The organism is Serratia sp. PL7, assembly GCF_945957435.1.
The window spans coordinates 1-56615 of sequence record NZ_CAMFLB010000027.1 but is presented as its reverse complement, the minus strand read 5'-3'; the positions used below and the strand labels follow the sequence as shown (position 1 = coordinate 56615).

The 56615-nt window shown below is 59.9% G+C and carries 54 protein-coding genes and 1 riboswitch (1 of these 55 running past the window's edge); of the genes, 25 read left to right on the top strand and 29 right to left on the bottom strand.

The window, feature by feature from the left end; all coding sequences use genetic code 11:
- On the bottom strand, nt 1–1496 hold the 5' portion of the coding sequence (gene gpmM / locus N6G83_RS45755) for a 2,3-bisphosphoglycerate-independent phosphoglycerate mutase (RefSeq protein ID WP_197771131.1). The gene continues 49 nt to the left of window position 1, outside the view; only the first 1496 of its 1545 coding nucleotides appear in the window; the start codon lies at nt 1494–1496; its stop codon lies off the left edge, out of view.
- A 297-nt stretch (nt 1497–1793) separates the two neighbouring features.
- Here gpmM and N6G83_RS45750 point away from each other — a divergent pair, with 297 nt between their 5' ends.
- From N6G83_RS45750 to cysE, 5 genes are all read left to right on the top strand, one after another.
- Nucleotides 1794–2228 carry a rhodanese-like domain-containing protein gene (locus tag N6G83_RS45750; protein WP_016929700.1) on the top strand — a complete coding sequence of 145 codons (435 nt, stop codon included), beginning with the start codon at nt 1794–1796 and terminating at the stop codon, nt 2226–2228.
- 28 nt (nt 2229–2256) lie between these two features.
- Entirely contained in the window at nt 2257–2505 is a 249-nt protein-coding gene (grxC, locus tag N6G83_RS45745) for a glutaredoxin 3 (RefSeq protein WP_019452217.1), read from the top strand.
- Nucleotides 2506–2562: 57 nt separating this feature from the next.
- Nucleotides 2563–3033 (top strand): protein-export chaperone SecB, encoded by a 471-nt coding sequence (secB, locus tag N6G83_RS45740; RefSeq protein WP_025304678.1) that lies wholly within the window; start codon nt 2563–2565, stop codon nt 3031–3033.
- Entirely contained in the window at nt 3033–4052 is a 1020-nt protein-coding gene (gene gpsA, locus N6G83_RS45735) for an NAD(P)H-dependent glycerol-3-phosphate dehydrogenase (RefSeq protein WP_025304677.1), read from the top strand. The genes secB and gpsA overlap by 1 nt, the downstream gene beginning before the upstream one ends.
- A 106-nt stretch (nt 4053–4158) precedes the next feature.
- A complete protein-coding gene (gene cysE, locus N6G83_RS45730) occupies nt 4159–4980 on the top strand; it encodes a serine O-acetyltransferase (RefSeq protein WP_025304676.1) in 822 nt (273 codons plus the stop codon).
- A gap of 61 nt (nt 4981–5041) precedes the next feature.
- Here the strand turns inward: cysE and N6G83_RS45725 are convergent, their stop codons facing one another.
- The 5 genes from N6G83_RS45725 to cpxR form a co-directional block, all read right to left on the bottom strand.
- Nucleotides 5042–5713 (bottom strand): DUF3313 domain-containing protein, encoded by a 672-nt coding sequence (locus N6G83_RS45725; RefSeq protein ID WP_025304675.1) that lies wholly within the window; start codon nt 5711–5713, stop codon nt 5042–5044.
- Between the two features lie 104 nt (nt 5714–5817).
- Entirely contained in the window at nt 5818–6591 is a 774-nt protein-coding gene (locus tag N6G83_RS45720) for a CHAD domain-containing protein (RefSeq protein WP_049209108.1), read from the bottom strand.
- Nucleotides 6592–6641: 50 nt separating this feature from the next.
- The gene (gene trmL, locus N6G83_RS45715; RefSeq protein ID WP_025304673.1) at nt 6642–7115 is read right to left on the bottom strand and encodes a tRNA (uridine(34)/cytosine(34)/5-carboxymethylaminomethyluridine(34)-2'-O)-methyltransferase TrmL; all 474 of its coding nucleotides are present in this window, start codon (nt 7113–7115) and stop codon (nt 6642–6644) included.
- A gap of 43 nt (nt 7116–7158) precedes the next feature.
- Complete coding sequence (cpxA, locus tag N6G83_RS45710) at nt 7159–8553, bottom strand: envelope stress sensor histidine kinase CpxA (RefSeq protein ID WP_015379421.1); 1395 nt, start codon at nt 8551–8553, stop codon at nt 7159–7161.
- Nucleotides 8550–9248 carry an envelope stress response regulator transcription factor CpxR gene (gene cpxR, locus N6G83_RS45705; RefSeq protein ID WP_025304671.1) on the bottom strand — a complete coding sequence of 233 codons (699 nt, stop codon included), beginning with the start codon at nt 9246–9248 and terminating at the stop codon, nt 8550–8552. Before cpxR ends, cpxA begins: the two co-directional genes overlap by 4 nt.
- A gap of 148 nt (nt 9249–9396) precedes the next feature.
- Here cpxR and cpxP point away from each other — a divergent pair, with 148 nt between their 5' ends.
- The 4 genes from cpxP to N6G83_RS45685 all read left to right on the top strand — a co-directional run bounded on the left by cpxP (nt 9397) and on the right by N6G83_RS45685 (nt 13278).
- Nucleotides 9397–9876, top strand: a complete 480-nt coding sequence (cpxP, locus tag N6G83_RS45700) for a cell-envelope stress modulator CpxP (protein WP_004931122.1) — start codon at nt 9397–9399, stop codon at nt 9874–9876.
- A gap of 132 nt (nt 9877–10008) precedes the next feature.
- Nucleotides 10009–10911, top strand: a complete 903-nt coding sequence (gene fieF, locus N6G83_RS45695) for a CDF family cation-efflux transporter FieF (RefSeq protein WP_260516224.1) — start codon at nt 10009–10011, stop codon at nt 10909–10911.
- Between the two features lie 231 nt (nt 10912–11142).
- On the top strand, nt 11143–12105 hold the full coding sequence (gene pfkA, locus N6G83_RS45690) for a 6-phosphofructokinase (RefSeq protein ID WP_004931116.1): 963 nt from the start codon (nt 11143–11145) through the stop codon (nt 12103–12105).
- Nucleotides 12106–12288: 183 nt separating this feature from the next.
- Nucleotides 12289–13278, top strand: a complete 990-nt coding sequence (locus tag N6G83_RS45685) for a sulfate ABC transporter substrate-binding protein (protein ID WP_043140999.1) — start codon at nt 12289–12291, stop codon at nt 13276–13278.
- Nucleotides 13279–13343: 65 nt separating this feature from the next.
- On the opposite strand, the gene tpiA is transcribed toward N6G83_RS45685, so the two are convergent.
- Both tpiA and N6G83_RS45675 read right to left on the bottom strand, forming a co-directional pair.
- The gene (tpiA, locus tag N6G83_RS45680) at nt 13344–14111 is read right to left on the bottom strand and encodes a triose-phosphate isomerase (protein WP_004931113.1); all 768 of its coding nucleotides are present in this window, start codon (nt 14109–14111) and stop codon (nt 13344–13346) included.
- A gap of 127 nt (nt 14112–14238) precedes the next feature.
- The gene (locus N6G83_RS45675; protein ID WP_197771133.1) at nt 14239–14823 is read right to left on the bottom strand and encodes a DUF1454 family protein; all 585 of its coding nucleotides are present in this window, start codon (nt 14821–14823) and stop codon (nt 14239–14241) included.
- Between the two features lie 199 nt (nt 14824–15022).
- Between N6G83_RS45675 and N6G83_RS45670 the strand changes: the two genes are divergently transcribed.
- Nucleotides 15023–15442 carry a DUF805 domain-containing protein gene (locus N6G83_RS45670; protein WP_016929710.1) on the top strand — a complete coding sequence of 140 codons (420 nt, stop codon included), beginning with the start codon at nt 15023–15025 and terminating at the stop codon, nt 15440–15442.
- Nucleotides 15443–15453: 11 nt separating this feature from the next.
- Here N6G83_RS45670 and fpr read toward each other — a convergent pair whose 3' ends face one another.
- Together fpr and N6G83_RS45660 are read right to left on the bottom strand one after the other, a co-directional pair.
- Nucleotides 15454–16200: a ferredoxin--NADP(+) reductase gene (gene fpr / locus N6G83_RS45665; protein WP_004931107.1), complete on the bottom strand. Its 747-nt coding sequence runs from the start codon at nt 16198–16200 to the stop codon at nt 15454–15456.
- Nucleotides 16201–16203: 3 nt separating this feature from the next.
- On the bottom strand, nt 16204–16815 hold the full coding sequence (locus N6G83_RS45660; RefSeq protein ID WP_169541024.1) for a metalloregulator ArsR/SmtB family transcription factor: 612 nt from the start codon (nt 16813–16815) through the stop codon (nt 16204–16206).
- A gap of 297 nt (nt 16816–17112) precedes the next feature.
- On the opposite strand from N6G83_RS45660, the gene emrD reads away from it, so the two are divergent.
- Complete coding sequence (gene emrD, locus N6G83_RS45655) at nt 17113–18297, top strand: multidrug efflux MFS transporter EmrD (RefSeq protein WP_169541025.1); 1185 nt, start codon at nt 17113–17115, stop codon at nt 18295–18297.
- Nucleotides 18298–18491: 194 nt separating this feature from the next.
- Here the strand turns inward: emrD and glpX are convergent, their stop codons facing one another.
- The 3 genes from glpX to N6G83_RS45640 form a co-directional block, all read right to left on the bottom strand.
- The gene (gene glpX / locus N6G83_RS45650; protein WP_025304665.1) at nt 18492–19502 is read right to left on the bottom strand and encodes a class II fructose-bisphosphatase; all 1011 of its coding nucleotides are present in this window, start codon (nt 19500–19502) and stop codon (nt 18492–18494) included.
- A 132-nt stretch (nt 19503–19634) separates the two neighbouring features.
- Complete coding sequence (gene glpK / locus N6G83_RS45645; protein ID WP_025304664.1) at nt 19635–21143, bottom strand: glycerol kinase GlpK; 1509 nt, start codon at nt 21141–21143, stop codon at nt 19635–19637.
- A gap of 42 nt (nt 21144–21185) precedes the next feature.
- Nucleotides 21186–22031, bottom strand: a complete 846-nt coding sequence (locus N6G83_RS45640; RefSeq protein WP_004931095.1) for an MIP/aquaporin family protein — start codon at nt 22029–22031, stop codon at nt 21186–21188.
- Between the two features lie 524 nt (nt 22032–22555).
- Between N6G83_RS45640 and zapB the strand changes: the two genes are divergently transcribed.
- Nucleotides 22556–22795 (top strand): septal ring assembly protein ZapB, encoded by a 240-nt coding sequence (gene zapB / locus N6G83_RS45635; RefSeq protein WP_004931092.1) that lies wholly within the window; start codon nt 22556–22558, stop codon nt 22793–22795.
- Nucleotides 22796–22855: 60 nt separating this feature from the next.
- Here zapB and rraA read toward each other — a convergent pair whose 3' ends face one another.
- The 7 genes from rraA to priA form a co-directional block, all read right to left on the bottom strand.
- On the bottom strand, nt 22856–23341 hold the full coding sequence (rraA, locus tag N6G83_RS45630; protein WP_004931090.1) for a ribonuclease E activity regulator RraA: 486 nt from the start codon (nt 23339–23341) through the stop codon (nt 22856–22858).
- Between the two features lie 75 nt (nt 23342–23416).
- Nucleotides 23417–24334, bottom strand: coding sequence for a 1,4-dihydroxy-2-naphthoate polyprenyltransferase (locus N6G83_RS45625; protein ID WP_015379416.1), 918 nt, complete (start codon nt 24332–24334; stop codon nt 23417–23419).
- A gap of 96 nt (nt 24335–24430) precedes the next feature.
- Entirely contained in the window at nt 24431–25765 is a 1335-nt protein-coding gene (gene hslU, locus N6G83_RS45620; RefSeq protein WP_025304663.1) for an HslU--HslV peptidase ATPase subunit, read from the bottom strand.
- A gap of 12 nt (nt 25766–25777) precedes the next feature.
- Nucleotides 25778–26308, bottom strand: a complete 531-nt coding sequence (gene hslV, locus N6G83_RS45615) for an ATP-dependent protease subunit HslV (protein WP_004931085.1) — start codon at nt 26306–26308, stop codon at nt 25778–25780.
- A 102-nt stretch (nt 26309–26410) separates the two neighbouring features.
- Complete coding sequence (gene ftsN / locus N6G83_RS45610; RefSeq protein ID WP_197771132.1) at nt 26411–27343, bottom strand: cell division protein FtsN; 933 nt, start codon at nt 27341–27343, stop codon at nt 26411–26413.
- A 65-nt stretch (nt 27344–27408) separates the two neighbouring features.
- Entirely contained in the window at nt 27409–28437 is a 1029-nt protein-coding gene (cytR, locus tag N6G83_RS45605; RefSeq protein WP_025304661.1) for a DNA-binding transcriptional regulator CytR, read from the bottom strand.
- A 291-nt stretch (nt 28438–28728) separates the two neighbouring features.
- Nucleotides 28729–30924, bottom strand: a complete 2196-nt coding sequence (gene priA / locus N6G83_RS45600) for a primosomal protein N' (protein ID WP_049205326.1) — start codon at nt 30922–30924, stop codon at nt 28729–28731.
- 200 nt (nt 30925–31124) lie between these two features.
- On the opposite strand from priA, the gene rpmE reads away from it, so the two are divergent.
- On the top strand, nt 31125–31340 hold the full coding sequence (rpmE, locus tag N6G83_RS45595; protein WP_004931078.1) for a 50S ribosomal protein L31: 216 nt from the start codon (nt 31125–31127) through the stop codon (nt 31338–31340).
- A 77-nt stretch (nt 31341–31417) separates the two neighbouring features.
- On the opposite strand, the gene metJ is transcribed toward rpmE, so the two are convergent.
- Nucleotides 31418–31735, bottom strand: a complete 318-nt coding sequence (metJ, locus tag N6G83_RS45590; RefSeq protein WP_006317756.1) for a met regulon transcriptional regulator MetJ — start codon at nt 31733–31735, stop codon at nt 31418–31420.
- Between the two features lie 304 nt (nt 31736–32039).
- Here metJ and metB point away from each other — a divergent pair, with 304 nt between their 5' ends.
- The 3 genes from metB (at nt 32040) to metF (ending at nt 36764) form a co-directional block, all read left to right on the top strand.
- Complete coding sequence (gene metB, locus N6G83_RS45585; RefSeq protein ID WP_025304659.1) at nt 32040–33200, top strand: cystathionine gamma-synthase; 1161 nt, start codon at nt 32040–32042, stop codon at nt 33198–33200.
- Nucleotides 33201–33202: 2 nt separating this feature from the next.
- A complete protein-coding gene (locus tag N6G83_RS45580; protein WP_043140969.1) occupies nt 33203–35638 on the top strand; it encodes a bifunctional aspartate kinase/homoserine dehydrogenase II in 2436 nt (811 codons plus the stop codon).
- Between the two features lie 229 nt (nt 35639–35867).
- The gene (gene metF / locus N6G83_RS45575; RefSeq protein WP_004931071.1) at nt 35868–36764 is read left to right on the top strand and encodes a methylenetetrahydrofolate reductase; all 897 of its coding nucleotides are present in this window, start codon (nt 35868–35870) and stop codon (nt 36762–36764) included.
- A gap of 106 nt (nt 36765–36870) precedes the next feature.
- On the opposite strand, the gene ppc is transcribed toward metF, so the two are convergent.
- Nucleotides 36871–39507, bottom strand: a complete 2637-nt coding sequence (ppc, locus tag N6G83_RS45570) for a phosphoenolpyruvate carboxylase (protein WP_025304657.1) — start codon at nt 39505–39507, stop codon at nt 36871–36873.
- A 257-nt stretch (nt 39508–39764) separates the two neighbouring features.
- A complete protein-coding gene (gene argE / locus N6G83_RS45565; protein WP_162496003.1) occupies nt 39765–40910 on the bottom strand; it encodes an acetylornithine deacetylase in 1146 nt (381 codons plus the stop codon).
- Nucleotides 40911–41126: 216 nt separating this feature from the next.
- Between argE and argC the strand changes: the two genes are divergently transcribed.
- From argC to argH, 4 genes are all read left to right on the top strand, one after another.
- Entirely contained in the window at nt 41127–42131 is a 1005-nt protein-coding gene (gene argC / locus N6G83_RS45560; protein ID WP_025304655.1) for an N-acetyl-gamma-glutamyl-phosphate reductase, read from the top strand.
- Between the two features lie 20 nt (nt 42132–42151).
- Entirely contained in the window at nt 42152–42925 is a 774-nt protein-coding gene (gene argB / locus N6G83_RS45555) for an acetylglutamate kinase (RefSeq protein WP_016929723.1), read from the top strand.
- A 25-nt stretch (nt 42926–42950) separates the two neighbouring features.
- Nucleotides 42951–44171, top strand: coding sequence for an argininosuccinate synthase (locus N6G83_RS45550; RefSeq protein WP_004931061.1), 1221 nt, complete (start codon nt 42951–42953; stop codon nt 44169–44171).
- 69 nt (nt 44172–44240) lie between these two features.
- Nucleotides 44241–45614 (top strand): argininosuccinate lyase, encoded by a 1374-nt coding sequence (argH, locus tag N6G83_RS45545; protein ID WP_060448499.1) that lies wholly within the window; start codon nt 44241–44243, stop codon nt 45612–45614.
- A gap of 36 nt (nt 45615–45650) precedes the next feature.
- On the opposite strand, the gene N6G83_RS45540 is transcribed toward argH, so the two are convergent.
- The 4 genes from N6G83_RS45540 to N6G83_RS45525 form a co-directional block, all read right to left on the bottom strand.
- Nucleotides 45651–45977, bottom strand: a complete 327-nt coding sequence (locus N6G83_RS45540; protein ID WP_019452249.1) for a type II toxin-antitoxin system HicB family antitoxin — start codon at nt 45975–45977, stop codon at nt 45651–45653.
- The gene (locus tag N6G83_RS45535; RefSeq protein ID WP_025304653.1) at nt 45964–46224 is read right to left on the bottom strand and encodes a hypothetical protein; all 261 of its coding nucleotides are present in this window, start codon (nt 46222–46224) and stop codon (nt 45964–45966) included. The genes N6G83_RS45540 and N6G83_RS45535 overlap by 14 nt, the downstream gene beginning before the upstream one ends.
- 163 nt (nt 46225–46387) lie before the next feature.
- Entirely contained in the window at nt 46388–47836 is a 1449-nt protein-coding gene (locus tag N6G83_RS45530; RefSeq protein ID WP_049294990.1) for a dihydrolipoyl dehydrogenase, read from the bottom strand.
- Between the two features lie 72 nt (nt 47837–47908).
- Complete coding sequence (locus N6G83_RS45525) at nt 47909–48640, bottom strand: glutathione peroxidase (protein ID WP_015379403.1); 732 nt, start codon at nt 48638–48640, stop codon at nt 47909–47911.
- 151 nt (nt 48641–48791) lie between these two features.
- On the opposite strand from N6G83_RS45525, the gene oxyR reads away from it, so the two are divergent.
- The gene (oxyR, locus tag N6G83_RS45520; protein ID WP_025304651.1) at nt 48792–49709 is read left to right on the top strand and encodes a DNA-binding transcriptional regulator OxyR; all 918 of its coding nucleotides are present in this window, start codon (nt 48792–48794) and stop codon (nt 49707–49709) included.
- Here the strand turns inward: oxyR and sthA are convergent.
- On the bottom strand, nt 49692–51089 hold the full coding sequence (gene sthA / locus N6G83_RS45515; RefSeq protein ID WP_004931047.1) for a Si-specific NAD(P)(+) transhydrogenase: 1398 nt from the start codon (nt 51087–51089) through the stop codon (nt 49692–49694). The genes oxyR and sthA overlap by 18 nt on opposite strands.
- A 218-nt stretch (nt 51090–51307) precedes the next feature.
- Between sthA and fabR the strand changes: the two genes are divergently transcribed.
- Together fabR and N6G83_RS45505 are read left to right on the top strand one after the other, a co-directional pair.
- Nucleotides 51308–51940, top strand: a complete 633-nt coding sequence (gene fabR, locus N6G83_RS45510) for an HTH-type transcriptional repressor FabR (RefSeq protein ID WP_004931044.1) — start codon at nt 51308–51310, stop codon at nt 51938–51940.
- Nucleotides 51941–51955: 15 nt separating this feature from the next.
- Complete coding sequence (locus N6G83_RS45505; protein WP_025304650.1) at nt 51956–52327, top strand: YijD family membrane protein; 372 nt, start codon at nt 51956–51958, stop codon at nt 52325–52327.
- A 34-nt stretch (nt 52328–52361) separates the two neighbouring features.
- Here N6G83_RS45505 and trmA read toward each other — a convergent pair whose 3' ends face one another.
- Nucleotides 52362–53465 carry a tRNA (uridine(54)-C5)-methyltransferase TrmA gene (gene trmA / locus N6G83_RS45500; RefSeq protein ID WP_049205309.1) on the bottom strand — a complete coding sequence of 368 codons (1104 nt, stop codon included), beginning with the start codon at nt 53463–53465 and terminating at the stop codon, nt 52362–52364.
- A 122-nt stretch (nt 53466–53587) separates the two neighbouring features.
- Nucleotides 53588–53801, top strand: a riboswitch (cobalamin riboswitch).
- 68 nt (nt 53802–53869) lie between these two features.
- Between trmA and btuB the strand changes: the two genes are divergently transcribed.
- Nucleotides 53870–55747, top strand: coding sequence for a TonB-dependent vitamin B12 receptor BtuB (gene btuB, locus N6G83_RS45495; protein ID WP_089181443.1), 1878 nt, complete (start codon nt 53870–53872; stop codon nt 55745–55747).
- Complete coding sequence (gene murI, locus N6G83_RS45490; RefSeq protein WP_049205307.1) at nt 55692–56555, top strand: glutamate racemase; 864 nt, start codon at nt 55692–55694, stop codon at nt 56553–56555. Before btuB ends, murI begins: the two co-directional genes overlap by 56 nt.
- The last annotated feature ends 60 nt before the right edge of the window (nt 56556–56615 follow it).

The following is a 56615-nucleotide window of genomic DNA, read 5'->3' as shown; positions in this document are numbered from 1 at the left end:
ATTCCCATCAGCGTTAACAGGGTTGGCGCGATGTCCGAAAGCTTGCCGCCTTCGACCGCCCGTGCCGGTTTGCCGACGTAAATCAGCGGTACCGGCAGGCTGGTGTGGGCGGTATGCGCCTGGCCGGTGGCCGGATCGCGCATCTGCTCGGCGTTGCCGTGATCGGCGGTGATCAGCAGTTGGCCGTCGACGTCGCGCACCGCGTCAACCACCTGGGCGATGCAGGCATCCAGCGTCTCCACCGCTTTGACCGCTGCTTCATACACGCCGGTATGCCCCACCATGTCGCCGTTCGGGTAGTTGCAGATAATGGCGTCGTATTTGCCGCTGCGGATGGCGCTCAGCAGTTTGTCGGTCAGCTCGGCGGCGCTCATCTCCGGCTGCAGATCGTAGGTGGCGACCTTCGGCGAATTGACCAGCACGCGGTCTTCCCCTTTGAACGGCGCTTCCACGCCGCCGTTATAGAAGAAGGTGACGTGGGCGTATTTTTCGGTTTCCGAGATGCGCAGCTGGGTTTTGTCGTGCTTCATCAGCCATTCGCCGAAGGTGTTGGCCAGCGACGCCGGCGGATAGGCGCAGGCGGTCGCGATGTCGGCGGCGTACTCGGTCAGCATCACGAAATCGCCGAACTGCACCCGCTTGGCGCGCGGGAAACCGTCGAAATCCGCGTTCACGAAAGCGCGGGTGATCTGGCGCGCGCGGTCAGCGCGGAAGTTCATGAAGATCAACGCATCGCCGTCCTGCATCGCGGCATCGGCCTCACCGGCGGCGCGAATGACGGTCGGTTTGACGAACTCGTCGTTTTCACCGCGCTGGTAGGCGCCCTGCAGGCCGGCGATCGCATCGTCGGCCACGTAGTCGCCCTTGGCCGCGGTCAGCAGGTCATAGGCCAGCTGCACGCGATCCCAGCGGTTGTCGCGGTCCATCGCGTAGTAGCGGCCGATCAGCGAGGCGATGCGCCCGACGCCCAGCGCGGCGAAGGCGTCGCGGCAGCGTTGCAGCGGGGCTTCGGCGCTGCGCGGCGGCGTGTCGCGCCCGTCGAGGAAGGCATGCAGATAAACGGCTTTGGCGCTGCGTTGGGCGGCCAGCTTGATCATGGCCAGAATGTGCTCTTCGTGGCTGTGCACGCCGCCCGGCGACAGCAGGCCCATGATATGCACCGCCTTGCCGGCCGCTACGGCTTTATCGACCGCGGCGGTCAGCACCGGGTTGGCGAAGAAGTCGCCGTCGGCGATCGCTTTGTCCAGCCGGGTCAGATCCTGGTAGACGATGCGCCCGGCGCCCAGGTTGACGTGGCCGACTTCGGAGTTGCCCATTTGGCCGTCGGGCAGGCCGACATCCAGCCCGGAGGCGGCGATCAGCGTATGCGGCTGCTCCCGCCACAGACGGTCCATCACCGGGGTGCCGGCGTTCAGGATCGCGTTGTCCTGCCGTTCCTCACGGTGGCCGTAACCGTCCAGGATCACCAGTACCATCGGTTTTTTGTTGCTCGACATTGCATTGACCTCTTATGAACTTTTTAAGCTGCGAATAGCCATGCGCCCGCCGCAAGCATGGCTGTTCGCCCTCGAAAAACCGGCTGATTTTACATCGCCGCCGGCGAGAAATAGCCCAAAGAGATCAAGGTTGCGGCGAATCGCGCGGGCTTTTATGCTCTGACCTCGGGAATTTCTCAGCGCAGCCCGCAGTTTCTACAATCGCGCTTGCTTATTGGCTGTATTTGCCGCACTCGGCAGGTATACTCTGGAACCTTGACTTATTTATCCCTTAACTGACGGGAGTTGTTACACCCCATGCTGCAAGAAATTATGCCATTCGTAAGCAGACACCCGATTCTGAGCCTGGCTTGGATCGCTCTGCTGGTCGCCGTGATCGTCATGACCTTCAAAAGCCGTTTCTCCAAGGTCAAAGAGATCGCTCGCGGTGAAGCTATCCGCCTGATCAACAAAGAAGAAGCCGTGGTGGTCGACACCCGCAGCCGCGACGATTTCCGCCGTGGTCACCTGGCCAGCGCCATCAACCTGACCGCCAGCGAAATCAAAAGCGGCAGCCTGGGCGAGCTGGAAAAACACAAAGCGCAGCCGATCATCGTCGTGTGCGCCAACGGCACCGCCTCCCGCGAGCCGGCGGAGAACCTGAGCAAGGCCGGTTTTGAAAAGGTGACGATGCTGAAAGACGGCATCGCCGGCTGGAGCGGAGAAAACCTGCCGCTGGTGCGCGGTAAGTAACCGTTTAACCTATTTGAGGTGGCAATCCATGGCTAACATTGATATCTACACCAAAGCGACCTGTCCGTTCTGCCATCGCGCCAAGGCGCTGTTGAACAGCAAGGGCGCGGCGTTTAACGAGATCGCCATCGACGGCGATAGTGCCAAGCGCGAAGTGATGATCGAGCGCAGTGGGCGCACCACCGTGCCGCAGATTTTCATCGATGGCCGGCATATCGGCGGCTGTGATGATTTATATGAACTCGATGCTCGCGGCGGCCTGGATCCGCTGCTTTAAGCAGCTTGCCGGCTCACCGAGTGTCAATAAGGACGTTTAACCAAGGGTATTACTCACATGTCAGAACAAAACAGCACCGAAATGGCTTTCCAGATCCAACGTATCTATACCAAGGATATCTCCTTCGAAGCGCCGAATGCGCCGCAGGTTTTCCAGCAGGAATGGCAGCCGGAAGTTAAACTTGATCTGGATACCGCGTCCAGCCAGCTGGCTGACGAAGTGTATGAAGTGGTACTGCGCGTAACCGTGACGGCGAGCCTGGGCGAAGAGACCGCGTTCCTGTGCGAAGTGCAACAGGCGGGCATCTTCTCGGTAGCAGGTATCGAAGGCACGCAGCTGGCGCATTGCCTGGGTGCATACTGCCCGAACATCCTGTTCCCGTATGCGCGCGAGTGCATCACCAGCCTGGTTTCCCGCGGTACATTCCCGCAGCTGAACCTGGCACCGGTCAACTTTGACGCGCTGTTCATGAACTATCTGCAGCAGCAGGCGGAAGGCGAAGGTGCCGCACCACATCAGGATGCCTGATGAACACCGTCAATGCTTCAATGACTGTTATCGGTGCCGGCTCGTACGGCACCGCATTGGCCATTACGCTGGCGCGTAACGGCCATGCCGTGGTGCTGTGGGGGCACAACCCCGCGCAAATTCAAACGTTGCAGCAAGATCGCTGCAATCAGGCGTTTCTGCCCGACGTTCCTTTCCCCGATACCCTGCTGCTTGAGGCCGATTTGGCGCGTGCGCTGGCGGCCAGCCGCGACGTGCTGGTGGTGGTGCCAAGCCACGTGTTTGGCGACGTGCTGCGTCAACTGAAGCCGCATCTGCGCCCGGACGCCCGCATCGTGTGGGCCACCAAGGGGTTGGAAGCGGAAACCGGGCGATTGCTGCAGGACGTGGCGCGTGAGGCGCTGGGCGAGACGATCCCGCTGGCGGTGCTCTCCGGGCCGACGTTCGCCAAAGAGCTGGCCGCCGGTCTGCCGACGGCGATCGCGCTGGCGGCGACCGATGCGCAGTTCGCCGACGATCTGCAACAGCTGTTGCACTGCGGCAAGAGCTTCCGCGTCTACAGCAATCCCGACTTTATCGGCGTGCAGCTTGGCGGCGCGGTGAAGAATGTGATCGCCATCGGCGCTGGCATGTCCGACGGCATCGGTTTCGGCGCCAACGCCCGCACCGCGTTGATTACGCGCGGGCTGGCGGAAATGAGCCGTCTGGGTTCTGCGCTGGGCGCCGATCCTTCGACGTTCATGGGCATGGCGGGGCTGGGGGATCTGGTGCTAACCTGCACGGACAACCAATCGCGCAACCGCCGCTTCGGCATTATGCTGGGGCAAGGTAAAGGCGTGCAGGAAGCGCAGGACAGCATCGGTCAGGTGGTCGAGGGCTATCGCAATACCAAAGAGGTGTTGGCGCTGGCGCAGCGGCACGGCGTGGAAATGCCGATCACCGAACAGATTTATCAGGTGCTTTACTGCCATAAAGACGCCCGCGAAGCGGCGCTGAGCCTGCTGGGGCGAGCCCGAAAGGACGAAAAACCCAGCGCGTGACATAAAACGATATGTCGGGGCAGCGGAATGCTGACCCCGCAAATGACCTGGGCCGCTCCGCGCTACCGTGTGAAGCGGCCCGTTTGGCAAGGCAAAGGGGTATGTGATGTCGTCAGAAGAGTTGGAACAGGTCTGGAACAGCATTAAATCAGAAGCGCGAGCACTGGCTGATTGTGAACCGATGCTGGCCAGCTTTTTCCATGCGACGTTGCTCAAGCACGAGAATCTGGGCAGCGCGCTCAGCTATATGCTGGCCAACAAGCTGGCGACGCCGATCATGCCCGCCATCGCGGTGCGCGAGGTGGTGGAAGAGGCCTACAAGTCCGACAATCAGATGATCGTTTCGGCGGCGCGCGATATCCTCGCGGTGCGGCTGCGCGACCCGGCGGTCGATAAATACTCCACGCCGCTGCTTTACCTCAAAGGGTTCCATGCGCTGCAGGCTTACCGCATCGGCCATTGGCTGTGGCAGCAAGGGCGGCAAGCGCTGGCTATCTACCTGCAAAATCAAATTTCCGTCGCCTTCGGCGTGGACATCCACCCGGCGGCGACCATCGGCTGCGGCATCATGCTTGACCACGCTACCGGCATCGTGATCGGTGAAACGGCGGTGGTGGAGAACAACGTTTCTATCCTGCAGTCGGTCACTCTCGGCGGTACCGGTAAAACCAGCGGCGACCGTCACCCGAAAATCCGCGAAGGGGTGATGATTGGCGCCGGCGCCAAAATTCTCGGCAATATCGAAGTGGGCAAGGGCGCGAAGATCGGCGCGGGTTCGGTGGTTTTGCAGGCGGTGCCGCCGCATACCACCGCCGCCGGGGTGCCGGCGCGCATCGTCGGGCGGCCGGAGAGCGATACGCCGTCGATGGATATGGACCAATACTTCAACGGTACCAACCACGGTTTCGAGTACGGCGACGGCATTTGAACGCCGTTTGCGTATCCATTCAGGGGGAGCTTTGGCTCCCCCTGTGTTTTTCAGGCGGCGGTCAGCCCTGTTTCGGGAACTGGGTGATATCGGTAACGATGTCGTCGATCGCCGCCTTGACGTCATCCGCCGTGACCGGCGTGCTGTCGTTGTTGACGGTTTTACCGTAGGCCTTGCGTACCACTTCCATCACCGTTTTACCGGTATCCTGGTCGATCAACTCGCCTTCAATATACAGCGCGGTATTTTGCGTCCGGTGCCCGGTAGCCGCCATGGTGCTGGCAACCACTGCAGCGACCGGCACCACTTCATAGAACTTCATGTCTTCGTTTTCGGCCGAAACGGCGGTGATGGCGAGTTTGGCCACCAGAACGCGCGAGCCCGTCGGGCTTGGCAGAATGGTAAAGCGGTTCTGCAGCGCGGTTTTGATTCGCTGGGTCGCGTAGGCCTTAATCTTGTTCAGCGTGTCCTGGCTGACGCGCGCCGTGGGTTTCTCCGCCGGGAAATAGACCACCGGTTGGAAATAGATACCGCGATAGTTGGATTCCTTGTAGCTCGGATCTACCCAGCGCAGCGTTTTATGACCGCTTGGCGAGGTGGTTTCCTGCAGTTTGCTGTAATCGGACAAGAAGCCCGAATATTGCGACGTTTGGGTGACTTTGGACGAACAGCCCGCCAGCAACAGGCCCGCTGCCAGAACGGCCATGGCAACGCTCAAGCGTTGTTTTTTCATGTGGTTTCCTATGATGAGTGGTGATTACCCTTACAAAACATAGCGCATTATCTGCGCCTCATCGGGCATTTTCGGGGCCGGGCGTGCCCTGCTGCGGCCTTTTTTCAGGATCGTGATGCGCCGCCGGTTTTCGCCACCAGTGCGGGTGATAAGGCAACGAGCAAGACGTCCGCTCTGGCCAGCGCCTGGTGTTGCTCTGCTTGCCATCGGGGCAACAAGGGCCAGAGATCCGCCTGATGTTCTGCCTGCAGGCACCAGACCTCCCGGTCGTGCCAATCGCCGAGGGCGTTTTGCACCGCTTTCAGGCCCGCCATTGCGGCGGGAGAGAGGGGGAGGCGTTGCGGGTAGGCTTCGGCCGCGTAGCGCAGGCGTTTGACCAGCAGCCGCAGACGGTGGCGATCGTAGCCGGTATCAGCCAACGCCCGGCGCAATTGCCGCTGCTGGCGCTGCAGGCGTCGATTCACACGGTGTTTGGCGAGGCGCTGCGCGATGCGGCGAAAGCGGTGCGGCCAGGCGTGCAATAGCGAAGGGAAGCTGATGAGCAGCGGGTTGGCGAGCAGTTGGCGGCAGCGGGCCTGAAAATCGCTTTGGCGCACGTTGGCCTGCCAATCGAGGCGATGGTGCGCCAATTCGACGATCAGCACCTCGAGATCGCGCAGAGGCGTCGTGAGCTTGCCCAACTCGGCGGCGGCCCGATCGAGCCGCGTTGCGCCGGGGCAGCCGCGCAACGGACGCAGCAGGCTGCGAATGCGGCGCAGGCAGACGCGCAAGTCGTGTAGCGCCTCGGTGTCTTGCGCCTGTTGCAGCCGCAACAGCGCCTCGTTCAGCGCCGATTCGAGCCGGCGAAGCTGGGTAACAATATCTGCGATGAAAGCCATGTGCCGTATCTGGAGAGGTTAACCCTTCCAGTATGGCGCGTCGTCGCGGATTACGCTTTGATCAGCGCGCCGGCATAGTCCAACTGCCGCCAGGCTTCATACACCACCACCGATACGGCATTCGACAGGTTCATGCTGCGGCTTTGCGCCTGCATTGGGATGCGGATTTTTTGCTGCGCGGGCAGCGCATCGAGGATGTCGGCAGGCAATCCACGCGTTTCCGGACCGAACAGCAGGTAGTCGCCGGCCTGGTAGCTGACGGCGCTGTGCGCCGGCGTGCCCTTGGTGGTGAGGGCAAACAGCCGCTGCGGATTTTCGGCGGCGAGAAAAGCGGCGTAGTCGGCATGACGGTGGACGCGGGTGAACTCATGGTAATCCAGCCCGGCGCGGCGCAGGCGTTTGTCGTCCCACGGAAAACCCAGCGGTTCGATCAGATGCAGATTAAAGCCGGTATTGGCGCACAGGCGGATGATATTGCCGGTATTGGGTGGAATTTCGGGTTCAAATAAAACGATGTTCAGCATGTTGCAGGCCCCTCGTGAACGAGGGGCGCAGGATAGCAAACTCTTACTGTTCTGTCTTAGACGATAGGCGTTGATGATGCAGCGGCAGCCACAGCACCAGCCGCAGGCCGCCAAGCGGGCTGTCTTCGGCCTTCACCCAGCCGCGATGCTGGTTGACCGCCGCCTCGACGATCGCCAGGCCGAGGCCGGTGCCGCCGGACTCACGGTCGCGCGCTTCATCGGTGCGGTAGAACGGACGGAAGATCTGCTCGCGGTCTTCGGCGCTGACGCCGGGGCCGTCGTCGTCAACCTGGATGGTCACGCCCTGATTGTCGGCGCTGAACGCCACGGCAATGCGGGTGTGAGAATACCGCAGGGCGTTGCGCACGATGTTTTCCAACGCGCTGTCCAGCGCGCTCGCGTTGCCGAACAGCGTCCACGGACCTGGCGGCGCAGCGATCTCCAGCTGCTTGCCCATCTGTTCCGCTTCGAAACGGGCGTTGTCCAGCACGTCGGCCCACAGTTCGTTGGCCTTCAACTGCTCGCGCGCCAGCTCGCCCTTTTGCTGCCCGCGCGACAGCGCCAGCAGATCGTTGATCATCGAATCCAGCCGCTGCGCTTCGGTTTCGATGCGCGCCAGTTCGTGCCCTTCGCCGTGGCGGCGGCGCATCAGCGCGGTGGCCAGCTGCAGGCGCGTCAGCGGCGTGCGCAGCTCGTGCGAGATGTCCGAGATCAGCCGTTGCTGGGCGTTCATCATGCGTTCCAGCGCGCTGACCATCTGGTTGAAGCTGGCGCCGGTGGCCAGGAACTCCTGCGGGCCGGCCTCCAGCTCCGGATGCTGCTTCAGGTTGCCGCGCGCCACGTCATCGGCGGCGTTCTTCAGCTTGCGTGCTGGTTTCGCCAGGCTCCAGGCCAGCCACAGCAGCAGCGGGGCGCTGATCAGCATGGTGACGATCAGCAGCAGCAGCGGCCGGTCGAACATCAGGTTGATGAAATCGGATTGCGGGCTGTTGGCGGGACGGATCAGGTACAGCTGGTAGTTGTCTTCGCCGTCGCGCACCGCGAACGGCCCGACCAGCTCGACGCGGCCGTACTTTTTCTTCTTGGGATGATCCGAATTATCGGATTGGCCGATGAAGTTGCGGACGATCTGCATTTCGTTGCGCTGCGCGCCGATCACCCGGCCTTCGCTGGTGACCAGCAACAGGCGTTGGCCCGGCGGCGCCCATTTGTCGATGGCGCGGAACAGGCGGCGCCACCACATCAGATCGTTGGCCGGATCGTTTTGCAACTCGGCCTCGACGTGCTGTTCCAGCATCAACCCCTGCCGCTGCTCGCTGTCGAGCAGCGAGGTCATTTGGCGGGAGTCGAGCTTGGGCACCATCAGCACCAGCATTAGCACCAGGGCTAACGTAAACCAGAAAATGGCGAAGATGCGTGCCGTCAAACTGTTGATCATGTTGCAGATACCATCAAATAACCACGCCCGCGCAGGGTTTTGAACCACGGATGCCCGTCTTTGCGATCCGGCAGCTTACGCCGCAGGTTGGAGATGTGCATGTCGATAGCGCGATCGAACGGAGTCAGGCGTTTGCCCAGCACTTCCTGGCTCAGCAGTTCGCGCGATACCACCTGCCCGAGGTGTTGCGCCAGCAGGTAAAGCAGGGTGAACTCGGTGCCGGTCAGATCCAGCACCTGGCCGTCGAAGCTGGCCTCCTGGCGGCCGGGATTCAGCTGCAGGCCATCGACATCCAGCGTCGGGGCGCCGCTGTCGACCTGCTGCTGCTGTTCGCTCCAGTTGGAACGGCGCAGAATGGCGCGAATGCGCGCGACTAGCTCGCGATCGTTGAAGGGTTTCGGCAGGTAATCATCGGCGCCCAGCTCCAGGCCCAGCACGCGGTCCAGTTCGCTGCCGCGCGCGGTCAGCATGATGACCGGTGTCTGGTGATGTTGGCGCAGTTCTTTCAGCGTATCGATGCCGTTTTTCTTCGGCATCATGATGTCGAGCAGCAGCAGATCGATGGAGCTGTCCAGCAGCGACAACGCCTGCTCGCCATCGTGCGCGACGACGATATTAAAACCTTCCATTTCAAGCAGTTCTTTTAACAGCGAGGTCAACTCGCGGTCGTCGTCAACTAACAGAATCTTGTTCATTATGATTTACCTCCAGACGCAAAATACGTCATCAACTGTTGCCATTCCATGACTTTACGTAGTTTTACATGCACTGACGCAGGTTTTCAGGTGTAGCGGTACACTGCTCCTCGTTGATTCGCAAAGTGAGAAAGCTTGAGGAGTTGAAATGCGTAAGGTGACCGCATTAGTTATGGCATCACTGCTGGCAATTGGTTCGACCGCTGCCTTCGCTGCCGACACTATACCGGACACAGCCCAACCTCCCGGCAACGACGCGATGACCCGAATACCCGGCCAGCACCATATGTTCGACGGTGTCAGCCTCAGCGAACAGCAGCGTCAGCAAATGCGCGATTTGATGCGTCAGGCCCGGCACGATCTGCCTGGTGTCAATGTAGCTGAAATGGAAGCCATGCATAAACTGGTGACCGCAGAGAAATTTGACGAAGCCGCCGTGTACGCCCAGGCGGAGAAGATGGCCCAACAGCAGGTCAAGCGCCAGGTCGAAATGGCCCGGGTGCGCAACCAAATGTATAACCTGCTGACGCCAGAGCAAAAAAGTGTTTTAGACCAGAAACATCAGCAGCGTATGCAGCAGATGGAGCAACAAATTTCTGGTTTGCAGCAAGCTTCTGCCCAGAAGTGAAGTACGACTGAGTAGTCCCCTGTTTTTCCTTGCCATAGACACCATCCCTGTCTTCCCCGCCATGATGGCGGGGTTTTTTTTATCCGACATTTCGCTATATTGAGCGCCACACCTTTTGACCGGGATCCCTTAATGGAACAGCGTTATGCTCGCCTGGTAAAGTCCGCTGCGTTGGCCGCAACTGCGTTGGCGTCGTCGCTGCTGTTGATCAAAATCGTCGCCTGGTACCACACCGGTTCGGTCAGCCTGTTGGCGGCGCTGGTGGATTCGTTGGTCGATATCGCCGCCTCGCTGACCAACCTTCTGGTGGTGCGCTATTCGCTGCAGCCGGCCGATGCTGAGCACGCCTTCGGCCACGGCAAAGCGGAGTCGCTGGCGGCGCTGGCGCAAAGCATGTTTATTTCCGGCTCCGCCCTGTTTCTGTTCCTCACCGGCTTCCAGCACCTGTATGCGCCGCAAACGCTGCGCGATCCCGGCGTTGGGATCGTCGTGACGGTGATCGCGTTAATCAGCACCCTGATTCTGGTCACCTATCAACGTTGGGTGGTCAGGAAAACCCGTAGCCAGGCGGTGCGCGCAGATATGCTGCATTATCAGTCAGATGTCATGATGAATGGTGCTATTCTTATCGCTCTTGGGCTAAGCTGGTACGGCTTCCACCGGGCAGATGCGCTGTTCGCGCTGGGCATCGGCGTATACATCCTCTATAGCGCGCTGCGCATGGGCTACGAAGCGGTGCAGTCGCTACTGGATCGGGCGTTGCCGGATGACGAACGCCAGGCGATTATCGAGGTGGTTTCCTCCTGGCCCGGGGTGAAAGGCGCGCACGATCTGCGCACGCGTCAGTCGGGGCCGACGCGTTTCATCCAGCTGCATCTGGAGATGGAAGACACGCTGCCGCTGCGTGAGGCGCATCGGTTGGCCGATCAGGTGGAACAGGCGTTGCGACACCGTTTTGCGGGGGCGGACGTCATCATTCACCTGGATCCGTGCTCCGTGGTGCCGCCGGGTAGGCAGGGGCATTGGGAGCTATAATCAGATAGAGGCATAGCGCGAAGTATTATCATGAATATCTGAGTTAGCTCAGCGTGCCATGCGGTGTTTTTACCGTTATATTGCGTGACTTGAATCAATTCAGCTGGGTGTTTTTGATATAATATCCAGCAATAAGCCGTAAAGCTGGTTTTCTGCAGCCGGAGAGGTTTCAAGACGATCGGCGGAGACAGAATTCTTAAGAAATTGCATCTACACAGTTCAGAGGTAGTCATGATCAAGAAAATCGGTGTACTGACGAGCGGCGGTGATTCGCCGGGTATGAACGCTGCAATCCGCGGCGTTGTGCGTTCTGCGCTTTCAGAAGGTCTGGAAGTTTTTGGTATTTACGATGGCTACCTTGGCTTGTACGAAGATCGCATGGAGCAGCTGGACCGCTATAGCGTGTCCGACATGATCAACCGCGGCGGCACCTTCCTCGGCTCGGCCCGCTTCCCGGAGTTCAGGGATGAAAACGTGCGTGCCAAGGCGATTGAAAACCTGAAGAATCGCGGCATCGACGCGCTGGTGGTGATCGGCGGCGACGGTTCCTACATGGGCGCCAAACGCCTGACGGAAGAAGGCTTCCCGTGCATCGGCCTGCCAGGCACCATCGATAACGATGTCGCCGGTACCGACTACACTATCGGTTACTTCACCGCGCTGGAAACCGTGGTGGAAGCGATCGACCGCCTGCGCGATACCTCCTCGTCGCACCAGCGTATCTCCATCGTGGAAGTGATGGGCCGTTACTGCGGCGATCTGACGCTGGCGGCGGCGATTGCCGGCGGTTGCGAATTCATCGTGCTGCCTGAAATCGAATTCAATCGCGAAGATCTGGTGTGCGAAATCAAGGCCGGTATCGCCAAGGGTAAAAAACACGCCATCGTGGCGATCACCGAGCACATCTGCGACATCGATGAGCTGGCGCGCCACATCGAGCAGGAAACCAAGCGTGAAACCCGCGCCACCGTGCTGGGCCACATTCAACGCGGTGGTTCACCGGTCGCCTACGACCGCATCCTGGCCTCGCGCATGGGCGCCTACGCCATCGAACTGCTGCTGCAGGGTTACGGCGGCCGCTGCGTCGGTATCCAGAACGAAAAAATGGTGCATCACGACATCATCGACGCGATCGAAAACATGAAGCGTCCGTTCAAGGGCGACTGGCTGGAAACGGCGAAAAAGCTGTACTGATTCGCCGCTCTCCGCGCGCCGAAAGCCTCCGCTTGCGGGGGCTTTTTTATGCCCGTCGGCGACATATTCCAGAATCATCTATCCCAAAATTTTTTATTCTTTAATTGCCGGGAAAGTTTCTGGCAGGCTCTGATGCTAAATCAACCGATTGAGGTTGCGTTAATTTTCTGGGAGAGCCTGTCGATGCGTAAATGGGGTGTAGGTCTGACATTGGTGCTGTTGGCGTCCGGCGCCATGGCGAAGGATATTCAGTTGCTGAACGTGTCATACGATCCGACGCGTGAGTTCTATCAGGCTTACAACACGGCATTCAGCAAGCACTATCAGGCGGAAACCGGCGACAAGGTGACGGTGCGACAGTCGCACGGCGGTTCCGGCAAACAGGCGACCTCGGTGATCAACGGCATCGAGGCCGACGTGGTGACGCTGGCGCTGGCCTATGACGTTGACGCCATCGCCGAACGCGGGCGCATTGAGAAAGACTGGATCAAACGCTTGCCGGACAACTCGGCGCCTTACACGTCGACCATCGTCTTCCTGGTGCGCAAAGGCAACCCGAAGCAAATTCATGACTGGCCTGACTTGATTAAGCCGGGCGTGTCGGTGATCACCCCGAATCCGAAAACCTCCGGTGGCGCCCGCTGGAATTACCTGGCCGCCTGGGGCTACGCGTTGCACCACAACAACAACGATAAGGCCAAGGCGCAGGACTTCGTCAAAAACCTGTACAAGAACGTCGAAGTGCTGGATTCCGGCGCGCGCGGTTCGACCAACACCTTCGTTGAGCGCGGCATCGGCGACGTGCTGATCGCTTGGGAAAACGAAGCGTTGCTGGCGGAGAAAGAGCTGGGCAAAGACAAGTTCGAGATTATTACGCCGAGCGAATCGATCCTGGCCGAACCGACGGTGTCGGTGGTGGATAAGGTCGTCGATAAACGTGGTACCCGCGACGTGGCGACCGCCTACCTGAAGTATCTGTATTCACCGGAAGGGCAGACTATTGCGGCGCAGAACTATTATCGCCCACGCGATGCGGCGGTGGCGGCCAAGTTCGCCGGGCAGTTCCCGCAGCTGAAGTTGTTCACCGTGGATGACACTTTCGGCGGCTGGACCGAAGCGCAGAAGGTGCACTTCGCTACCGGCGGCGTGTTCGACGAAATAAGCAAACGCTGATGCCGTTTGAGCGGCAATAAAAAACCCCGGCAAGCCGGGGTTTTTTTATGGCAAGCCTAGGGCAATCAGGCTTTTTTTGCTGCGGCAGCGGCTTTGACGATCACGGCGAAAGCGTCGGCTTTCAGCGAGGCGCCGCCCACCAGCGCGCCGTCGATGTCCGGCTGGGAGAACAGCTCTGCGGCGTTCTTGTCGTTCACCGAACCGCCGTACTGGATGATGATTTCAGCGGCAACCGCGGCATCGTGTTTGGCGATGTGATCGCGGATAAATTTGTGCACGGCCTGTGCCTGTGCAGGGGTCGCGGATTTGCCGGTACCGATGGCCCAGACCGGCTCATAGGCGATCACGGTGCCTTTCATCGCCGGTGCGCCCAGCGTTTTCAGCACGGCGTCGATCTGGCGCGCGCACACTTCTTCAGTTTTGCCCGCCGCGTTTTCCGCTTCGGTTTCACCGATGCACAGTACCGGGATCAGGCCGGCTTCTTTCAGCACGGCGAATTTCTCGGCGATCACTTCGTCGCTTTCTTTGTGGTAGGTACGACGCTCGGAGTGGCCGATGATGATGTACTGGGCGCCGACGTCTTTCAGCATGTTGGCGGAAACTTCACCGGTGAAGGCGCCGGACAGGTTAACGTCCACGTTCTGCGCGCCCAGCGCGATGCGGCTGCCGGCCAGCGCGTGCTTGGCCTGATCCAGATACATCACCGGCGGGGCGATGGCGACGCCACAGCCGTCAACGCTGCTCAGCTCATTGCGCAGACCGGCGATCAGTTCGTTGACCATGTGAGTGCTGCCGTTAAGCTTCCAGTTACCCATAACTAATGGATGACGCATGTTTTTTCCTCCAACTAGGGAACGCGAGAGTCGAAATGACAACTGCCGGACCGGCAGTTTACCTGCCCAACAGTATAGAGATCATTAAGCGCGAAGGCTTTGCTTTTCGTCATTAATTGCCGCGCCGTTACGGCTCGGAAAGCGCTAGCTTAATCGGTTCAACCGCGAAGGTTACGCCTTTATCGCCGTTGTCCGAGACGACATAACGAATGGCGCCGACCTGCTGTTGGTAAAAGCGCGATCCTTTGCCTTTTTCCAGCAGGCTGTTCACCTTGTTCTGGCTCTGCTCCACCGTCAACGCCGGTTCGAACTGGCGCATCAGCGCCGCCATGTAGCTGATGGCGATGGCGCGCGCGGCTTTTTCTTCATTGGCCTGCTGCAGCGGCAGATGAGTGATCTGCAACGTTTTGATTTTACCGGTGCCTTTCTCCAGCGCGGTGGAGGCATACAGGTTTTCGTTGAGTTTGCTGGCGGCGCGCGTCAGCAGCGGCGAATCGTCTTCGGTGGCGGGAATGGCGCGGAATTCGCCAATCGGCAGCTTCGGGTTGTCGCGATTGTATTTTTCGCGGAATTTGACCACCGTCAGATCGAACGTCGGCGCCCCGGCCAGCAGGTAAGGTGCGGCGGGTGCTGCATCGGCGGGCGGCGGATCGGCCCAGGCGCTGGCGGTGGCCTGCAACAGGCAGGCGATGACGAGGGTTTTTCTCAGCATGGCGTATGGCATCAAGGACAAAGATGGCTCCGATTAAAGCGATAACTCGCGGGCCTTGTCAAAGATCCCACACCATTATCGGTTCGCTGACGAGAAAGCTGTGCGGCGCACCGCGTTATGCGAGGCGGAAAACTCGGCCCGACAGCGCCTATGTTACACTGCGGCGCAGAATATGGGCAGGCTTAGAGCGCAGGAATCGATGACGTTACAACAGTGGTGTTTTTCTTTTAAGGGTCGCATCGGGCGGCGCGACTTCTGGATCTGGATGGGGCTGTGGTTGGTGCTGATGGCGGCGGCGTTTACGCTGGCCAATTATCAGCTGATCGCCATCCAATCCATCGCCTTCTTTATCGTGGCGCTGCTGTGGCCGACGGCGGCGGTGCTGGTCAAACGCCTGCACGATCGCAACAAGGCCGGCTGGTGGGCGCTGCTGCTGATCCTGGCGTGGATGCTGGCGGCAGGGAACTGGCAGATGCTGGCGCCGATCTGGCAATGGGGCGTCGGGCGTTTCATCCCGACGCTGATTATCGTGATGATGATGATCGATCTGGGCGCCTTCGTCGGCACGCCGGGAGACAATCGGTTCGGCCCGGAAGCCGAACCGGTGAAGTTTCGCTGATCCCCTTTGGGTTACCAGTAGTGTTCGCTGGTGATGTGGCCCGGTTTACGGCGCAGGTGTTTGCGCATCTGGCGGTGGTCTTTCAGCGTTTGCTGGGTGTCCCGCACCATCTGCGGGTTGCCGCACAGCATCACGTGGCTGGTTTCGGCGTCGATGGTCAAGCCGATCGCCGCTTCCAGCCGGCCGTCCTCGATCAGCGCCGGCACGCGGCCGGTCAGTGAACCGGGCGTTTCTTCGCGGCTGACGACGGTCTGGATACGCAGCTTGCCGTTGTAGCGTTGCTGCAGTTGCTGCATCAGCGGCAGGTAGCTCAGATCGCGCGCGAAACGCGCGGCGTGCACCAGCACCAGGTTGTTAAAGCGTTCCAGGCCGACGCCCTGCTGCAGAATCGATAAATAGGGGCCGATGGCGGTGCCGGTCGCCAGCATCCACAGCGTGTCGCAATCGGGCACTTCGTCCAGCACGAAGAAGCCGGCCGCTTCTTTGGTCACCATTACATCCGACCCCGGCCGTAGCTGATTGAGGCGCGGGCTCAGTTTGCCTTCCGGCACCGTCACCAGATAGAACTCCAGGTTGGCGTCGTCGGGGGCATTGACGTAGGAGTAGGCGCGTTGCACCCGTTCGCCGTCGATCTCCAGCGCCAGTTTGGCGAATTGCCCGGCGGTGAAAGGATCGATGGGGGCATTGACCACCAGGCTGAACAGCCCGTCGGTCCATTGTTTTACCTGCGTAACTTTGCCGTTTACCCATTCAGCCATACTCTAAAGCTCCCGTGGTCGAATCAAATAAGCACAATGTCGTGAGCCGGAAATGGCGTGCGCGGTGCGCTCTACCCGGTAGTTGTTGCCGAACAGGCGATGAAACAGCTGCAGTTCGGAATTGCACAGGCTGCTGCAGTTGGAACCGGCCACGCCGATCGGACAGTGGTTTTCCACCAGTAGCGCACCGTGCGGATGGTCGAGCAATTCTGCCATGTAACCGTCGTGTTGCCGCAGACGCACTAGGCGGGTTAACCGGTCCTGATGGCTGCGTTCGGCGGACAGCTCTTCGGTGTAACGCAGATAAAGCTGCTCTTCGCGCGCGCTGAGCAACGGTTCCACGCCGGCGCCGCCAAACAGCTGCAGCGCGGATGCCCGCAGCCGCGCCTGATCGGCGGCCACATAGGCGTGCCCCCGTTCGGTCAGCGACCAGTAGCGCGTCGGGCGGCCGACCTTGCTGCGCGCTTCTTCGTAACAAACCAACTCACGTTTTTCCAGGGATTGCAGATGTTGTCGGATGCCCATCGGCGTGATGTCCAGACGCTCCGCCAGCATTTTGGCCGAGTGCGGGCCGAGAGCCTCTAACTGCAATAAAATCAGCTCAGGTGTTTTCATGAACCAAATCCCTATGGTGTTATTTTATTTCAAGTTGATGAAAATAATTATCGATTAAATGCTAAAGCCCGGCTACTGCAAGGGCGCTATTTTTAACTCCAAAGCGTTAGACGTACAGTTTAATTTACGAGCCTGGTCGGGTTTGCTGCCAGTGTGACCTGGATCAATATCTGCCTGAAACTCGCTAAAAAAATCAGATTTGATTAGTTTATGCCGCCATAGAGGGCTGCTCGCCGTTCTGGCTGCTGCAACGGCCATACCGGGACGCTGTGACGAGTTGAAACGTTAACGAAGATAATGAGAAAACTAGAGAATTTTCACCTGCTGGTGATGCTTATCCTGTTGGTTGCCGTCGGCCAGATGGCGCAAACCATTTATGTTCCCGTGATTGCTGATATCGCCCACGATCTGTCGGTTCGTACCGGCGCCGTGCAACGGGTGATGGCGGCGTATCTGCTAACCTACGGTTTCTCCCAGCTGATTTACGGGCCAATATCGGATCGTATTGGGCGTCGTCCGGTGATCCTGACGGGTATGATGATCTTCCTGGTTGGCGCGCTGGGCGCGTTGCTGTCCACCAACCTGACGATGCTGGTCGCCGCCAGCGCCATCCAGGGGATGGGCACCGGCGTGGCGGGCGTGATGGCGCGTACCATGCCGCGCGATCTGTATGCCGGCACCGCGCTGCGCTATGCCAACAGCCTGCTGAACATGGGGATTTTGGTCAGCCCGCTGCTGGCGCCGGTGATCGGCGGCGCGCTGGCGATGGTGTTCGGCTGGCGCGCCTGTTACGCCTTCCTGCTGGCGCTGTGCGCCTGCGTCGCCTTCGCGATGTTCCGTTGGTTGCCGGAAACCCGCCCGGTGCAAACTGAAAAACGCCGCATGCTGGCCAGTTTCCGCCAGCTGCTGAGCGACAGCACCTTCAGTTGCTATCTGGTGATGCTGATCGGCGCGCTGGCGGGGATTGCGGTATTTGAAGCCAGCTGCGGCGTGTTGATGGGTGGCGTGTTGGGGCTGAGCGGCCTGACCGTCAGCATCCTGTTCATTCTGCCGATCCCGGCGGCGTTTTTCGGTGCCTGGTACGCCGGGCGCGATGGCAAAACCTTCCACACCCTGATGTGGCATTCGGTGCTGAGCTGTCTAATGGCGGGAGCGATGATGTGGATCCCGGGCTGGTTCGGCGTGATGAATATCTGGACGCTGATCGTGCCGGCTGCATTGTTCTTCTTCGGCGCCGGCATGCTGTTCCCGCTGGCGACCACCGGGGCGATGGAGCCGTTCCCTTACCTGGCCGGCGCGGCGGGCGCGTTGGTGGGCGGTATGCAGAACATGGGGTCCGGTCTGGCGACCTGGCTTTCCGCCATGCTGCCGCAAACCGGGCAGTTCAGCCTCGGATTGCTGATGTTCGCGATGGCGCTGTTGATCCTGCTGTGCTGGTGGCCGCTGTCCAACCGGATGCAGCATCAGGGACACACCGCATAACGACAGGGCGCCATTCGGCGCCCTCATACCGTTGACAAAAGGGAGAAAAAGCGTGGTTTTTCTCCCCTTTGTGGCTATTAGCCGAAAATCAATAAATTGATTTTCCTTGTTTTCTATTCGCTGCTCTCTGCCAACCCGGCAAGGGCATGAGGTTTGCCATCAATCATCAGGGCGCCATTCGGCGCCCTGTTTCGTTACAGCAGAAACTCGTGCAGCGCCGGGTCTTTGCGATCCAGATAGTGGGTTGAACGGATGCGGCGGATGGTGCGCGACTTGCCGCGGATCAGCAGGGTTTCGGTCGTGGCCATGTTGCCCTGGCGGCTGATGCCCTCCAGCAGATCGCCCTTGGTGATGCCGGTGGCGGAGAAGATCACGTTGTCGTTGCGCGCCATCTGATCCAGACGCAGCGCCTGACCGGCTTCGATACCCATTTCCCGGCAGCGCGCCAGCTCCTGTTCGCCGATGCGGCGGTTTTCGGCGCTGTCGCCTTTCACCTTATGGCGCGGCAGCAAACGCGCCTGCATGTCGCCGTCCAGCGCGCGGATCACTGCGGCTGAGATCACCCCTTCCGGCGCGCCGCCGATGCCGTACATCACATCGACCTCGCTTTCCGGCATGCAGGTGAGAATGGAGGCCGCCACGTCGCCGTCAGGAATGGCGAATACCCGCACGCCCAACTGCTGCATCTGCGCGATGACGCCGTCGTGGCGCGGTTTGGCCAACACGATGACCGTCAGCTGTGACAGCGGTTTGCTCAGCCGCGCGGCGACGTTCCGCAGGTTCTCCGCCAGCGGCAGATTGAGATCGATGGCGCCGCGCGCCGCCGGGCCGACCACCAGCTTCTCCATGTACATGTCCGGCGCGTGCAGGAAGGTGCCGCGATCGCCCACCGCCAAGACCGCCAGCGCGTTGGATTGGCCCATGGCGGTCATGCGGGTGCCTTCGATCGGATCAACAGCGATGTCGACCGCGTCGCCCTGGCCGCTGCCGACCTGTTCGCCGATATACAGCATCGGCGCTTCGTCGATCTCGCCTTCGCCGATCACGATGCGCCCATCGATGTCCACTTTGTTGAGCATGATGCGCATGGCGTGGACCGCCGCACCGTCGGCGGCGTTCTTGTCGCCGCGTCCCAGCCATTTGTAGCCCGCCAGCGCAGCGGCTTCGGTAACGCGGGAAAATTCGATGGCTAATTCACGTTTCATGGCAAACCTGTCTGTGAGAAAGGGAAGAAAATATCGGCAAAGTCTATCACAGCGCGGCGCCGGCGGGGCGGGGCAAAAAAAAAGCGCTGCCCGCAGGCAGCGCAATTTGGGGGGGTAACGGCAAGGCTGGGTTTAGTCGTGATCTTCCCACGCCTGCGCGCGTGCCACCGCTTTTTTCCAGCCGCTGTAGCGGTAGTTGCGTTCGGTGGTTTCGATGCTTGGGCGGAATTCGCGCTCAATCACCGCTTTGCTCTTCACCTCATCCAGATCGTTCCAGTAGCCGATGGCCAGGCCCGCTAGGAACGCGGCGCCCAACGCCGTCGATTCACGCACTTCAGGGCGCTCTACGCGGGTGCCGAGGATATCGGACTGGAACTGCATCAGGAAGTTGTTGGCGACCGCACCGCCGTCCACGCGCAGCGATTGCAGGCGGGTGTTGGCGTCGGCCTGCATGGCGTCCAGCACGTCGCGAGTCTGGAAGGCGATGGATTCCAGCGTGGCGCGGATGATGTGGTTGCTGTTGGCGCCGCGGGTCAGGCCAAAGATGGCGCCGCGGGCATACGGATCCCAGTAGGGCGCGCCCAGGCCGGTGAAGGCCGGCACCACGTAGACGCCGTTGCTGTCTTTCACTTTGGTGGCGAAATATTCGGAGTCGGCGGCGTCGCTGATCAGTTTCAGCTCGTCGCGCAGCCACTGGATAGACGCACCGCCGATGAACACCGCGCCTTCCAGCGCATAGTTCACTTCGCCGCGTGGGCCGCAGGCGATGGTGGTCAGCAGGCCGTTTTTCGAACGCACCGCTTCTTTGCCGGTGTTCATCAGCAGGAAGCAGCCGGTGCCGTAGGTGTTCTTCGCCATGCCCGGTTGAACGCACAGCTGGCCGTACAATGCCGCTTGCTGGTCACCGGCGATACCGGCGATAGGAATACGCGTGCCGCCCTTACCGCCGATGTTGGTCTGGCCGTACACCTCGGAGGAAGGACGGACTTTCGGCAGCATGGCGCGCGGGATATCCAGCACTTCCAGCATGCGCTCGTCCCAGTCCAGCTCGTGGATGTTGAACATCATGGTACGTGAGGCGTTGGTGTAATCGGTGACGTGTACGCGCCCCTGGGTCATCTTCCACACCAGCCAGGTATCGACGGTGCCGAACAGCAGTTCGCCGCGTTTGGCGCGCTCGCGGGCGCCTTCGACGTTGTCCAGGATCCACTTCACCTTGGTGCCGGAGAAGTACGGGTCAACCACCAGGCCGGTGTTGTGACGGATGTACTCTTCCAGGCCGTCGCGTTTGAGCTTCTCACAGATGTCGGCGGTGCGGCGGCACTGCCAGACGATGGCGTTGTAGACCGGCTTGCCGGTCTCTTTTTCCCAGACGATGGTGGTTTCGCGCTGGTTGGTGATGCCGATGCCGGCGATCTGATCGGAATTGATGTCGGCTTTCGCCAGCACTTCTACCAGCGTCGAGCTTTGCGACGCCCAGATTTCCATCGGGTCGTGCTCAACCCAGCCGGCCTTTGGATAGATCTGCGGGAATTCGCGCTGCGATACCGCAACGATGTTGGCGTCGTGATCGAGCACGACGGCGCGTGAGCTGGTGGTCCCTTGGTCGAGTGCGACAATGTATTTTTTTTCTACAGTCATGGTAATTATCCTGCTGTTGTTAACCGTGTAAAACTGCACCCATCACGCTTTGCGCTGCTGGGTCTTGGCGTCGGGCTCTTCTTCCGTCACGCAGACGTCGCACGGCAGGTGGCGGCCAATCAGCGCGCGGTAACCGAAAGCGCCCAGGCCACAGCCGACGATAGGAGCGAAGATCGGCACCAGGAAGTATGGGATGTCGCGTGCGCCGGTGAAGGCGACTTTGCCCCAGCCGGCCAGGTAGGCGAACAGTTTCGGGCCGAAGTCACGCGCCGGGTTCAACGCAAAGCCGGTCAATGGTCCCATGGAGGCGCCGATCACGGCAATCAGAATACCGATCAGCAGCGGTGCCAGCGGGCCGCGCGGAATGCCGTTGCCGTCGTCGGTCAGCGCCAGGATCAGGCACATCAGGATTGCCGCGATCACCATTTCTACCAGGAAGGCCTGGCCGACGGAGATGTGCGCGTTAGGGTAAGTCGAGAAGATGCCGGCCAGTTCGAGGCTTTCGTTGCTGCCGCGCACCATGTGGTGCGCCGCTTCGAAGTCGAAGAACAGGTTGTAGTACAGCCCGTAAACCAGGGCGGCGGCGCAGAAGGCGCCGGCGATCTGCGCAATGATGTAAGGCACCACTTTGCGCCCGTCGAAGCAGGCGAACAGCCACAGGGCGAGGGTGACCGCCGGGTTGAGATGCGCGCCGGAAATGGCGGCGGTCAGATAGATGGCCATGGCGACGCCGAGGCCCCAAATGATGCTGATTTCCCACTGGCCGAAGCTGGCGCCCGCCAGTTTCAGTGCGGCAACGCAGCCTACGCCAAAGAAGATCAGCAGCGCCGTGCCGAGGAACTCGGCGATGCACTGGCCTTTTAATGTCGGACTGGTGGTTTGGCTCATAATGTTGGTGTCCTGCAAAACGGCGGTTGTTGGTTTATAGGCTCAGTTGGGTAGAGATCCGGCCTATGGGCACAGTTTTTTTCATCTCGTCCAATTATTGAATGAGGACGTGATGTAAATTTATCGTTAACGAACATAAACGAGAAATAGCGAAATCAAAATGTGTGTGGCGCGTCATAAAATTGAGCGATTTCGCGTCGTTTAGTGTTCTTTCTGAGCCATAAAAGTGTGATCTGACCAGTGGTTTGGTGAGGGCTGTTAACAACTCGCGGCGATGATGGTGGGGATTTTCAGTTTTTACTGATGGTGAGGGCAGGAAAATTGCAACAGACTGCGCGATGATCCGGTATGTTGCTAGACAGGCGGAGACTGGCTACTTACAATCGTTTTTAACGAATCGAGACTGGCGCGCCTTCCGTAACGGCGCGCGTCACTGAGCGCGATGCAATATTCGCAGTAGCTGCAGCCGACGTTGCGGCCGCTACTTATAGATGTACGCCTTGCTATCATGAGGGGACTGAAGCATGTCATTTGAAGTATTTGAGAAACTGGAAGCAAAAGTACAGCAGGCGATTGATACCATCACCTTGTTGCAGATGGAAATTGAAGAGCTGAAAGACAAAAACAACTCTCTGTCGCAGGAAGTTCAGGCTGCCTCCGGCAACCACGAAGCGCTGGTGCGCGAAAACCAACAGCTGAAAGAAGAACAGCACGTATGGCAAGATCGCCTGCGCGCGCTGCTGGGCAAAATGGAAGAGGTCTGATTCCTCACGCCATGCAGCAACGAAAAGGGCGCCTCAGGCGCCCTTTTTCATGTCCGAAAATCACTCGATGTCGAGCGGGTCTTCGGAGAGGATGATGCCGGTGTTGTCGGCATACAGGTGATCGCCGGAGAAGAAGGTGACGCCACCGAAGTTGACGCGGATATCGCTTTCGCCCACGCCTTCGCTTACGGCACCCGCCGGGATCGCCGCCATCGCCTGAATGCCGATGTCGAGCTCTTCCAGATCGTCCACCTGGCGCACCGCGCCGTACACCACGATGCCTTCCCATTCGTTCTGGGCGGCCAGGCGCGCCAGTTCGGCGTTGATCAGCGCCCGGCGAACCGAACCGCCGCCGTCGACCAACAGCACGCGGCCGCGGCCGTTTTCTTCAAGCAGATCGAATAACAGGCCGTTATCCTCAAAGCATTTCACCGTGGTGATCTGCCCGCCAAATGAAGTACGCCCGCCAAAATTGGAGAACAGAGGTTCAACAACGTTCACCTCTTCATGATAGATGTCGCAAAGTTCGGAAGTATCGTATTTCATAGGATTTTACGTCTGTTTGCCGCAGGAATGTTCAGTATATCCCTTTATTCGCCCTGTTGGCAAAATCATCAGTTTTTAACTGAGCGCCACGCCGATGGCGAACAGCAGGTTGGCCAGCAACGCCGCCTTGACCATGTGCTCCAGCATCGGCCGCATGCCGACCGGCGTCGGATCGCGCAGCACGCGCAGGCCGTGGCGCACCAGCAGCGGGATCGCCAGCACGAACAGCCAACCCCACGGACTGTGGAGGTTGAACAGCGTAAACAGCGCGAAACACAGCACCGCGCCGCCGAGCAGCAGGGCATGGTAAATGCGCGCCTTGTGCGGGCCGAGACGCACCGCCAGCGTATTCTTGCCGTTTTCGCGATCGCTCTCGATATCGCGCAGATTGTTGATGTTGAGCACCGCCGTCGCCAGCAGGCCGCAGGCGGTGGCCGGCAGCATCACGACGCTGTCGAAGGTGTGCGTTTGCAAATAGTAGGTGCCGGCCACGCTCAGCCAGCCGAAGAACACCAGCACCGAGATGTCGCCCAGCCCCAAATACCCGTAGGGTTTGTTGCCGACGGTGTAAGTGATCGCCGCCACGATAGACAGCCCGCCCAGCACCAGGAAGCCCACCACGTCGCTGGGTTGCTCGCAGGCGACGGCGATCAGCGAACAGCCGGCGAGGGCGATCAGCACCACCGTCACCACCAGCGCCCGCTTCATCTGCGCCTGGGTGATCATGCCTTTTTGCATGCCGCGCAATGGCCCGATGCGATCTTCTTTGTCGCTGCCTTTGACCGCATCGCCGTAGTCGTTCGCCAGGTTGGAGAGGATCTGCAGCAGACCGGCGGTCAACAGCGCCAGCAGCGCCACTTCAGGTTTCAGGCTGCCGTGCCAGGCGGCGATCGCCGAGCCGACCACGATGGAGGCAAAGGCCAACGGCAGGGTGCGGGGGCGTAGACTTTCCAGCCAGGCGGAAATCGGGGTGGTGGAGGTTGATGAGCTCATGTTTCGCTTCTGTCAGTAAGTTGCGGTGTCCGTTAGAAATAATTGTGGGAGGCAATGCCTCCCACACAGATGACTGACAAGACAATGATTGAGCGATTATAGGATAAAACGACTCAAATCTTCATCCGCCACCAGTTCATCCAGATGACTGCGCACGTAATCCGCATCAATTGTAATGGATTGGCCATTAATTTCACTCGCATCGTAGGAAATATCTTCCATCAGACGCTCCAGCACGGTGTGCAGACGACGCGCGCCGATGTTCTCGGTGCTTTCGTTGACCTGCCACGCGGCTTCGGCGATGCGGCGGATGCCGTCGGCGGTGAACTCGATATTGACGCCTTCGGTGCCCATCAGCGCTTTGTACTGTTCGGTCAGCGATGCGCTCGGCTCGGTCAGGATGCGCTCGAAGTCTTCGGTAGTCAGCGCCTGCAGCTCAACGCGGATCGGCAGACGGCCCTGCAGTTCTGGGATCAGATCCGACGGGTTGGCGGTCTGGAACGCGCCGGAAGCGATGAACAGGATGTGGTCGGTCTTAACCATACCGTGCTTGGTGGATACGGTGCAGCCTTCCACCAGCGGCAGCAGATCGCGTTGCACGCCTTCGCGCGAGACGTCCGGGCCGGAGCTCTGGCCGCCGCGCTTACAGATTTTGTCGATCTCATCGATAAACACGATGCCGTGCTGTTCAACCGCTTCGATCGCCTGCTCTTTCAGCTCTTCCGGGTTCACCAGCTTGGCGGCTTCTTCTTCCACCAGCAGCTTGAAGGCTTCTTTGATCTTCACCTTGCGCGGTTTTTGCTTCTGTCCGCCGAGGTTCTGGAACATCGACTGCAGCTGGTTGGTCATCTCTTCCATGCCCGGAGGCGCCATGATTTCCACGCCCATTGGCGCGGCGGCCAGATCGATTTCGATCTCTTTGTCATCCAGCTGGCCTTCGCGCAGCTTCTTGCGGAATGCCTGGCGGGCGGCGGACGGCTCCTGATGCTCTTCCGGCTGGCCCCAGTTGTTCTTGGCCGGCGGGATCAGCACGTCGAGAATGCGCTCTTCGGCCAACTCTTCGGCACGGGTGCGGTTTTTCTCGATCGACTGCATACGCACCATTTTGATGGCGGCATCGGTCAGATCGCGGATGATGGAATCCACTTCTTTGCCCACATAGCCCACTTCGGTGAACTTGGTGGCTTCAACCTTGATGAACGGCGCGTTGGCCAGCTTCGCCAGACGACGGGCGATTTCGGTTTTACCGACGCCGGTCGGGCCGATCATCAGAATGTTTTTCGGGGTCACTTCGTGGCGCAGCATCTCGTTGAGCTGCATCCGGCGCCAGCGGTTGCGCAGGGCAATGGCGACAGCGCGTTTGGCCTTGTTTTGGCCAATGATATAGCTGTCCAGTTCGCTGACGATCTCGCGCGGGGTCATTTCAGACATGGTATTCGATCCTTACGCTTTGGAAGGCAATTCTTCAATGGTGTGGAAATGGTTGGTGTAAATACAGATGTCACCGGCGATGTTGAGGGATTTCTCAACGATATCGCGGGCGCTCAGCTCGGTATTTTCCAACATGGCGCGGGCGGCGGCCTGGGCGTACGGGCCGCCGGAACCGATGGCGATCAGATCGTTTTCCGGCTGCACCACATCGCCGTTGCCGGTGATGATCAGCGAAGCGGTTTCATCAGCGACTGCCAGCAGCGCTTCGAGCTTGCGCAACATGCGGTCGGTGCGCCAATCTTTCGCCAGCTCGACGGCGGCTTTCACCAGGTGGCCCTGATGCATTTCCAGTTTGCGTTCAAACAGTTCAAACAGCGTGAAGGCGTCAGCGGTGCCACCGGCGAAACCGGCGATCACTTTGTCGTTATACAGGCGACGCACTTTCTTGACGTTACCCTTCATCACCGTATTACCCAGGGTGGCCTGGCCATCACCACCGATGACGACCTGGCCGTTGCGGCGTACGCTTACAATTGTTGTCACGAGCAGACCCTCGTTAAAGACGGAAAGAAGTCCCCGCAGCGCCTGCTTTCGCAGACGCTACGAGGCATATTGAGAGTATAGATGGGGGGGGATTGACGCTTTTCAACCCCCAACGGAGAGGGGAATGCAACTCGACATGCCGACGCCCTTCAGGCGCGAAAGGGTTTTATCCGCTGCTGCGCGGCTGCTGTAGGGGCCGAGCACCACGCGATTCCAGCCGCCGCCGGCGGTGATGCGGCTCTCGATGCCTTCGAACGCCAGACGTGCACGCACGGATTCAGCCTGATCGGTGGCGCGGAACGAACCGCATTGCACCATCCACTTCTGTTTCGATTCCGGCTTGGTTTCCTGCTTGGCCGTTTCCTGTTTCACTTCCGGTTTCGGCTCCGGCTTCGGTTGCGGCTTCGGCTCAGGCTGTTTCGCCTGCACCGGCGGTGGGGTGACCGGCTTCGGTTGCTGGTGTTGCTGCACCGGCGCGGTGGTGGCTCCGTTGTTGAACGGGTTGCGCGGCGCCTGGGTAACCGGCTGCTGTTGCTGTACCGGCTGCTGTTGCATTTGCTGTTGTTGCATCTGCTGCTGGCGGTTACTGCGCGCGTTGACCTGGCCCGGATCGTTATACGGCACTTCGTTCAGCTGCGTCGGACGCTGCTGCATGTCGGCCTGCATCTGCTCCAGCAACTGCCGCTGTTCGGCGGTCAGCTGAGTTTTGGAATTGAGCTCGCCGCCGGCCGTCGGTTCGGTCGGTGTTTGCACGCCGATCTGCCGGTTTTCCAGCTCTTTGATGTAGCGCCAGCGCTCTTCCGGCTTCGGCGGCAGGCCGTTGCCGGGGCGCGTGGTGTGCGCAGGCAACAACGGCGCGTCTTCCGGCTTGTTGTGGGTAATGAAATAGAGGCCACCGACAAAGATAACCAGCAACGCGGCGGCTAACGCCAGCACGGTTTTGGAAACCTTCGGAGAACTGCGTTTTTTACGGCTGGGGGTTTTACGCTTAGCTCCTGCTGCGCGCCCACGGCTTACATAGTCTTTTTGTGCCACTATTATTCCGCTGTGTCCTGATGAGAGGATAAGTCCGTCATGTTACTGAACCCTAAAATATTTGACTAGCGTTTCGGGGCAGCGGTGCTGCCTCTGATAATCAATTCACTGTCCAACAGCCGGGAGCCGCTGGCCACCGTCTGGCCGTTCAACTGCTCCAACAGCAATAACATCGCCTGTTGGCCTATCTGGAAACGCGGCTGCGCCACCGTGGTCAGCGGCGGATCGCAATACTGCGCCAGCTTGAGGTCGTCAAAGCCGACGATCGACAGATCCTGCGGTACCCGCAGCCCCATTTTCTTCGCCTGGGACAGCACGCCGATTGCCATGACATCGCTGTGGCAGAACACCGCCGTCGGCGGTTTCGGCTGAGCCATCAGCTGGGTCAGCGCTTGCGCGCCGGCTTCGTAGGTAAAATCACCCCGGGTAATATAGCTGCTTTCGACGGTAATGCCATTACGACGTAGCGCTTGAACGTAACCCTGTAGCCGATAATGGCTCAGCGGCATCTGTTCCGGCCCGGCGACGCAGGCGATCTGCCGGTGGCCCAGTTGATGCAAATAATGCACGGCTTCAAAGGCGGCGGTCAGGTTGTCGATATGCACCGTCGGCAGTTCCAGCTCGGGCGCGAACTCGTTGGCCATCACCATCGGCGGCAGGTTGCGCTGCTCTTCCTTGCTGGCGTCGAACGGCAGGTTAGAGCCCAGCAGCAGCATGCCGTCGATCTGTTTGGTGATGATCAGATTGACGAAGGTGCGTTCTTGCTGGTTTTGCTGCGCGCAGTCGCCGATCAGCACCAGATAGCCTTGTTGGGCGGCGGTCTGTTCGATCCCCTGGATCACATCGGCGAAAAACGGATCGCAGATGTCGGGCACGATCACCAGGATAGTGCGAGATTCGTTGCGTTTGATATTGCGTGACAGAGCATGAGGAGAATAACCCACGGCCAGCACGGCCTGTTCTACTTTCTGGCGCGTTGGCGTCGACACCTTTTCCGGGTTCATCAGCGCACGCGATACGGTAGCCGTTGAAACGCCCGCCATTTCGGCGACGTCTTTCATGGTCGCCATGGATAACTCTTTCTTGTGTTCCAACGCCTTTCTCCTTGCGTCAGCCCCATGCCGACGCCACTACTGCTGTTTGCTCACAATGTCCGGCATGCGGTGGCGGGATTGTTGTCATTGAGCGCCACTCGCGTTTGGGCACTCCGTCGCGCTGCGATGTGGCGACAAAATTTGCCCTCGCAGACATTCTAAACAGAATACGCCCCGCCTTTGTTACCTAATTTGCATAAAAAATGTGACCTGAGAAGGTTTTTTAGCGTTCGCTCGCAATTTCAAGGGTAAACGTTTGCACTGCCGCAGCTAAATCGGACTTTTCCGGGATCAGCTGTCGATCGGATCGACATCCAGCGTCCATTTCACCTTGCGCGTTTGCGGCAGAGTGCCGATCAGCGGCAGCGAGCTTTTCATCAGCTGTTGCAGGACGCGCCGCGTCGGATGTTGCAGCAACAGCTGCCAGCGGAAACGGCCGCCGCGTTTCGACTGCAGCGCCGGCACCGGGCCCATCACCCACAGCGAGTCGTCCTTCAGCGGGCTGGCTTCCAGCAGGTTGCGCAGCTGCTGCAGGAACAGCGGGGCCTGCTGGTTGTCGTGATCTTCGGCGCGCACGATGATGTGGCTGGTGTAAGGCGGCAGAAACACGCTGTTGCGCTCCGCCAGCGTCTGTTTGGCGAAGGCGTCGTAACCCTGTTGCAGCAGCACCTGCAATAACGGGTGCTCCGGGTGGTGGGTTTGCAGCAGCACTTCACCCTGTTTGCCCGCGCGGCCGGCACGCCCGGAGACCTGAGTATACAGCTGAGCGAAACGCTCGGCGGAACGGAAATCGGCGGAGAACAGCGCGCCGTCCACGTCCAGCAACGCCACCAGCGTGACGTCGGGAAAATGGTGGCCCTTGGCCAGCATTTGCGTGCCGATCAGAATGCGCGCTTCGCCGCGATGAATATCCGCCAGGTGCTGCTCCAGCGATCCTTTGCGGCTGGTGGTGTCACGATCGATGCGGGTGATCGGCGTGTCGGGGAACAGCGGCGCCAGCTCATGCTCCAGCTGTTCGGTGCCGACGCCGACCGACACCAGATGGGTGGAGCCGCACTGTGGGCACTGGTGCGGCACCGGTCGCTGGCTGTCGCAGTGGTGGCAGCGCAGCTGGCGCTGATGCTGGTGGAAGGTGTAGTAGTGATCGCAGCGCTGGCACTCGGCGATCCAACCGCACTCGTGGCACAGCAGCGCCGGGGCGTAACCGCGGCGGTTGAGGAACAGCATCACCTGGTTGCCGGCTTTTAAATGGTGCTGCATGCTTTTCAAAAGCGGTTGCGACAGGCCGACCTTCAGCGGCAGCCCTTTCAGATCGATCAGGTGCTGCGCCGCCGGTTTGGCGTTGCCCGCGCGCTGGGTGAGCTTCAACTGGCGATATTTGCCCAGTTGCACGTTGTGCAGCGTTTCCAGTGCCGGCGTGGCGGAGCCCATCACCATCGGGATGTCTTCTTCCCGGGCGCGGAACACCGCCAGATCGCGGGCGTGGTAGCGCCAGCCTTCCTGCTGTTTATAAGAGCTGTCGTGCTCTTCGTCGATGATGATCACGCCCAACTGTCGGAATGGCGTGAACAGCGCCGAGCGGGTGCCGATGACGATGGCGGCTTCGCCGCTGCGCGCGCGCAGCCAAACCGCCAGCCGCTCGCTGTCGTTTAACCCGGAGTGCAGCACGTCCACCGGCGCGTTGAAGCGCTCGCGAAAGCGGGCGATGGTTTGCGGCGTCAGGCCGATTTCCGGCACCAGCACCAGCGCCTGTCGGCCTTTGGCCAGCACGTTTTCCAGCACGCTGAGGTACACCTCGGTCTTGCCGGAGCCGGTCACCCCGGCCAGCAGCCAGGCGGCGAACTGCTCATCCTCGCTTCTGATCGCCCCGACGGCGGTAGCCTGTTCGGTGTTCAGCCGCAGCCGCTCGCCGAGCACCGCGAAGTTGGGGCGCCAGTCGTGCGTATCCGCGACCTGAGCGCGCAGATCGATCAGCCCTTTGGCGCGCAGCGCCTGCAGGGCGCTTTCCGTCAGCTCCAGCTGGCTGACCTGATGGCGATAGACCGGGCGTTGCAGCAGCGCCGCCAGCGCCTGCTGCTGTTTCGGCGCGCGTTTCAGGCTTTCGGGCGGGGTGGCGCGCCCCTCTTCGGTGGCGAACCACTGCCACAGCGGCGCGGCTTCGGCCGGTTTGCCTTGCCGCAGCAGGATCGGCAGCGCGTGAAACAGCACTTCGCCGATGGGGTAGTGATAGTAATCGCTGGCCCAGCGCAGGATGCGCCACAGGCTGGGGGAGAACAGCGACTCGGCGTCTATCACGCTGTCGATCGGTTTGAGCTTGTCCAGCGGCAGTTCGCTGGTGTCGCTGCAGCCGGTGACGATGCCGATCGCATGCTGCCTGCCCCAGGGCACGCCCACGCGCGCGCCGGCCACCGGCTGCATGCCGGGCGGCAGCAGATAGTCGAAGGTGCGGGCGAGGGGGACCGGCAAGGCAACGTGTACGACGGGCATGATCTCATCCAAATTGAAAAAAAGTGGGCATCAGTTTACACGGCGCATCGGCAAATGTACGGTTCCGATTGCGCGCCTCGGCTAATGCTGTATAATTTGCCGCCTTTGGTATAATTCGATACCAAAATTCTATTATCAACCACGTGTGGTGTCTGGCGAAACAGGGCTGGATAGCGACACGGCCTTAACTGAGGTTTCCCATGAAACAAGGTATCCACCCAAAATACGAAGAAGTTACTGCTAACTGCTCTTGCGGTAACGTGATGAAGATCCGCTCCACCGTGGGCCACGATCTGAACCTGGACGTTTGTGGCGCATGCCACCCGTTCTACACTGGCAAGCAGCGTGACGTTGCTACCGGTGGCCGCGTTGACCGCTTCAACAAGCGTTTCAGCGTACCAGGCGCTAAGAAATAAGATTTCTTATCGTCCGATGAAAAAGGCGCCTTGGGCGCCTTTTTTCGTTTCTGCCGCCGGCGTTCGCCGGGCGGTTCTCAATATTCCCAGGTATCGGGATCGACACCCAGTTCGCGCATCAACACTTTTGCGGCTTCCGGGATTTCATCGCTGCGCTCTTTGCGCAGGTCTTCATCGTTCGGCAGCGGCTGGCCGGTAAAGGCATGCAGAAACGCTTCGCACAGCAGTTCGCTGTTGGTGGCGTGGCGCAGGTTGTTCACCTGGCGACGGGTCCGTTCGTCGGTGAGGATTTTCAGGACCTTCAGCGGAATGGATACCGTGATCTTTTTGACTTGCTCGCTTTTTTTACCGTGTTCAGCGTAAGGGCTGACATACTCGCCGTTCCACTCAGCCATGGGACACCTTAACTTTGTCAGAAAAATTACAAAATTCTAAAAACCGGCCAATTATGCCCGATCTTCACTGTTCTCACTAAATAAATGTCAATTTTACGCGACCAGGGTCACTGAATGCCCCGCTTCGGTCAGGCATTGCCGTTTAACATCTTATCGTCATGTCATATCGGCATAATTTTAGCGGGTATTGTGTCATTGCTCAATCTATACGCAAAGAAGTTTAGATGTCCAGATGTATTGACGTCTATCAATCCTGCGATTACTCTTTAGGCCTCATTCACCGAACCGAGAGCCGAGCGAGACCATGACGCGTAAACCAGCCACGATTGCCGTACGCAGCGGCCTGAACGATGACGAACAGTACGGCTGCGTCGTCCCGCCGATTCATCTGTCCAGCACCTATAACTTTACCGACTTCAACCAACCCCGAGCCCATGACTACTCGCGCCGCGGCAACCCGACGCGCGACGTGGTGCAACGTGCGTTGGCGGAGCTGGAAGGCGGCGCCGGCGCGGTGATGACCGGCAGCGGGATGTCGGCGATCCATCTGGTGACCACTGTGCTGCTGAAGCCCGGCGATCTGCTGGTGGCGCCGCACGACTGCTACGGCGGCAGCTATCGGTTGTTCGACAGCCTGAGCAAGCGCGGCGCCTATCGCGTGCTGTTCGTCGATCAGGGTAATGAAGCCGCCCTGCAGCAGGCGCTGGCGCAAAAGCCGAAGCTGGTGCTGATTGAAAGCCCCAGCAATCCGCTGCTGCGGGTGGTGGATATCGCGGCGATCTGCGCCGCCGCGCACGCGGCGGGCGCGTTGACGGTGGTGGACAACACCTTCCTCAGCCCGGCCCTGCAACAGCCGATCGAACTCGGTGCCGATCTGGTGGTCCATTCTTGCACCAAATACCTGAATGGGCATTCGGACGTGGTGGCCGGCGCGGTGATTGCCAAAGATCCCGAGCTGGCGGTCGAATTGGCTTGGTGGGCGAACAATATCGGTGTAACCGGCGGTGCGTTCGACAGCTATCTGCTGCTGCGCGGCATGCGCACGCTGTCGCCGCGCATCAAGGCGGCGCAGCAAAACGCCGAAGCGATTGTCGGTTATTTACAGCAGCAACCGCTGGTGAAAAAGCTGTATCATCCCTCCCTGCCGGAAAATCCGGGGCATGAGATCGCCCGCCGGCAGCAGCGTGGTTTCGGCGCGATGCTGAGTTTTGAACTGGACGGCGATGAAGCGGTGCTGCGCCGTTTTCTCTCTGCCCTTGAGCTGTTTACTCTGGCAGAATCGCTGGGCGGCGTAGAAAGCCTGATCTCGCATGCAGCGACCATGACCCACGCCGGCATGGCGGCGGAGGCGCGGGCAGCGGCCGGCATCTCCGAGAGCCTGCTGCGCATTTCCGTGGGTATTGAAGACAGTGAAGATTTGATTGCCGATCTGGAACGCGCTTTCCAGGCGGCGGCAACGAGGTAAGCATGAATGCAATTGCTGTAGCAGGGCCGGTGAGCGGGCGTCAACTGCACAAGTTTGGCGGCAGCAGTCTGGCGGATGTGAAGTGTTATCTGCGTGTGGCCGGGATTATGGCGGAATACAGCCAGCCGGGCGACATGATGGTGGTATCGGCCGCCGGCAGTACCACCAACCAGTTGATCAACTGGCTGAAGCTCAGCCAGAGCGATCGCCTGTCTGCGCACCAGGTGCAGCAGACGTTGCGTCGTTATCACAGCGATCTTATCAGCGGCCTGTTGCCGCCGGAAAGCGCCGAGCCGCTGATCGCCGAGTTCATTCAGGATCTGGAACGTCTGGCGGTGCTGCTGGACGGTAAAGCTGACGAGGTGTGCTATGCCGAAGTGGTCGGGCACGGCGAGATCTGGTCGGCGCGCCTGATGGCGGCGGTGCTCAACCACCTGGATATGCAGGCGGCCTGGCTGGATGCGCGTGATTTCCTGCGCGCCGAACGCGCCGCGCAGCCGCAGGTGGATGAAGGCCGTTCTTATCCGCTGCTGCAGCAATTGTTGGCTCAACATCCGGGCAAGCGCCTGGTGGTGACCGGCTTCATTTCGCGCAACGACGCCGGGGAAACCGTGCTGTTGGGGCGCAATGGCAGTGATTACTCTGCCACTCAGGTCGGCGCGTTGGCCGGCGCTGCGCGCGTCACCATCTGGAGCGACGTGGCCGGGGTTTACAGCGCCGATCCGCGCAAGGTGAAAGACGCCTGCCTGCTGCCGCTGCTGCGTCTGGACGAAGCCAGCGAGCTGGCGCGTCTGGCTGCGCCGGTGTTGCACACCCGTACCCTGCAGCCGGTCTCCGGCAGCGATATCGATCTTCAGCTGCGCTGCAGCTACCAGCCGGAGCAGGGCTCGACGCGCATCGAGCGCGTATTGGCGTCCGGCACCGGCGCCAAGATTGTCACCAGCCACGATGACGTGTGCCTGATTGAGCTGCACGTCGCCGCTCAGCATGACTTCAAACTGGCGCAGAAAGAGTTGGATCTGGTGCTCAAACGCGCGCAGATCAAACCGCTGGCGGTGGGCATCCATCCTGACCGCAATCGGGTGCAGCTGTGCTACACCTCCGAGGTGGTCAACAGCGCACTGGCGATCCTGCAGGCCTCGGCGCTGCCGGGTGAACTGCATCTGCGTGAAGGGTTGGCGCTGGTGGCGATGGTCGGCGCCGGGGTATGCAAGAACCCGCTGCACAGCCACCGTTTCTATCAGCAACTGAAAGATCAGCCGGTCGAATTTATCTGGCAGGCGGAAGATGGCATCAGCCTGGTGGCGGTATTGCGCCAGGGGCCGACCGCGCTGCTGATTCAGGGGCTGCACCAAAGCCTGTTCCGCGCCGAGAAGCGCATCGGTCTGGTGCTGTTCGGCAAGGGCAACATCGGGTCGCGCTGGCTGGAGCTGTTCGCCCGTGAACAGACCAATATCTCCGCGCGCAGCGGCTTCGAATTTATCCTGGCGGGGGTGGTGGACAGCCGCCGCAGCCTGCTGAACTATGACGGGCTGGACGCCAGCCGCGCGCTGGCATTCTTTGAGGACGAAGCGCAGGAGCTGGATGAAGAATCGCTGTTCCTGTGGATGCGCGCGCACCCGTTCGACGATCTGGTGGTGCTCGACGTGACCGCCAGTGAAGAGCTGGCCGGGCAGTATCTGGATTTCGCCAGCTACGGTTTTCACGTGATCAGCGCCAACAAGTTGGCGGGGGCCTCGTGCAGCGACAGCTATCGCCAAATACGCGACGCCTTCGCCAAAACCGGCCGCCACTGGCTGTATAACGCCACCGTCGGCGCCGGGCTGCCGGTCAACCATACGGTGCGCGATCTGCGCGACAGCGGCGACAGCATTCTGGCGATCAGCGGCATCTTCTCCGGCACGCTTTCCTGGCTGTTCCTGCAATATGACGGCACGGTGCCGTTCACCGAGCTGGTGGATCAGGCCTGGCAGCAGGGGCTGACCGAACCGGATCCGCGGGTCGATCTCTCCGGCCAGGACGTGATGCGCAAGCTGGTGATCCTGGCGCGCGAGGCGGGCTACGACATCGAACCGAACCAGGTGCGGGTCGAGTCGCTGGTGCCGGCGGGCTGCGAGCTGGGCTCCGTCGATCAGTTCTTCGAGAACGGTGAGGCGCTGAATCAGCAGATGCAGCAGCGCTTTGAGGCCGCCAGCGAAATGGGCCTGGTGCTGCGTCACGTGGCGCGTTTCGACGCCAACGGCAAGGCGCGGGTCGGCGTGGAAGCGGTGCGCCCTGAGCACCCGCTGGCCTCGCTGCTGCCGTGCGACAACGTGTTTGCCATCGAAAGCCGCTGGTATCGCGATAATCCGCTGGTGATCCGCGGGCCGGGCGCCGGCCGCGACGTGACCGCCGGCGCGATCCAGTCAGACCTTAACCGGTTGGCACAGCTGCTTTAATCCTCTGCGGGCGCGGGCTCACCGCGCCCCTTTGCTTTTCCTGCCATACTTATCTTTGCCGCGATCATGAAATTCCCTCGTTGAGCGGGTGAGGATTAATCATCTTATTCCCCTCATTTTCCTGTTGACTCTTTAGCCAACATGCGGCATTTTCTATCTAGACGTCTAAACGTATAGACGCTCATCAAGATGAAATAAAAACAGTGATCGATAAAGAGGTGAGCAGGGTATGAGTTTTTTCCACGCAAACCAGCGGGAAGCGCTGAATCAGAGTCTGGCGGAGTTGAACGGCCAGATTAACGTATCATTCGAGTTCTTCCCGCCACGCACCAGCGAGATGGAAGAGACCCTGTGGCAGTCGATCGATCGTCTGAGCATCCTCAAACCTAAATTCGTTTCCGTCACCTACGGCGCCAATTCCGGCGAGCGCGATCGCACCCACAGCATCATCAAGGGGATCAAGGAGCGCACCGGCCTGGAGGCGGCGCCGCACCTGACCTGCATCGACGCCAGCCCGGCGCAGCTGCGCGACATTGCGACCGATTACTGGAACAGCGGCATCCGCCATATCGTGGCGCTGCGCGGCGATCTGCCGCCGGGCGGCGGCAAGCCGGACATGTACGCGACCGATCTGGTGGCGTTGCTGAAAGACGTGGGTGACTTCGACATTTCCGTCGCCGCCTACCCGGAAGTGCACCCGGAGGCGAAAAGCGCCCAGGCCGATTTGATTAACCTGAAACGCAAGATCGATGCCGGCGCCAGTCGCGCCATTACCCAGTTCTTCTTCGACGTTGAGAGCTACCTGCGCTTTCGCGACCGCTGCGTTGCCGCCGGCATCGACGTGGAAATCGTGCCGGGCATTCTGCCGGTGTCCAACTTCAAGCAGCTGCAGCGCTTCGCCACCATGACCAACGTGCGGGTGCCAAGCTGGATGACCAGCATGTTCGAAGGGCTGGACGACGATGCGGAGACCCGCAAAATGGTCGGCGCCAACATCGCCATGGACATGGTGAAGATCCTGAGCCGCGAAGGGGTGAAAGATTTCCACTTCTATACGCTGAACCGTGCAGAGATGAGCTACGCGATCTGCCACACGCTGGGCGTGCGCCCGGTGGCCGCCGCCTGACGGGCTTGTTCCATTGAAAAGGGCGTCGCTTTACCGCGGCGCCCTTTTTTTGTGGGGGAAAGGCATAAAAAAACGGCCCCGATAAACGGGGCCGCGATGAGGCTCACTAGCCGGTGTTGCGCATCCCGGCGGCGACGCCGGCGATGGTGACCATCAGCGCCTGCTCCACTCGGGCGTCCGGCTGCTCCTGCTGACGCGAACGGTGCAGCAATTCGGCCTGCAAGACGTTCAGCGGGTCGGTGTAAACGTTGCGCAGCGCGATGGATTCAGCGATCCACGGCAGGTCTTCCATCAGGTGCGCATCGTTGGCGATGGTCAGCACCACCTTAATGTCGCTTTCCAGCTGATCGCGCAGCTGTTGACCCAGCGGCCACAGTGCTTTATCCACCAGGCGCTGATCGTAGTATTCCGCCAGCCATAGGTCGGCTTTGGCGAACACCATTTCCAGCATGGCGATACGGGTGGAGAAGAACGGCCAGTCGCGACACATCGCTTCCAGCTCCGCCTGTTTGCCGGCTTTCACCGCTTCCTGCAATCCGGCGCCGGCGCCGAGCCAGGCCGGCAGCATCAGGCGGTTCTGCGTCCAGGCGAAGATCCACGGAATGGCGCGCAGGCTCTCTACGCCGCCGTTCGGCTTGCGCTTGGCCGGGCGTGAACCCAGCGGCAGTTTGCCCAGCTCCAGCTCCGGCGTGGCCGCGCGGAAGTAAGGCACAAAGTCCGGGTTTTCACGCACGTAGCCGCGATACATCCGGCAGGAGGTCTCGGACAGGTCGTCCATCAGCGCCCGCCATTCTTTCTTCGGTTCCGGCGGCGGCAGCAGGTTGGCCTCGAGGATCGCGCCGGCATACAGCGCCAGGCTGCTGATGGTGACTTCCGGCAGGCCGAACTTGAAGCGGATCATCTCGCCCTGTTCGGTGACGCGCAGGCCGCCCTTCAGGCTGCCCGGCGGCTGAGACAGCAGCGCCGCATGCGCCGGTGCGCCGCCGCGGCCGATGGAGCCGCCGCGGCCGTGGAACAGCGTCAGCGCCACGCCGGCCTTTTCACAGGTTTTGATCAGCGCGTCCTGCGCGCGGTACTGCGCCCAGGAAGCGGCCATCACGCCGGCGTCTTTCGCCGAGTCGGAGTAACCGATCATCACCATCTGTTTGCCCTGGATGAAGCCGCGATACCAGTCGATGTTCAGCAACTGGGTCATCACGTCGTCGGCGTTGTTCAGGTCGTCGAGGGTTTCGAACAGCGGGGCGACCGGCAGCGCGAACGGGCAGCCGGCCTCCTTCAGCAGCAGGTGCACCGCCAATACGTCGGAAGGCGTGCGCGCCATCGAAATCACGTAGGCGGCGATCGAACCCTGCGGCGCTTCGGCGATCACCCGGCAGGTTTCCAGCACTTCCTGCGTATCGGCGCTCGGTTGCCATTTCAGCGGCACCAGCGGGCGTTTGGAGTTCAGTTCGCGGATCAGGAACGCCTGCTTATCGGCTTCCGACCAGCTTTCATAATCGCCCAGCCCCAGATAGCGGGTCAGCTCGGCGATGGCTTCGGTATGGCGGGTGCTTTCCTGGCGCACGTCGATACGCACCAGCGGCACGCCGAAGCAGCGCACGCGGCGCAGGGTATCCAGCAGTTGACCATTGGCGATGATGCCCATGCCGCAGGCCTGCAGCGACTGGTAGCAGGCATACAGCGGCTCCCACAGCTGCTCGTTGTTCACCAGCAGGTCGTGCGGTTTCAGCACGCGCTCGCCCTTCAGGCGACCTTCCAGATAGGCCTGGGAGCTCATCAGCTGGCTGCGCAGCTGCTTCATGATTTCGCGGTAAGGCTCCTGCACCTCATCGCCGCCGGCGCGGGCGCGCAGCTCAGGGGTGCACTCGGTCATCGACAGCTCGGAGACCAGCACTTGGATATCGCGGGTAAACAGGTCGCAGGCTTTCCAGCGGCTGAGCAGCAGCACATGGCGGGTAATTTCGGCGGTGACGTTCGGGTTGCCGTCGCGATCGCCGCCCATCCAGGAAGTGAAGCGCACCGGCACCGCTTCTACCGGCAGGCTGTAATCGATGGAGTTTTCCAGCTGTTCGTTGAATTCGCGCAGGAACGCCGGCACGCCTTCCCACAGGCTGTTTTCCACGACGGCAAAACCCCATTTGGCTTCGTCGATCGGAGAAGGGCGGTGTTTGCGAATTTCATCGGTGTGCCACGACTGGGCTACCAGCTGACGCAGGCGGCGCATGATCTTGTTGCGCTCGTAGTCGGCCAGATCGTTGTGATCGAGCTGGCTGAGGCAGGTGTTGACCTCCACCAGCTTGTGGATCAGGGTGCGGCGGGTGATCTCCGTCGGGTGTGCCGTCAGCACCAGCTCGATGGAGAGTTGCGACACCGCGTGCTGCAGCTCTTTGTCGCTGAGCTTTTTGTCTTTGAGGCGGCTGAACAGTTGAGCCAGCGCTTCCGGATTGCTGGCGGCTTCGCCGTTGGGCGAAATGCTGTGGTACTGCTCGGCGACGTTGGTCAGGTTGAGGAACTGGCTGAAGGCGCGCGCCACCGGCAGCAGCTCGTCGTTGGACAGGTTCTGCAGGGTGGAGAGCAGCTCCTGGCGATGCGCTTCGTTGCCGGCGCGTGAGGATTTGGAAAGCTTACGGATGGTCTCAACGCGATCGAGAATATGCTCGCCCAGCGCTTCTTTGATGGTATCGCCGAGCAATTTGCCGAGCATACTGACATTACTGCGCATTGCCGAATATTGTTCGTTCATATAACCCCTGACCCAGTTCTGTATGATTTTTATCTTGTAAATAAATTTCACGCGTCAGGCGCAGACCGCCTGCCTGATCACATCGCGTTCCTGTCCAATCGTCAATTGACACTATTTTTAGCAAAAAAACATCAAAATCGGCGCATTTTCTGAAATTTAATTACGCCTCGTGGGTTATCAGCGTGGCTTATTTCGCTGCCTTCTACTTATTTTGAGTTAGGGGAAGCATAAAGCATTTCCCCTGCTAAATGTCGGGTTTATTGCTGGCAAAAGTGATTGATCAGCTGGCCCAACAGTTTGCGCGTCGGTTCGATAAACGCGGTGTCGATGTATTCGTCCGGCTGGTGGGCCTGATCGATGGAACCGGGGCCGAGCACCAACGTCGGGCAGACCTGCTGAACGAACGGCGCTTCGGTGCAGTAGTTGACCACCTGCGTGCGGGTGCCCAGCAGTTCCTCGATCACTGCCACCATGCGGTGGTCGGTCGGGCATTCGTAGCCCGGTACCGACGCGTGCAGCTCTTCGATGGTCAGGCGGCCTGGCCAGCGTTGGCTCATCGGCTCCAATGCCTGATGCATCAGTTCGTTGATGTTGTCGAGCGTCATGCCGGGCAGCGGGCGGATATCCAGGTGCAGCTCGCAGCAGGCGCAGATGCGGTTGGCCGCGTCGCCGCCGCTGATATGGCCGAAGTTCATGGTGGGATAAGGCACGGCGAACGCCGGGTTGTTGTAGCGCTCCTGCAGGGTTTTGCGCAGCTCCATCAGGCGGCCGATGGATTCGTGCATCAGATCGATGGCGTTGACGCCGCGTGCCGGATCGCTGGAGTGACCGGACTGGCCGACGATGCGAATGGCGTTGGCCATGTGGCCCTTGTGCGCGCGCACCGGCTGCAGCGAGGTCGGCTCACCGATGATGGCGAAATCTGGACGAATGGCGGTAGAGGCGGCGAAGTAACGCGCGCCGGCCATCGTCGTTTCTTCATCTGCGGTGGCTAAAATGTACAGCGGCTTGGTCAATTTGCTCGCGTCGATATCGCGCACCGCATCCAGAATAAAGGCGAAGAAGCCTTTCATGTCGGCGGTGCCTAGCCCGTAGAGCTTGTTGTCGTGCTCGGTCAGGGTGAAGGGATCGCGCGTCCAGCGGCCTTCGTCGTAAGGCACCGTATCGGTGTGGCCGGCCAGCAACAGGCCACCGCTGCCTTCGCCGATGCTGGCCAGCAGGTTGAATTTGTGGCGCGACTCCGGCACCGGCTGTACGTCGACGCGAAAGCCCAGGTCGGCAAACCATCCGGCCAGCAAGTTGATTAACGCCTCATTGCTCTGATCGAGGCCGGCATCGGTGGCGCTGATTGACGGAGTGGCGATCAACGCCCGGTACAGCTCAATAAATGGAGGTAATTTCATCTTCACTGTTGACAGCCTTTGGTTAGGATAGTATCAATATTCATGCATTTATTTTGAATAAAAATACAGTAAGCCGACGCGTAAGGGAACCCGATACCCGGATGTTTATAAAAGCATCAACGCCTGGCTCCGTGGGTGAACGGCGCAACAACGCTGGCTAGCCCTGTTACCTGGGTCGCAAGCGACCGCACGTCAGTTTAGAAGGTGAAAGGCCACATGTTGAATACGCTGATCGTTGGTGCCAGCGGTTACGCCGGAGCGGAGCTCACGGCTTACCTGAATCGCCACCCACACATGAACATAACCGCTTTAGCGGTTTCAGCGCAAAGTGCAGATGCAGGAAAGTTGCTTTCCGATCTCCATCCCCAGTTGAAAGGCATCGTCGATCTGCCGCTGCAACCGTTGACCGACGTTGCCAAGGCGGCGCAGGGCATCGACGTGGTGTTCCTCGCCACCGCCCATGAAGTCAGCCACGATATCGCACCGGCCTTCCTGGCGGCGGGCTGCGTGGTGTTCGATCTGTCCGGCGCCTTCCGCGTGCAGGACGCCGGTTTTTATAGCCAGTACTACGGTTTCGAGCATCAGCATGGCGCCCTGCTGGAGCAGGCGGTGTACGGCCTGGCGGAGTGGCAGAGCGACAAGATCAAACAGGCGCAGCTGATCGCGGTGCCGGGCTGTTACCCGACGGCGGCGCAGCTGGCGCTGAAACCGTTAATCGAAAAACAGCTGCTGAATCTGGATCAGTGGCCGGTGATCAACGCCACCAGCGGCGTTAGCGGCGCCGGGCGCAAGGCCAGCATGACCACCAGCTTCTGCGAAGTGAGCCTGCAGCCGTACGGTATCTTCACTCACCGGCACCAGCCGGAGATCGCTGCGCACCTGGGCGTGCCGGTTATCTTTACGCCGCACCTGGGCAACTTCCCGCGCGGCATCCTTGAAACCATCACCTGCCGCCTGAAGGCCGGCGTGACCGCGCAGGACGTCGCGGCCGCCTATCATGCCGCCTATGACGACAAGCCGCTGGTGCGGTTGTACGACCAGGGCGTGCCGGCGCTGAAAGCGGTGGTGGGGTTGCCGTTCTGCGATATCGGTTTTGCGGTGCAGGGCGAGCATCTGATCGCCGTCGCGGTGGAAGACAACCTGCTGAAAGGCGCGGCGGCGCAGGCGGTGCAATGCCTGAATATCCGTTTCGGCTTCCCGGAAACCCAGTCACTCCTTTAAACCAGCGTGAGTAAACAGCAATGAACCCGTTAATTATCAAGTTAGGTGGCGTGTTATTAGACAGTGAAGAAGCGCTGGAGCGTCTGTTTACCGCGCTGGACAGCTACCGCCAGCAGCATCAGCGTCCGCTGGTGATCGTGCACGGCGGCGGCTGCGTGGTGGACGAACTGATGAAGCAGCTCGCTTTGCCGGTGGTGAAAAAGAACGGCCTGCGGGTCACGCCGGCCGATCAGATCGACATCATCACCGGCGCGCTGGCCGGCACCGCCAACAAAACGCTGCTGGCGTGGGCGATTAAACATCAAATCAACGCCGTCGGCCTGAGCCTGGCGGACGGCGGCAGCGCGGTCGTGACCCCGCTCGATCCGGCATTGGGCCACGTCGGTAACGCGCAGCCCGGTTCGCCCGCGCTGCTCAATACCCTGCTGGGCGCCGGCTACCTGCCGGTTATCAGCTCCATCGGCATCACCGCCGAAGGGCAGTTAATGAACGTGAACGCCGATCAGGCGGCGACGGCGCTGGCGGCGACGCTGGGGGCGGACCTGATCCTGCTGTCGGACGTCAGCGGCATCCTCGACGGCAAGGGGCAACGCATTGCGGAAATGACGGCGCAAAAAGCGGAACAACTGATCGCGCAAGGCATCATCACCGATGGTATGGTGGTGAAGGTGAATGCGGCGCTCGACGCCGCCCGCACCCTCGGCCGCCCGGTGGATATCGCCAGCTGGCGCCATGCCGATCAGCTTCCTGCTTTGTTTAACGGCGTGTCGATTGGCACCCGGATCCTCGCTTAATTTTAGAATTAGAAAGGAATAGATCATGCAAAACCAAGGCATCAAAAAAATCGTTCTGGCGTACTCCGGCGGCCTGGATACCTCGGCCATCATTCCATGGCTGAAAGAGAACTACGGCGGCTGTGAAGTGGTGGCCTTCGTGGCGGACATCGGCCAGGAGCGCAGCGATCTGGAAGGCGTGGAGCAAAAAGCCCTGCAGTCCGGTGCCTCTGAATGTCACGTGGTCGATCTGCGTGAAGAATTTATCCGCGATTACGTTTATCCGGTGCTGCAGACCGGCGCCCTGTACGAGGGCAGCTACCTGCTGGGCACCTCGATGGCGAGGCCGATCATCGCCAAGGCGCAGGTCGAGCTGGCGTTGAAAGTGGGCGCCGATGCGCTGTGCCACGGCGCGACCGGCAAAGGCAACGACCAGGTGCGTTTCGAGACCACCTACACCGCGCTGGCGCCGCAGCTGAAAGTGGTGGCGCCGTGGCGCGAGTGGAACCTGCGTTCCCGTGAAGCGCTGCTGGATTACCTGAAAGAGCGCAACATCCCGACCACCGCGTCGCTGGAAAAAATCTATAGCCGCGATGAGAACGCCTGGCACATCTCCACCGAAGGCGGCGTGTTGGAAAGCCCGTGGAACGCGCCAAACAAGGATTGCTGGGTATGGACCGTCGATCCGCAGGAAGCGCCGGATCAGCCTGAGCAGGTGACCGTTACCGTTGAGAAAGGCCGCGTCGTGGCGGTTAACGGTAAAGCGCTGTCGCCGTACCAGTGCCTGGAAACCCTGAACGCGCTGGGCGCCAAGCACGGCGTCGGCCGGATCGACATCGTGGAAAACCGTCTGGTGGGCATCAAATCCCGCGGCTGCTATGAGACCCCGGGGGGCACTATCATGGTGGCGGCGCTGCGCGCCATCGAGCAGTTGGTGCTGGATCGCGACAGCTTCAAATGGCGCGAGCAGCTGGGCCTGGAGATGTCCTATGTGGTGTACGACGGCCGTTGGTTCGCGCCGCTGCGCCGCTCGCTGCAGGCCTCTGCCGAAGCATTGGCTGAAGAGGTGAACGGCGAAGTCGTGCTGCAGCTGTACAAAGGACAGGTGACGGCGACTCAGAAGAAATCCGCCAACAGCCTGTACTCCGAAGAGTTCGCCACCTTCGGCGAAGACGAAGTTTACGATCACAGCCACGCGGGCGGCTTTATCCGCCTGTTCTCTCTGTCTTCACGCATCCGCGCGTTGAACGAGAAAAAGAATAAATAACCGATTGGCGTGACTCTGCAAGGGCGCAGCATGCTGCGCCCTTTCGCATAAAAATTCAGGAGTAAAGGTATGGCACTTTGGGGCGGACGGTTCACTCAGGCAGCGGATCAGCGGTTCAAGCAACTCAATGATTCGCTGCGGTTCGATTATCGCCTGGCGGAGCAGGATATCGTGGGCTCGGTGGCCTGGTCGAAGGCGCTGGTGACCGTTAACGTGTTGACGGCAACGGAGCAACAGCAGCTGGAGCAGGCGCTGAATGCACTACTGACGGAAGTCCAGGCCGATCCTTTGGCGATAGTCCAAAGCGATGCCGAAGACATCCACAGCTGGGTGGAGCAGAAGCTGATCGAGAAGGTCGGCGATTTGGGCAAGAAGCTGCACACCGGCCGCAGCCGCAACGATCAGGTCGCGACCGATCTGAAGCTGTGGTGCAAACAGCAGATCGGCGATCTGCATCAGGCGATCGTCCAGCTGCAGCAGGCGCTGGTGGAGACCGCCGAAGCCAATCAGGATGCGGTGATGCCGGGGTATACCCACCTGCAACGCGCGCAGCCGGTGACTTTCGCGCACTGGTGCCTGGCCTATGTCGAGATGCTGGCGCGCGATGAGAGCCGACTGCAGGATACCCTGAAACGGCTGGACGTCAGCCCGCTGGGCAGCGGCGCGCTGGCCGGCACTGCGTATCCTATCGATCGCGAGCAACTGGCCGGCTGGCTGGGCTTCGCCTCGGCGACCCGCAACAGCCTGGACAGCGTATCCGATCGCGATCACGTGCTGGAGCTGCTGTCCAACGCCGCCATCAGCATGGTGCACCTGTCGCGCTTCGCCGAAGATCTGATCTTCTTCAACAGCGGCGAGGCGGCGTTTGTCGAGCTGTCTGACCGCGTGACCTCCGGCTCTTCGCTGATGCCGCAGAAGAAAAACCCGGACGCGCTGGAGCTGATCCGCGGCAAGTGCGGCCGCGTACAGGGCGCGCTGACCGGCATGATGATGACGCTGAAAGGCCTTCCGCTGGCGTACAACAAAGACATGCAGGAAGACAAAGAAGGGCTGTTCGACGCGCTCGACACCTGGATGGACTGCCTGCAGATGGCGGCGCTGGTGCTGGACGGCATTCAGGTGAAGCGCCCGCGCTGTCAGGAAGCGGCGGAGCAGGGCTATGCCAACGCCACCGAGCTGGCGGATTACCTGGTCGCCAAGGGCGTGCCGTTCCGCGAAGCGCACCATATCGTCGGTGAGGTGGTGGTAGAGGCGATTCGCCAGGGCAAACCGCTGGAAGCGCTGCCGCTGGCGGATTTGCAGCAGTTTAGCGCGACGATTGGCGACGACGTCTATCCGATCCTGGCGTTGCAATCTTGCCTGGACAAACGTGCGGCCAAAGGCGGCGTCGCGCCGCAGCAGGTGGCCGCGGCAATCGCCGCAGCGAAACAGCGTTTAGCTTGAGGACGATAAGGGCGGCCTGGTGCCGCCCTTGCACCTCTACCCCGCCAGGCGTGCGCACAGATAACGGTTCAGGCTCACGCCTTCCTCCATCGCGCCGATCGCCAGCCGGCGATGCTGTTCCGGCGTCATGCGTAACACCAGTTTTCCGCTGAAGTTCTTTTCCGCCAGCGCCTGCGGCGGCGTTTCACCTTGCGCCAGCATGTCGGCGATCGTTTCGCTCACGACTTTTTCGATACCCTCCAGTGCGCCGGTACGCGTGGCGGCTAGCCAGGACAGCGAGGGGAATTCGGCGCACAGCCCGACATATTCACGATCTTCCGCTGACCAGGTGATGCGATAGGTATAGTGTTCATGCTTTTCCATGTTCTTCCTCCATTCTGGCCAGTGCGGCGATGACCTGCTTAACCTGATATGCCTTGGCCGCGCCGTTGTTGCCGCGTTGGATATTGATGCGCGGATCGCCTGGCCAGGGCATGCGATAAACGTGATGGCTGCTACCGTTTATGCGCGGCGGCCCAAACCATCGCACGCAGACTTTCGCTAACTCGGCGAATTTGATGCTGTTCTGCCGCTGTTGCAAATCAGCGATGTCATCCCTGATCTCGTTCATGCCGCCTCCATTTTAGTATCGTTATTGGTATCACTTCAATGCCAAAGCATAAAAAATGAGCGCGGGCGGGCCGTGAGGCAAGCGGAGGGAGGAAATTGTGGAAAGTGCTGCGCAAAAAAAACCGGGCCTGAAGGCCCGGTGGATATAAACGGAGAATAAGAGGTTACTCACCCGGACAGCGCTGGCAGCGCTCGATTTCGGCCGTGCCGAGTTTGAGCTTCGCCTGCAGATCGCGCAGCGCGGTGCGCAAGCCTTCTTCGATCACCGGATGATAGAACGGCATGTCCAGCATCTGATCGACGGTCATCTGCTGTTGGTGCGCCCAGGCTAACAGGTGCGCAATGTGTTCGGCGTCGGGGCCGATCATTTCCGCGCCGAGGAAACGGCCGGTGCCTTGCTCGCCGTAGACGTGCAAAATGCCCTTATTGCGCAGCATCACCCGCGAGCGGCCCTGATTCTCAAACGAGACTTTGCCCACTTCAAAGCAGCCGCAGGCGCTGAACTTCTCGCTCAGCTCGCGGAAAGTTGAGCCGACCATGGCGATCTGCGGATCGGAGAACACCACCGAAATCGCGCTGCGGCGCAGACCTGGATTGATCTCCGGGAAGCTGCCGGCGTTGGCGCCGGCGATGCGCGCCTGATCGCTGGCCTCGTGCAACAGCGGCAGCTGGTTGCTGGCGTCGCCGGCGATAAAGATATGCGGCACGCTGGTTTGCATCGTCAGGCGGTCGGCCAGCGGCACGCCTCGAGCGTCGAGCTGCAGGTCGGTGTTTTCGAGACCCAGCCGATCGACGTTGGGGCGGCGGCCGGTGGCGGCCAGCACGTAGTCCACCAGGATCTCCTGCGACTGGCCCTGCAGATCCTGATAGCGGATAAATACGCGGTCGCCTTCGCGCTGCATCATCTCCACTTTCACGTCGGCGTCGAGGTAGAACTCTTCTCCCAACGCCTTCGCAGCGTAATCGCGCACGGCGCTGTCGGTCAGCGGCCCGACGGCGCCGCCGATGCCGAAGACCTTGGTGTCGACGCCGAGGCGGTGCAGCGCTTGCCCCAGCTCCAGCCCGATGACGCCGGGGCCGAATACCGCCACGGACTGCGGCAAGTCATCCCAGTTGAACAGATCGTCGTTGACGATCAGGCGATCGCCCAGTTCGTTCCACGGCGCCGGCCAGCTGGGGCGAGAGCCGGTGGCGATCACGATGCGCTGCGCCACGATGCGCGTATGGTCATCGACCTGCAGCGTGTTGTCGTCGATAAAGCGGGCATAGCCCTGAATTTTGTCGGCGGCCGGGATCTCGTCCACGCCTTCCAGCACGAAGCCGACGAAACGATCGCGTTCGCGTTTGACGCGCGCCATCACCTCGCGTCCGTCGATGCGGGTTTTACCGGCTGGGTGCACGCCAAAGCCCGGCGCGCGTTCGATTTGATGCACCGCTTCGGCGGCGGCGATCAATAATTTGGATGGCATGCAGCCAACGCGCGCACAGGTGGTGCCGTAAGGCCCGCCTTCAATCATCACCACGCTGGGGGTAGACAGTTTGGCCGCGCGATAGGCGCCGAGCCCTGCGGTGCCGCCGCCGATGACCGCAACATCAACGTTCAACAGTTTCATATCCGCTCCTGAAAGGTAAAAAAAGGGCGGGCCGTAGCCCGCCAAAGTTCACGTTGGCTTTGTTATTACTTATTAAGCTGACAGGAAAGTTTCCAGATCGTCGCTGCCGCCAATGTGACGGCCGCCGATGAACACCTGCGGCACCGTGGCGCGGCCGCTGACGGCGCGCAGGCTGACGGTGGTGGCGTCTTTGCCCAGGACGATCTCTTCATACTGAATGCCGCGCTCTTGCAGCATCTGTTTGGCTTTGGCGCAGAATGGGCAACCCGGTTTGGTGAACAGGGAGACCGATTCCTGCACTTTGAATTCCGGCGCCAGGTATTTCAGCATGGTGTCGGCGTCGGACACTTCAAACGGGTCGCCCGGCTTGTTCGGCTCGACAAACATTTTCTCGACCACGCCGTTGCGCACCAGCATCGAGTAGCGCCATGAACGAGGGCCAAAGCCCAGGTCCGCTTTCTCGACCAGCATGTTCATGCCTTTGGTGAATTCACCGTTGCCGTCCGGTACGAAGGTGATGTTTTCCGCATGTTGGTCAGCTTTCCAGGCGTTCATCACGAAGGTGTCGTTCACGGAGACGCAAAGAATGCTGTCGACGCCGTGCTGCTTGAATACGCTGGACAGTTCGTTGTAGCGCGGCAGGTGGCTCGAAGAACAGGTCGGCGTGAACGCGCCCGGCAGCGAGAAAACAATGACGGTTTTGTTTTTGAACAGGTCATCAGTGGTCACATCAATCCATTGGTCGCCCTGACGGGTGTGGAAAGTAACCTGAGGAACTTTCTTGCCTTCTTGACTGGTAAACATTGATTAACCCCTTAATTAGGAAAAGTAATTTTTAGCATTTAGCGCGATATCGCTTCGTTGGGACACATTATTGTCGCTGGGGCTTGATAGATCTAATCGCTCATTGCTATCTTATCTATCGCCATGAGCTATCATGGAATGGAGGGAAACAATGAATATTCGTGATTTAGAGTATCTGGTCGCCTTGGCCGAGCACCGGCACTTCCGCCGCGCGGCCGATTCATGCCATGTAAGCCAACCCACGCTGAGCGGGCAGATCCGCAAGCTGGAAGACGAGTTGGGCGTCATGCTGCTCGAACGCACCAGCCGCAAGGTGCTGTTCACCCAGGCGGGCCTGTTGCTGGTGGAGCAGGCGCGTACCGTGCTGCGCGAAGTGAAAGTGTTGAAGGAGATGGCCAGCCAGCAGGGCGAGGCCATGTCCGGGCCGCTGCACATCGGTCTGATCCCGACCGTGGGGCCTTATCTGCTGCCGCAGATCATCCCGACGCTGCACAAAACCTTCCCGAAACTGGAAATGTACCTGCACGAAGCGCAAACCCACCAACTGCTGGCGCAACTCGACAGCGGCAAGCTGGACTGCGCCATTCTGGCGCTGGTGAAGGAAACCGAGGCGTTTATCGAAGTGCCTCTGTTCGATGAACCGATGAAGCTGGCGGTGTATTCCGATCACCCGTGGGCGCAGCGCGAGCGCGTGGCGATGCCGGATTTGGCGGGAGAAAAGCTGCTGATGCTGGAAGATGGCCACTGCCTGCGCGATCAGGCGATGGGCTTCTGCTTCCAGGCGGGCGCGGACGAGGATACCCACTTCCGCGCCACCAGTCTGGAAACGCTGCGCAATATGGTCGCGGCCGGCAGCGGCATTACCCTGCTGCCGTCCCTGGCGGTGCCGCCGCAGCGCGAGCGCGATGGCGTCTGCTATCTGGATTGCTACAAGCCGGAGCCGAAGCGCACCATCGCGTTGGTGTATCGCCCCGGTTCCCCACTGCGCAGCCGTTATGAGCAGTTGGCCGAAGCGATCCGCGAGCACATGCAGGGCTACATCGACAACGCGTTAAAACAGGCGGTTTAAGCCGTTAAGCGCTGCCACCCGGTAGGCTTCGGCCATGGTCGGATAGTTGAAGGTCGTATTAACGAAATACTCGATAGTATTGCCTTCACCTTTCTGTTCCATGATCGCCTGACCGATGTGGATGATCTCCGCCGCACGTTCGCCGAAGCAGTGGATCCCGAGGATCTGCAGGGTGTCGCGATGGAACAGGATCTTCAGGCTGCCGACGTTCATCCCGGCGATCTGCGCACGCGCCAGATGTTTGAACTGGGCGCGGCCCACTTCATACGGCACCTTCATCGCCGTCAGTTCCTGCTCGGTTTTGCCGACGGAGCTGATTTCCGGAATGGTGTAGATGCCGGTCGGGATATCTTCGATTAAGTGACCGCTGGCTTCACCGGAGGCGATCGCCTGCGCGGCGATGCGGCCCTGATCGTAGGCGGCGGAAGCCAGACTCGGATAGCCGATGACGTCACCGACCGCATAAATGTGCGACAGCGCGGTTTGATACATGCTGTTCACTTTCAGCAGCCCGCGGCTGTCCGACTCCAGGCCGACGTTCTCCAACCCTAACGAATCGGTATTACCGGTACGGCCGTTGGCGTACAGCAGGCAGTCCGCTTTCACCTTCTTGCCGGACTTCAGGTGCACGATCACGCCGTCTTCGGTGCCTTCGATCTTCTCGAACTCTTCGTTGTGGCGGATCACCACTCCGTTGTTCCAGAAGTGGTAAGAGAGCGAATCCGACATCTCCTGATCGAGGAACGCCAGCAGGCGGTCGCGGGTGTTGATCAGATCGACCTTGACGTTCAGACCGCGGAAGATAGACGCATATTCACAGCCGATCACCCCGGCGCCGTAAATGATCACGTGGCGCGGCTCATGGCTCAGTTCGAGAATGGAGTCGCTGTCGTAGATGCGTGGGTGATTGAAATCGACGCTGGCCGGATGGTAAGGACGCGAGCCGCAGGCGATCACGATGTGGTCGGCGCGGATGGTGTCCTGGGTACCGTCCATATAGCTGACGCTGACGGTGTTGGCGTCGATGAAGCGCGCGTCACCGGCGAACAGTTTGCACTGATTCCGCTCATAGAACCCTTGGCGCATGCGGGTCTGCTGGCTGATGACGTTATCGGCGTGGCGTAAAATGTCAGGGAAGGTCGCGCTGAGCGTGCGCGAGTTGTTGTAAAGCGGGTTCTGGTTGAATTCGATAATGCGGCTGACGGCGTGGCGGAGGGCTTTGGAAGGGATGGTGCCCCAGTGGGTACATCCGCCGCCTACGTTATTGTACCGTTCGATAACGGCCACGCGGGCGCCTTGTTTCACCAGCCCCATGGCGGCACCTTCACCACCAGGGCCCGAGCCAATCACAATGGCATCAAATTGATAGTGCTGTTGCATGTAGGAGAGACCTGTTTTTTTATACAAGATTACAACGGTATCTTAACATCATAGCGCTGCTCACCCAATCACCATTAGGCTTTTTGAGTCAAAGCACAATCGGCTCAGGGCGGAAGTGTGATAGAGCGCGTTAGTATAAATGCTGTTGCAATAAAATTTGCTATATTGCCGAGTCTAGGGCGTTAGACTGAGAAAATGGAACCTATCCGGATATGCATATGGGCGTCAGAGCACAACAAAAAGAACGGACTCGTCGTTCCCTGATCGAAGCCGCTTTCAGCCAGCTGAGCGCCGAACGCAGCTTCGCCAGTCTGAGCCTGCGGGAAGTTTCACGCGAGGCGGGCATCGCGCCCACGTCGTTTTATCGCCATTTCCGCGATGTGGACGAGTTGGGGCTGACCATGGTGGACGAAAGCGGTCTGATGCTGCGTCAGTTGATGCGCCAGGCGCGCCAACGCATCGCCAAGGGCGGCAGCGTGATCCGCACCTCGGTGTCCACCTTTATGGAGTTTATCGGCAACAACCCGAACGCCTTCCGCCTGCTGCTGCGCGAGCGCTCCGGCACGTCGGCGGCATTCCGTGCGGCGGTGGCGCGAGAGATCCAGCATTTCATCGCCGAACTGGCGGATTACCTCGAGTTGGAAAATCACATGCCGCGCAGCTTTACCGAAGCGCAGGCGGAAGCGATGGTCACCATCGTGTTCAGCGCCGGCGCGGAAGCGCTGGATATCGACGTCGAGCAGCGGCAGCAGCTGGAAGAACGGCTGGTGCTGCAGCTACGGATGATCTCCAAAGGGGCGTATTACTGGTATCGTCGCGAACAAGAAAAAGCTTCTGTGTCCCACGTATAAAAAAGGTAAAAAATGATGGAAAAACCAGGCCGTGAAAATGGCACCTTACTGCTGGCGTTAATTGCCGGCCTTTCGATCAACGGTTCCTTTGCTGCGCTGTTCAGCTCGGTGGTGCCGTTTTCGATCTTCCCGCTGATCGCGTTGGTGCTGGCGGTGTACTGCCTGCATCAGCGTTACCTGAACCGCGCCATGCCGGACGGCATGCCGAAGCTGGCGGCGGCCTGTTTCCTGCTGGGGCTGCTGCTGTACAGCGCCATCGTGCGCGCCGAATATCCGCAGATCGGCTCCAACTTCCTGCCGTCGGTGATCTGCGTGGCGCTGGTGCTGTGGATCGGGATGAAACTGAAGGCGCGCAAGGCGCCGGATGCGCCGACTCAAGAATCGTAATGAAACGGGGCGCCATCATGGCGCCCCTGTCGTATCAGCGATGCTTTTCCAGCAACACACCGCATTCCATGTGATGGGTATACGGGAACTGATCGAACAGCGCCAGGCGGCTGACCCGGTGGGTGGCCTGCAGCGTTTCCAGGTTGGCACACAGCGTTTCCGGATTGCATGAAATATACAGAATGCGCGGGTAAGCCTGCACCATCTTCACCGTTTCCTCGTCCAGCCCGCTGCGCGGCGGATCGACGAAAATCGTCTCGCAGTTGTAGCCGCTCAGATCGATGCCTTTCAACCGGTTGAATTCGCGTACTCCGTTCATCGCCTGAGTGAAGTCTTCTGCCGCCATGCGGATGATTTGCACGTTGTCGATATGGTTGGCGGCGATGTTGTACTGCGCCGCCGCCACCGACGGCTTGGCGATCTCGGTCGCCAGCACGCGCTCGAAATTGCGCGCCAGCGCCAGCGAGAAGTTGCCGTTGCCGCAGTACAGCTCCAGCAAATCGCCTTTGGAACCGGCGGTAACCGCCAACGCCCACTCCAGCATCTGCACGTTCATGGCCGCGTTGGGCTGCGTGAAGCTGTTTTCCACCTGACGATAGATCATGTCGCGGCCGGCGACCGGCAGCACTTCGTCAACATAATCCTGGTCGAGCATGATCTTGGTCTTCGACGCCCGGCCGATCAGCTGCAGGTCGAAACCCTGAGCGCGCAGCTCGTCGCGCAGCTGCTCGGCTCGCTGTTGCCAAACGTCATCCAGCTTGCGGTGATACAGCAGCGAAGCGATGATTTTGCCGCTTCGCGTCGACAGATAATCGATCTGGAACAGCTTGTGGCGCAGGATCGGCTCCGGTTTCAGCGCGGCGATCAGGGCGGTCATCAGGCGGTTGATCAGCTCGCTGGCCGCCGGGAACTGGTCGACGCGAATACGCTGCTTGGTCTGTTGATCGAACATGATGTGATACATGTCATCCGCGTCGTGCCAGATGCGGAATTCGGCGCGCATGCGGTAATGGTCGACTGGCGAGCGGAACACTTCCGGCTCGGGCGCCGCGAACGGTGACATCAACATCTTCAGGCGGGCGACTTTCTCCGCCAGTTGGTCATCGTAACGTTCAATAGGCAAATTCTCGGGCGTCATGTGTGTCTTCTCGTCAGGCAAATTTGATCAGCGGGGATTGTAGGGAATCAGCCCGTGAAGTCCAGTTTTGTCGCGTTTATTATTTGTAACATTAGTAGCAGTCTAGACATCTATTTTCATTGATCGTAGCATTGCCGTCCGGCCTCAAGCAGCGAGTGAAAAGGGAATCCGGTGTGAATCCGGAGCTGACGCGCAGCGGTAAGGGGAAGTCACGGCGATAGCGTTTCGACGCAGACACTGTCCACTGCAGGATGGGAAGTCATCGCCCGTTGCCGGTCGCGCCCCGCGGCCCGCAAATCCCAAGCCCGAAGACCTGCCGGTGTTACGTCGCAATGTCCGTGGCCGTCGCGAACTACCGGCCATGATCCTGCGGCATCCGCCAATTAAGTTTGGATGCTTTTCTCATGACAATTACAAAAAATATGCTGCTAGCGGTGGTCTCCTCCGTCACGGCTTTTTCTGGATGGGCGCAAGACAACACCACAGCCAAGAATGGCGATAACCTGGTGGTGACCGCCAACCGTTTCCCGCAGCCGGTTTCTTCTGTGCTGGCACCGACTTCCATCGTCACCCGTAACGATATCGATCGCTGGCAGGCCAAAAGCCTGACCGACGTGATGCGCCGTTTGCCGGGCGTGGACGTTGGCCAAAACGGTGGATTGGGACAGAAGAGCTCGCTGTTTATTCGCGGCACCAACTCCAGCCATGTGCTGGTGCTAATTGACGGCATTCGCCTTAATCAGGCGGGCGTCAGCGGTTCTTCCGATCTCAGCCAAATCCCGATTTCGCTGGTGCAGAAAGTCGAATACATTCGCGGCCCGCGCTCGGCGGTGTACGGCTCCGATGCCATCGGCGGCGTGGTCAACATTATTACCACCCGCGAAAAGAACGGCACGACGCTCTCAGCCGGCGTCGGCTCCAACGGCTATCAATCCTATGACGCGTCGACCCAACAACAACTGGGTGACAGCACCGTGGCGACGGTGGCGGGGAATTACACCTATACCAAAGGGTATGACGTGGTGGCTGAAGGTAATACCAGTATTCCTCAGCCCGATCGCGACGGCTTTATGAGCAAATTGCTCTACGGCGCATTGCAGCACCAATTTAACGAGCAAATCAGCGGTTTTGTGCGTGGTTATGGTTACGATAATCGTACAGGCTACGATGGATTCTATTCTTACGATAAAGACTTCAATATTACCGGTCTGCCCGATACCCGTAAGCTGTACAGCCAAACATGGGACACGGGGTTGCGCTATCAGGAAGGGATTTACGCCACGCAGCTAGTGGGGAGTTACAGCCACAGCAAAGACTACAATTATGATCCGCGCAAAGGCCAGTATGCGATCTCCTCCAGTTTGGATGATTCGGAACAGTACAATCTGCAGTGGGGCAACACGTTCAAGGTTGCCCAAGGCACCATTAGTGCGGGCGCAGATTGGCAGGATCAACAAATCAAACCGGGTACCGCGTCCGTCAGCAGCGAGAGAAGCCAGCGCAATACTGGCATCTATCTGACTGGGCAACAGTTGGTGGGACCGGTGACGCTGGAGGCTGCTGCGCGTGGCGACGACAACTCGGAGTTCGGTTGGCACGGCACCTGGCAAACCAGTGCAGCCTGGGAATTCATCGAGGGGTATCGTTTCATTGCCTCTTACGGTACCGCGTTCAAAGCGCCAAACATGAACCAGTTGTTTAGTACCACTTACGGCAACAATAATTTGAAACCGGAAGAAAGCAAGCAATGGGAAGGCGGTTTTGAAGGCTTGACCGGGCCTGTGACCTGGCGTATTTCCGGTTATCGCAATGACATTGATAATCTTATCGACAGCGATCCGGTGAGTTACCGCTATTATAATATCGGTAAGGCGACCATTAAAGGTGTAGAGGCCACGGCTTCTTTTGAAACCGGCCCGCTGACGCATCAGATTGGTTACGATTATGTCGACCCGCGCAATGCTAAAACCAACGAAGTGCTGCTGCGCCGCGCTAAACAGCAGGTGAAATACGAGCTGGATTGGCAACTGTACGACTTTGATTGGGCAGTGACCTATCAATACCTGGGTGAGCGCTACGACAAGGATTATGGCGTTTATCCTAGCCCGACGGTTAAACTCGGCGGCGTGAGCCTGTGGGATCTCGCAGTTTCGTATCCGGTCACATCTCATCTGACAGTTCGTGGTAGAATTGCCAACCTGTTTGATAAAGATTATGAGACGGCCTATGGCTACGCTACTCCAGGAAGAGAATACTACCTCACTGGAAGCTATACCTTCTAACAGCACCGCCACACCTCGCCCGACGGTGCTGGTTTTTGATTCCGGCGTCGGCGGGTTGTCGGTGTATCAGGAGGTTCGGCAGTTGCTGCCGGATCTCCACTATATATACGCTTTCGACAACGTGGCGTTCCCCTACGGCGAGAAGTCCGAAGAGTTTATCGTTGAGCGCGTGCTGGAAATTGTCGGCGCGGTACAGCAACGTCATCCTCTGGCGATTGTCGTCATTGCCTGCAACACCGCCAGCACCGTTTCCTTGCCGGCCTTGCGCGAGCGTTTCAGTTTCCCTGTCGTGGGCGTGGTGCCCGCCATCAAACCGGCGGCCCGTCTTACCGTTAATGGCATTGTCGGCCTGTTGGCGACCCGCGGTACCGTACAGCGCAGCTACACCCACGAACTGATTTCCCGTTTCGCCACCGACTGCAAGATTGAACTGCTGGGCTCTTCAGAGCTGGTGGAGCTGGCGGAGGCCAAGCTCCATGGCGAAGCCGTGCCGCTGCCGGTGCTGAAGAAGATCCTGCATCCGTGGCTGAGCATGCGCGAGCCGCCGGATACCGTCGTGCTGGGCTGCACCCATTTCCCTCTATTAGCTGAAGAGTTGATGCAGGTGTTGCCGGAAGGCACCCGGCTGGTGGATTCCGGCGCGGCGATTGCCCGCCGCACCGCCTGGCTCATCTCAACGCAGGAAAATCTGGTCTCGAGCCAGGAAGAGAATCTGGCGTATTGCATGGCGTTAAATGAAGATACTGACGCTTTATTGCCCGTTTTGCAGGGTTATGGCTTTAAATCGTTGAAAAAACTGCCGCTTTAACGGTGTTTTGGTTAAACATTCAACGGTCGGAAAAAATATTGAAAATAGGGGTTGCGGCCT

Coding starts and splice junctions, on each gene's coding strand:
- N6G83_RS45750 (WP_016929700.1), top strand. CDS start 1,794: ATGCTGCAAGAAATTATGCCATTCGTAAGCAGACACCCGATTCTGAGC.
- grxC (WP_019452217.1), top strand. CDS start 2,257: ATGGCTAACATTGATATCTACACCAAAGCGACCTGTCCGTTCTGCCAT.
- secB (WP_025304678.1), top strand. CDS start 2,563: ATGTCAGAACAAAACAGCACCGAAATGGCTTTCCAGATCCAACGTATC.
- gpsA (WP_025304677.1), top strand. CDS start 3,033: ATGAACACCGTCAATGCTTCAATGACTGTTATCGGTGCCGGCTCGTAC.
- cysE (WP_025304676.1), top strand. CDS start 4,159: ATGTCGTCAGAAGAGTTGGAACAGGTCTGGAACAGCATTAAATCAGAA.
- N6G83_RS45725 (WP_025304675.1), bottom strand. CDS start 5,713: ATGAAAAAACAACGCTTGAGCGTTGCCATGGCCGTTCTGGCAGCGGGC.
- N6G83_RS45720 (WP_049209108.1), bottom strand. CDS start 6,591: ATGGCTTTCATCGCAGATATTGTTACCCAGCTTCGCCGGCTCGAATCG.
- trmL (WP_025304673.1), bottom strand. CDS start 7,115: ATGCTGAACATCGTTTTATTTGAACCCGAAATTCCACCCAATACCGGC.
- cpxA (WP_015379421.1), bottom strand. CDS start 8,553: ATGATCAACAGTTTGACGGCACGCATCTTCGCCATTTTCTGGTTTACG.
- cpxR (WP_025304671.1), bottom strand. CDS start 9,248: ATGAACAAGATTCTGTTAGTTGACGACGACCGCGAGTTGACCTCGCTG.
- cpxP (WP_004931122.1), top strand. CDS start 9,397: ATGCGTAAGGTGACCGCATTAGTTATGGCATCACTGCTGGCAATTGGT.
- fieF (WP_260516224.1), top strand. CDS start 10,009: ATGGAACAGCGTTATGCTCGCCTGGTAAAGTCCGCTGCGTTGGCCGCA.
- pfkA (WP_004931116.1), top strand. CDS start 11,143: ATGATCAAGAAAATCGGTGTACTGACGAGCGGCGGTGATTCGCCGGGT.
- N6G83_RS45685 (WP_043140999.1), top strand. CDS start 12,289: ATGCGTAAATGGGGTGTAGGTCTGACATTGGTGCTGTTGGCGTCCGGC.
- tpiA (WP_004931113.1), bottom strand. CDS start 14,111: ATGCGTCATCCATTAGTTATGGGTAACTGGAAGCTTAACGGCAGCACT.
- N6G83_RS45675 (WP_197771133.1), bottom strand. CDS start 14,823: ATGCTGAGAAAAACCCTCGTCATCGCCTGCCTGTTGCAGGCCACCGCC.
- N6G83_RS45670 (WP_016929710.1), top strand. CDS start 15,023: ATGACGTTACAACAGTGGTGTTTTTCTTTTAAGGGTCGCATCGGGCGG.
- fpr (WP_004931107.1), bottom strand. CDS start 16,200: ATGGCTGAATGGGTAAACGGCAAAGTTACGCAGGTAAAACAATGGACC.
- N6G83_RS45660 (WP_169541024.1), bottom strand. CDS start 16,815: ATGAAAACACCTGAGCTGATTTTATTGCAGTTAGAGGCTCTCGGCCCG.
- emrD (WP_169541025.1), top strand. CDS start 17,113: ATGAGAAAACTAGAGAATTTTCACCTGCTGGTGATGCTTATCCTGTTG.
- glpX (WP_025304665.1), bottom strand. CDS start 19,502: ATGAAACGTGAATTAGCCATCGAATTTTCCCGCGTTACCGAAGCCGCT.
- glpK (WP_025304664.1), bottom strand. CDS start 21,143: ATGACTGTAGAAAAAAAATACATTGTCGCACTCGACCAAGGGACCACC.
- N6G83_RS45640 (WP_004931095.1), bottom strand. CDS start 22,031: ATGAGCCAAACCACCAGTCCGACATTAAAAGGCCAGTGCATCGCCGAG.
- zapB (WP_004931092.1), top strand. CDS start 22,556: ATGTCATTTGAAGTATTTGAGAAACTGGAAGCAAAAGTACAGCAGGCG.
- rraA (WP_004931090.1), bottom strand. CDS start 23,341: ATGAAATACGATACTTCCGAACTTTGCGACATCTATCATGAAGAGGTG.
- N6G83_RS45625 (WP_015379416.1), bottom strand. CDS start 24,334: ATGAGCTCATCAACCTCCACCACCCCGATTTCCGCCTGGCTGGAAAGT.
- hslU (WP_025304663.1), bottom strand. CDS start 25,765: ATGTCTGAAATGACCCCGCGCGAGATCGTCAGCGAACTGGACAGCTAT.
- priA (WP_049205326.1), bottom strand. CDS start 30,924: ATGCCCGTCGTACACGTTGCCTTGCCGGTCCCCCTCGCCCGCACCTTC.
- rpmE (WP_004931078.1), top strand. CDS start 31,125: ATGAAACAAGGTATCCACCCAAAATACGAAGAAGTTACTGCTAACTGC.
- metJ (WP_006317756.1), bottom strand. CDS start 31,735: ATGGCTGAGTGGAACGGCGAGTATGTCAGCCCTTACGCTGAACACGGT.
- metB (WP_025304659.1), top strand. CDS start 32,040: ATGACGCGTAAACCAGCCACGATTGCCGTACGCAGCGGCCTGAACGAT.
- N6G83_RS45580 (WP_043140969.1), top strand. CDS start 33,203: ATGAATGCAATTGCTGTAGCAGGGCCGGTGAGCGGGCGTCAACTGCAC.
- metF (WP_004931071.1), top strand. CDS start 35,868: ATGAGTTTTTTCCACGCAAACCAGCGGGAAGCGCTGAATCAGAGTCTG.
- ppc (WP_025304657.1), bottom strand. CDS start 39,507: ATGAACGAACAATATTCGGCAATGCGCAGTAATGTCAGTATGCTCGGC.
- argE (WP_162496003.1), bottom strand. CDS start 40,910: ATGAAATTACCTCCATTTATTGAGCTGTACCGGGCGTTGATCGCCACT.
- argC (WP_025304655.1), top strand. CDS start 41,127: ATGTTGAATACGCTGATCGTTGGTGCCAGCGGTTACGCCGGAGCGGAG.
- argB (WP_016929723.1), top strand. CDS start 42,152: ATGAACCCGTTAATTATCAAGTTAGGTGGCGTGTTATTAGACAGTGAA.
- N6G83_RS45550 (WP_004931061.1), top strand. CDS start 42,951: ATGCAAAACCAAGGCATCAAAAAAATCGTTCTGGCGTACTCCGGCGGC.
- argH (WP_060448499.1), top strand. CDS start 44,241: ATGGCACTTTGGGGCGGACGGTTCACTCAGGCAGCGGATCAGCGGTTC.
- N6G83_RS45540 (WP_019452249.1), bottom strand. CDS start 45,977: ATGGAAAAGCATGAACACTATACCTATCGCATCACCTGGTCAGCGGAA.
- N6G83_RS45535 (WP_025304653.1), bottom strand. CDS start 46,224: ATGAACGAGATCAGGGATGACATCGCTGATTTGCAACAGCGGCAGAAC.
- N6G83_RS45530 (WP_049294990.1), bottom strand. CDS start 47,836: ATGAAACTGTTGAACGTTGATGTTGCGGTCATCGGCGGCGGCACCGCA.
- N6G83_RS45525 (WP_015379403.1), bottom strand. CDS start 48,640: ATGTTTACCAGTCAAGAAGGCAAGAAAGTTCCTCAGGTTACTTTCCAC.
- oxyR (WP_025304651.1), top strand. CDS start 48,792: ATGAATATTCGTGATTTAGAGTATCTGGTCGCCTTGGCCGAGCACCGG.
- sthA (WP_004931047.1), bottom strand. CDS start 51,089: ATGCAACAGCACTATCAATTTGATGCCATTGTGATTGGCTCGGGCCCT.
- fabR (WP_004931044.1), top strand. CDS start 51,308: ATGGGCGTCAGAGCACAACAAAAAGAACGGACTCGTCGTTCCCTGATC.
- N6G83_RS45505 (WP_025304650.1), top strand. CDS start 51,956: ATGGAAAAACCAGGCCGTGAAAATGGCACCTTACTGCTGGCGTTAATT.
- trmA (WP_049205309.1), bottom strand. CDS start 53,465: ATGACGCCCGAGAATTTGCCTATTGAACGTTACGATGACCAACTGGCG.
- btuB (WP_089181443.1), top strand. CDS start 53,870: ATGACAATTACAAAAAATATGCTGCTAGCGGTGGTCTCCTCCGTCACG.
- murI (WP_049205307.1), top strand. CDS start 55,692: ATGGCTACGCTACTCCAGGAAGAGAATACTACCTCACTGGAAGCTATA.